Here is a 56,413-nt window from a genome sequence, read left to right as displayed (position 1 = left end):
TGGAGCAGTCCGCGAACTGCGTGGTGGTGGCCGGCAAGCGCGGCGGTGAGGTCACGCTGGCCGCCTGCGTCGTCCTCTCCACCACCCGTGTCGACGTCAACGGCGTGGTCCGCCGTCACCTGGGTGCCCGCAAGGCGTCGTTCGCGCCCATGGACACCGCGGTCGGCGAGAGCGGAATGGAGTACGGCGGCATCACCCCCATCGGCCTGCCCGCGGCCTGGCCGCTGCTGGTGGACGCCGCGGTCGCCGACAGCCCCTACGCGCTGATCGGCAGCGGCAGCCGCCGCGGCAAGCTCATCGTGCCCGGCAAGGCGCTGGCCGAACTGCCGGGCGCCACGGTCCTGGAGGGCCTGGGCACCGCCTGATCCCACTGGCCTTGCGGGGCACGGTCAGGTGGGCTCGACGCCGTACCGCCGACGCAGGTCCAGGGTGAGCGGCGTGCCGTGCTCGGCGAAGCCGAGGCTGCGGTAGAGCGGCACCGCGGCGTCCGTGGCGTGCAGGTCGACCCGGCCGACGCCCAGCGCGGCGAACCGTCCGAGCAGGGCCTCGGTGGTCGCCCGGGCATGGCCCCGGCCCCGGTAGCGGGGGTCGGTGCAGACGTTGAAGACGAAGCCGACCCGGCCGGACGGCTGGGCCGGTGAGGGCAACCGCTCGTCGATCCAGCCGAGCGCGCACGCCGCGAGGTGCGGCGCGGCCGCGCCGGGTGCGTCCGCCTCCGCCGCCCCGTCCACCACGAAGCCGATCAACCGGGCGTCCGGTCCGGTCAACTGCCGCCGCGCGGCCTCCTCGGCGGCCCGCTCCCAACTGCCCGGCCGGTCGCGGCCGTCCATCGCCAGGTACATCAGTCGGCGCAGCCGGACCAGCTCGCCGGCGTCCTCGGGCCGGGCCGCACGTGGCGTGATCATGCTGGCACGTTAGTGCACCCGTCGGCCGCCCTGCCCTTGGTTTTCGTGCCGGTGACCGCGGTGATTGCTGTGACCACCGTGAGCCGAGCCGGTGGCAGTTACGGACGACAGGTAGCGCCACCGCGGCCCCCCCCGTGGCAGGTCGCGCGGCGCGCGTCCGCGTCACGGTAGGAGTCGGCGGTAGACCTGTCGCGAGCCGCCCTCGGGGCCCGGGGCGGCGGGTTCGGCCGGGGTGAAACCGAGGCGTTCGTAGAAGACGCGGGCGCCGCTCGCGACGGCGCCCGGGTGGTCGGCCCCGAACGTGACGACCTCAAGGGTGCCCGGTCCCCGCACGAACCTGTCCAGCGCGTCCGTCACCAGGGCCCGGCCCACGCCCGTGCCGCGCGCCCGGGCGGCGACGACCAGCCAGTCGACGTCGTGGACCGGCGGCTCCGCGCCGAACAGCAGGCCCCCGACGACGGCGGATCGCGCGTCGACGGCGACGAGTGCGGTGGCGCGGCGCAGGTGCCGGTGCACCGCGCGGTGGAAGCCGGGCTCCTCCACCATGGCGCCGAACCAGTGCTCCACCTGGGCCGCCAGGCCGAGCAGGCCGGGGAGGTCCTGCTCCCGCGCGAGTCGGACGATCATCCGGGCATCCTCCCAGACCGCGTCGGACCCCCGTGGCGCGGGCGCCGGTCGTCGAGGCCGTGCCCGGGGGGTCCGGCCGGGGCTCAGCCCAGCCGCGGGATCTCGATGGCCGGGCAGCGGTCCATGACCATGTCGAGGCCGGCGGTGCGCGTGCGGTGGTAGGCGTCGCCGTCGGTGACGCCGAGTTGGAACCAGACGGCCTTGGCGCCGACGGAGACGGCGTCGTCGGCGACGGTGCCGGCCAGGTCGCTGCGCACGAACACGTCGACGACGTCTATCGGGAAGGGGACGGCGGCCAGGGACGGGTAGCCCGCTTCGCCGTGCACGGTCTCGGCCTTGGGGTGCACGGGGACGATCCGCTTGCCGTACTGCTGCAGCACTTCCGCGACGCGGAACGCGGCCCGCTGGCGGTTGGCCGACAGCCCCACGACGGCCCAGGTGTCGCCGAGCTCGGTGAGGATCTTGCGGATGGTCGCCTGGTCGTTCTGCACGGGGGCCTCCTGTCGTCCGTGGTTCCGTCAGGGATCAACGGCCGCGCGACGCCGCGCATTCCCGCAACGCGGCGACGGGTGCGCCGGTCAGACGGACTCGTAGGCGCGCGTCGGTGGCCGGGAGTGGTCGCCGTCGGCCTGGTGGGGCACGGTGGGTGCGGGACGGGCGTGTCGGCGCCGGGGTGCCACGTGCTGGCGGACGTCGTCGATGCCGCCGCGCATCGTGGTGCGCAGCCAGGCGCCGAGGGGGCGTTCGACGAGGCGGTGGACGAGCCAGGCGAGCAGCAGCATCAGGGCGGTGACCGAGACCAGCAGGACCGGCGCGGGGACGCTGTTGCGGAAGCGGTGGATGAGGGTCATCCCGATGTTCATGTGCAGGACGTACAGCGGGTAGGTGAGTGCGCCCGCGGTGGTGAGCCACTTCCACTGGATGCGGTCGAAGGCGCCGAGCGCGATGGCGCCGACGAGGACGAACGCGGCGACGATGAGGAGGCGGGCCGGCCAGGTGGGCACGGCGTGCGCGGTGGCCTGGCCGAGGTTGGTGGCCAGGCGGTAGCCGATGTAGCGCTGGGCCAGGAGGAGTTGCAGGATCACGATCGCCCAGAGGACGGCGTTCGGGCGGTGGCGGCGCATCAGGTAGAAGGCGATGCCGGCGATGAAGAACGGTGCGTACTGCGGCATCGCGAACGCGGTGAGCAGGGGCGTCTTCAGGGCCGGTGCGAGCGCGGCGGCCGCCGTCCACACGCCGCACAGGAGCAGGCAGTTGCGGTAGGTGACGCCGCACAGCATGACCACGACCATGATCAGGTAGAACTTCAGCTCCACGAAGAGCGTCCAGTACACCGGGTCCACGTTGGGCGTGTTGTTGCCGGCCTGGAGCATCGTCAGGTTGGTGATCACCGTGTCCCAGCCGCGCAGGGAGGTGACCTCCGGCCAGAACTTCACCACCAGCGCGGTGAGCAGGATGCCGGCCCAGTAGGCGGGGAACAGCCGCGAGACGCGGGAGACCGCGAACTGGCCCACCGTACGGCCCCACACGCTCATGCAGATCACGAAGCCGCTGATCAAGAAGAAGACCTCGACGCCCAACCACCCGTACCGGGCCGCCTGGTGGGCCGTCGGGAAGATGGTGGCGGTGGGGTGGCCCCACGGGACGGCGAGGGCGACGTAGTGGTAGAAGACCACCAGCAAGGCGGCGACTAATCGCAGTCCGTCGAGTGCGGCCAGCCTGTTCCCCGAGCGTTTCTCAGCCATGGTGCGCCCCCCTTGGGCTCCCCGTAGTGGGAGCGATCTCTGCCTGGTGAGACTGGCAGACGGTAGGCAAAGTTGGACGAAGTTTCGATTACGGGCTGGTCACGGGTGAGTGCGGGGCGTGCGGGGGTCACCCACGGTGACGGCGGGGCCGTCGGACGACGAAACGCCCCGCCCGAAGGGGAAGACGGGCGGGGCGGGTTCAGGGGTGGGGGTCAGCCGGTGCGGCGGCCTGATCCGGCGCCGACGACGCGGTCGCCCGCCGCGGCACGGGCCGGCTTGCCGATCGCCGGGCCGCCGCCGACCGGTTCGGGCGCCCCGGCGCCGGTGCCCGGCCGCAACGCGCCGTCGGCGGCCGGCTTCCGGACGCGCCGGACGGTCCCGGTGCCGTCCGCGCCGGCCACCGCGGCCCGCAGCCGGTCCGGCTCCACGACCATGCTCACCGGCCCGGACGGGTTGAGGTAGAGGGTGTGGCCCGGCGGCAGCTGCTCGACCAGCTCGGCCGCCGACCGCCGGTCGTAGAGCAGGCGGCCGGCCGACTCCAACTGCGCGGCGGAGGTGTAGACGGGCACCACCGGGGCGCCCTCGGGCGACGCCGCGGTCAGCGGCGCGCCGGCGGCACTGACCAACACGGACACCTCCGCGCGGGCCAGCTCCTCACAGACCGCCCGCTCCGGGCCGTACCCGGTGGCGGACAGCTGCACCGCGCGGTCCACCGGGTCGGTCGGGTCCGCCCACTCCAACATCTGCGGGGACGGGCGGTACTCCGGGTTGTCCCGCCATTCGACGATCGTGCCGTCCGGGCCCGACCGCCACTGCCCGATCACCGCCCACAGCGGGGGCGCGCCCTCGCCGACCCAGGTCAGGTCCACCATGGCCAGCCAGTGGTCCGGGGCCTCCAGGGCCGCCTCGATGACCTCCGGGGGCGGCACCGGCATCTCCTCGCCGGTCACCGGAGCGCCGGCCGTCATCGCCGCCTGTGTGCTGTCGTCCATCGAGCCCTCCGCCGCGCCGCCGTTCCGGTCCCGCGGGCCGCCGGGCCGACCTAGGGCCGCCGGGTCCCGCTGGGGGCCACAGTGCCCACGGGGGCGGCGGACGTCTCCCCGACGCACCGGGCGAAGGGCCCGGGTACGCCGCCCGGCGGTGCGCACTGCGCCCGTACGGCGGACACCGCAGCGCGGCGCCGGCTACCGGGCGGCCCCCCGCCCCGGGCTGAGGGGCCCGTAGGCTGGGCGGATGCAGGAGCAGTACCGGACGTTGGCCCGCGAGGGCGTCCACGAGATCGAGATCAACAAGTCCCGCTTCCTCTGCGCGCTCGCGCCGGTCGCGACGGAGGAGGAGGCCCAGGACTTCATCGCGCGGATCCGCAAGGAGCACCCGACCGCCCGGCACCACTGCTTCGCGTACGTCCTGGGGGCCGACGGCGGCGTCCAGAGGGCCAGCGACGACGGGGAACCGGGCGGAACCGCCGGGGTGCCGATGCTCCAGATGCTGGTGCGACGCGAGATGCGCTACGTCGTCGCCGTGGTCACCCGGTACTTCGGCGGCATCAAACTGGGGGCCGGCGGTCTGATCCGTGCCTACGGGGGCGTGGTCGGCGAGGCACTGGACGCCCTGGGCACGGTCACCCGGCAACGGTTCCGCCTGGTCACGGTCACTGTGGACCACCAGCGCGCGGGCCGCCTGGAGAACGACCTGCGCACCACGGGGCGGGCGGTGCGCGAGGTGACCTACGGGGCGGAGGTCCGCATCGAGGTGGGGCTGCCGGAGGCGGACCTGGCGGAGTTCCGCGCCTGGCTGGCGGACGCCACCGCCGGCACCGCCCAACTGGAACTCGGCGGGGAGGCCTACGGGGAGGTGTAGGCGGCCCGACGCCGGCGGCACCGCCGCGGGAAGTCCGGTCCGGACCGGTGCGCGGTGGCGCCGGACGTGTCAGCCTGTCCCGGCGGAACGGGCCGCGACCGGCGCGCGCGCCGGCTCGGGAAGGGGCTGCACGCATGCCGGACGTTCTCGGGGAACGGGTGGGCTTCGTCCGCCGGATCGGGTTGTTCCAGGCCACTGCGATCAACATGAGTCAGATGTGCGGCATCGGGCCGTTCGTGACGATCCCGTTGATGGTGACCGCGTTCGGCGGGCCGCAGGCGGTGATCGGGTTCGTGGCGGGCGCGGTGCTGGCGCTGGCGGACGGGTTGGTCTGGGCGGAGTTGGGGGCGTCGCTGCCGGGGGCGGGCGGCAGTTACGTGTATCTGCGGCAGGCGTTCCAGTACCGGACGGGGAAGTTGATGCCGTTCCTGTTCGTGTGGACGGCGATGCTGTTCGTGCCGCTCGGGATGGCCACCGGCGTGATCGGTTTCGTGCAGTACCTGGGCTATCTCTGGCCGGGGATGAGCCAGGGGCAGGGGGACGCGGTCGGGCTGGTCGTCACCGTCGGCATCGTGGTGGTGCTGTGGCGCCGGGTGGAGCGGATCGCCCGGCTCACCGTCGTGCTGTGGACGGTGATGATCGCCGCCGTCGGGCTGGTCATCACCGCGGCGTTCACCCACTTCAGCCCGGAGCGGGCCTTCGCCTACCCGGCGCACGCGGTGGACCTGACGACAAGTCACTTCTGGGTCGGCTTCGCCGGCGGGCTCACCATCGGCGTCTACGACTACCTCGGCTACAACACCACCGCCTACATGGGCGCCGAGATCAAACGCCCCGGCCGCACCCTGCCGCGCGCCATCCTCTTCTCCATCCTCGGCATCATGGGGATCTACCTGCTCCTCCAGATCGGCACCCTGGGCGTCGTCGACTGGCGCGAGATGCTCGACCCGCACAGCACCGCCGGCTCGTCGGTCGCCTCCGCCGTCCTGGAGCGCACCTGGGGCCGCACCGCCGCCGACGCGATCACCGTGCTCATCCTGATCACCGCCGTCACCTCCGTCCTCACCGGACTCCTCGGCGGCTCCCGGATCCCCTACGACGCCGCCCGGGACCGGGTGTTCTTCCGCCCCTACGGGACGCTGCACCCCCGCCACCGCTTCCCCGTCCTGGGGCTGCTCACCATGGGCGTCCTCATGGCCGCCGGCTTCCTCCTCGGCCGCCACACCGACCTGGCCACCGTCATCCAACTCCTCACCACCGTGATGGTGCTGGTCCAGGCGCTGGCGCAGATCGCGGCGGTCACCGTGCTGCGGCGCCGGCAACCGACGCTGCGCCGCCCGTACCGGATGTGGCTGTACCCGTTGCCGAGCCTGGTCGCGCTGATCGGCTGGCTGGTGATCTACGGCTACGCGGACCGCAGTGCCCCCGGCCGGCACCCCATCGAATGGTCGTTGGCCTGGGTCGCGGCCGGTCTGGTGGCGTTCCTGGTGTGGGCCCGGCGCGAGCGGGAGTGGCCGTTCGGGCCGAAGCGGATCAGCGAGGAGTACCTGCACGCGGCGGAGCCGGACGCCGCGGACGGGCCGGCGGAGTCTCGGGCACCGCACTGACGAGGCGTCAAAGTCCTGCGGTGCGCGGTGGGTTCAGGGGTCGGTGAAGTCGATCCGGCGGGAGGTGCCCGGGGCGACGGTGAACGGGCGGCCGCGCAGCCGGGCCCGGACCGCGGCGTGCTCCGAGTCGGGCACGGTGATCCGCACCCGGTCCGGGTGGATCCGCAGGTCGATGTCCCGGTGCCGGCGGTAGCGGAACCGCACGCCGAACTTGGACAGCTGGGGCAGCGGCGCCGGATCCAGCCACAGCGCACGGTCCCGGGTCTCCAGACCGGTCATCCCGCGCTGCACGAAGTCCAGGGTGCCGGCCATCGCGCCCAGGTGGATGCCCTCCGCGGTGGTGCCGCCCTGGATGTCTGCGACGTCACCGGTGAGCGCCTCCTCGCAGTACGTCCAGGCGTCCGCCCGACGCACCCGCGCCAGCACCCAGGCGTGCACCACGGCGCTCAGCGTCGAACCGTGGCAGGTGCGGTGCAGGTAGTGGTCGACGGTCGCCCGCCACACGTCGTCGTCGAGTCGGTAGCCCAACTGCGCGAAGACGTCGGCCAGTTCCGACGGCGAGAAGAGATAGCCGAGCATCAGCACGTCGGCCTGTTTGGACGCCTGGTAGCGGTTGACGCTGTCGCCCTCCGCCTCCAGGATCCGGTCCAGCCGCCGGACGTCGCCGTAGCGGGCCCGGTAGCCCGCCCAGTCCAGTTCGGCCAGCTGCCCGTAGCCCGCGAACTGGCTGATCACGCCCCGGTGGTGGGGGACGTGCAGCCGGTGCGCGACGTCGTCCCAGTGCTGGCGCTCGTCGTGGGAGAGCGCCAACCGCTCGAACAGCGGCCGCCGGCGCGCCTCCGGCAGCGTCCGGCACAGGTCCAGCGCCCGCGACAGCACCCAGGCCGCGGTGACGTTGGTGTAGGCGTTGTCGTCCAGGCCCGGCCGGTCGGCGTCCGGATAGCCGTCGTGGTACTCGTCGGGGCCGACCACCCCGCGGATGCGGTAGCGCCCCAGCGCCGGGTCCCAGTCCGCGCCCGCCGCCCAGAACCGCGCGATCTCCAGCACCATCTCCGCGCCCTTGGTGTGCAGGAACGCGGTGTCGCCGCTGGCCTGCCAGTACTGCCACACGTTGTACGCGATCGCCGAGCCGACGTGGTGCTGGAGGTGGGAGTGGTCCGGCAGCCAGCGGCCCGAGCGTGGGTTGAGGTGCAGCCGCTGGGTCGCCTCCCGGCCGTCGCTGCCGCTCTGCCACGGGTACATCGCGCCCGCCCGACCGGCCGCGCGCGCCGCCTGCCGGGCCGCCGGCAGCCGCCGGTGGCGGTACGCCAACAGGGACCGGGACACCTCGGGCAGGTGCAGGTTCAAGAACGGCAGCACGAACAACTCGTCCCAGAAGACGTGCCCCCGGTACGCCTCGCCGTGCAGGCCGCGCGCCGGGACCCCCACGTCCAGCCGCGCGGTGTGCGGCGAGAGGGTCTGGAGCAGGTGGAACAGGTGCAGCCGCAGGATCCGGCCCGCCGTGCCGGGCACGTCCAGCCGCACCTGCCGCCACAGGTGCTGCCAGGCGCGGTGGTGCGAGGCCAGCAGCCGGGGCACGGCCGGGGCCCGACGGACCGCCTCCAGGGCCGCCGGCAGCGGCGCGGCGCGGGCCCGGTCCCGCGAGGTGTGCAGCGCCACCGTTTTGTCCACGGTCGCCGGGGCCCCCGGCGACACCGGGACGGTGAACATCCGCCGGACGCCCCGCGGGCCCACCTCGCAGCGGTCGGTGCCGCCGCGCGGTGCGGCGCGGAAACGGGCCGCCAGCGCGAGGGTGACACCGGAGGCGCGGGTGCGGCAGCGCAGCCAGCACGCCCCGTCGTCCTCGACGCCGGTCTCCCACCCGGTCAGGTGGCCGTCGGCCAGCTCGCGGTAGCGGGCCACCCCGCGGTTGTGCACGTCGCCGTCGAGCCCGGCCGCGACCTCCACCGTCCCCGTCCAACCCGTCGCCGCGAACACCGCGCGCTGCACGGCGAGATCGGGCTCGGCCATGTGCACCAGGCGCCGCTCGGTGACGGTCAGTCGCCGCCCGGCGTCGTCCTCGTACGACGACCAGCGGGTCAGGGTGCCGCGGCGCAGGTCCAGCGTGCGGCGGTGCCCGGTCAGCTGCGGGTGGTCGGGGGAGAGCCACGGGCCCGGTTCCGCGGCGTCCCGGGGGCGGATGCGGTAGCGCAGCGGCAGCCAGTTCGGCAGGTTGACCAGGTCCTCGTTCTCCACCCGGCGGTCGGCGACGGTGGACGTCAACCGGTTGTAGAGGCCGGCCGCGTACGTGCCCGGGTAGTGCACCGGGCCGGCCGGCGCCTCCGACGCGGCGCCGCGGGTGGCGAACCGGCCGTTGCCGAGCGTGCACAGGGCCTCCCGCAACCCCTCGTCCTCCGGGTCGTACCCCTCGTACGTCCAGGTCCAGGCCGGCGCCGTCACGGGGCCGCCCCGGGTTCCAGCAGGTCGCCGGGGTCGTTGACCACCACGTCGGCGCCGCGGCGGCGCAGGGCGGCCGCGTGCCCCGGGGCGCCGCGGTCCACGCCGACGACCAGGGCGAAGCCGCCGCGGCGGCCCGCCGCGACACCCGCCTCGGCGTCCTCCACCACGGCCGCCTCCCGGGGCGGGAGCGCCAGCCGCCGGGCCGCCTCGGCGAACAGCGCCGGGTCCGGTTTGCCCGGCAGCCCCAGCCGCGCCGCCTCCCGGCCGTCCACCACCACCTCGAACAGCCCCAGCAGCCCCGCCCGGGACAGCAACTCGGTGGCGTGCCGGGACGCGGACACCGCCGCGCACCGCACGCCCGCCGCGCGCAGGGCGTGCAACAGGCGGACGCTGCCCGGCCAGGGGGCCGCCCCGCCCTCCCGCAGCAACGCGGTGAACGCCTCCTCCTTGCGGGCCGCGACCGCCGCCACCGTGCCGGTGCCCGGTGGGTCGTCGGGGGCGCCGGGCGGCAGCGCCAGCCCCCGGGAGGCCAGGAACGCGGCGGCGCCGTCCAGCCGGGACCGGCCGTCCACGTAGCGGAGGTAGTCGGCCACCGGATCGAAGGGCCGCGCCGCGCCCGCGGCCACCAGGCAAGGGGCGAACGCCTGCTGCCAGGCCGCGGCGTGCAGCCCCGCGGAGTCGAGGAGCACGCCGTCGGTGTCGAAGACCACGGCCCGCACCGGGCGCAGGCACGCGGCCAGTGGTGGGGCGGCGGACATGACGGCTCCCTCCACGTTCCTCCCGCGGGCGCGTCCCTCCATGGCACCACGACATCCCGGACCGGGCCGCTCGTGGCCGCCCGCCCGGCCCTGGCGCGCCGCGGGGCCGGAGCCCACGATGGAAGGGGGCCGTCGGGCGCCGACGGACGCCGCGGCCCGGTCCCGCACCGCCGGCCGCGTGCTCCGCCCCGGCCCGGCCGCGGCCCGAGCGACGGAAGGCGGTGGGGACGATGGAACTCCCCCTGGTCGTAGGCGTGGACGGATCGGACGCCGGGATGCGCGCCCTGGACTGGGCGGTGGACGAGGCGGCCCGCCACGGACTGCCGCTGCGCCTGGTCAACGCCTCGCGGTGGGAGCGGTACGAAGGGGTGGCCCCCCAGGACAGCGCCCCCGCCGAGCAGGCGATGGCCGACCGGGTCGTCGCCTCCGCCGCCGACCGGGTGGCGCGCCGCAACCCCGAAGTCGAGGTCTCGGTCCAGGTGCTGGCCGACGACCCGGTCACCGCGCTGCTGCGCGAGGCGCCCTACGCCGCGGCGGTGGTCCTCGGCTGCAAGGGGCGCGGGGAGTTCGCCGACCTGCTGCTGGGGTCGGTCAGCCTGTCGGTGGCGGCCCGCGCCCAGCACCCCGTGGTGGTGGTCCGCGGCGACAAGGCCGGCCTGGAGAGCCGCCACGGCCGGGTGCTGCTCGGCGTCGGCGACACCGCGCCGGGCTCCCCGGCCGTCCGGTTCGCCTTCCGGGAGGCGGAGGCCCGCGGCTGCGTCCTCGACGCGGTCCGGGCCTGGCGGTCCCCCGCCCACGAGACCGCCGACCGCAGCGAGCCCTGCGCCGGCCCCGAGCAGCGGGCGTCCGCACTCATCGACGCGGCGGTGGCGGCCCAGGCCGAGGCGCACCCCACGGTGCCCGTGCGGCGCACCACCGTGGAGGGGCCGGCGCACACGGTGCTGGTGCGGCGGTCCGCCGCCGCCGACCTGCTGGTGCTCGGGGCCCGCCACCGGCACGGCCACTTCGGACTGCAACTCGGCCGGGTCGGACACGCCGCGCTGCACCACGCGGCCTGTCCGGTCGCGGTGGTCCCACGCCGCTGAAGCCCGGGCCGGTGGCCGGTGGCCGGTAGCCCGTGGCCGGCGACCTCAGGCGAAGTGGTCGTACGGGGCCAGCACCGCCCGTTCGATCCGCCGCTGCACGTGCTGCGTCAGGGCGGCCAGCGGCGCGGAGACCGACGGCCGCACCGGGACCGGCGCCCGGATGGCGCGGGCCGTCGTCGGCAGCTCCGCGAGGTCGCCCGTCAGCCGGGCCCGGGCGTCCGTCAGCGGGGTCCGCGGCGCGCAACGCAGCCCGCCGCGCATCAGCGTCTCCAGCAGCGGCACGCTGCCGACCGGCGCCGGCTCCTCGGCCAGCCCGATCACGTCGCGGCACCCCGGGTGCCGGAACACCTGCTTGCGGCCCGGCGCGGTGGCCTTCGCCGGCGACAGCTTCATCACCGGCCGCCCGTCGTACACCACGAGCTTGTACGCCGAATCGAGGTACGGCGCGTCGGCGCTGACCCCGACCCGGGTGCCCACCGCGAACACGTCGACCGGCGCCCCGGCCCGCACCAGGTCGTCCACCGCGAACTCGTCCAGCCCGCCGCTGGCCACGATCCGCACGTCCGGCAGCTGCGCGCGGTCCAGCATCGCCCGGGCCCGCACCGCCAGCCGGGCCAGGTCGCCGCTGTCCAGCCGGATCGCGGCCCCCTCGGTGCGGTGCAGCGCGTGCAGCACCCGGGCCGCCGCGGCCACCCCGGAATCGACGTCGTAGGTGTCCACCAGGAACGTCACCGGGCCGGGGTGGGCCCGGGCGAACGCGCTGAACGCGGCCTCCTCGTCCTCGAACGCCTCGACGTAGGAGTGCGCCATGGTGCCGACCGCCGGCAGCCGCTCGGCGTGCGCCGCCGCCACGTTGCTGGTCCCCGCGAAGCCGGCCATCGCCGCCAGCCGCGCGGTCCGCAGTCCCGCCTCCACCCCGTGCGCGCGGCGCAGCGAGAAGTCGACCACCGGCCGGCCGCGGGCCGCCAGGACGCACCGCGTGCACTTGGCGGCGATCGCGGTCTGGTGGCTGAGCTGGTTCAGCACGTAGGACTCCACCAGCTGGGCCTGCGGCAGCGGCGCGGTGATCTCCAGCAGCGGTTCGCCGGCCAGCACCACCCGGCCCTCCGGCACCGCCCGGACCTCCCCGGCGAAGCGCAGCCCCAGCAGCGGCGCCAGGTCCGTGGTGGGCCGGTGCATCGCCTGCGCGAACACCTCCACGTCCTCGGGCCCGATCCGGAACCGGGCGAGGAAGTCGAGCACCGCCTCCACCCCGGCGGCGACCAGGAACCCCCGGTCCGCGGGCAGCTCCCGGACGAAGCAGCTGAAGGTGGCCGGCCGGGTCATGCCCTCGCGCAGGTACGACAGGGCCATGGTCACTTCGTAGAGGTCGGTCGTGGTCGGACCGGCCGTCGTCGCATCCGGCATCGCCGGCTCCTTCCCGGGCCGGGTCGGCGGACCGGGGCCGCGCACGGCCCGGCGGCCCGGTCCGTGGCGGTCTCAGGCCGGCTCGTTCGTCCAGCCGTAGACGGTGCGCCGCTCGTGCCCGGGCGGCGCGGCGCCGACGCCCGCCAGGTCGTGGTCGGCCAGCCGGATCAGCTGCCCGGCGAGGTCCTTCATCGCCCGGCCGGCGGCCAGCTCGTCCCCGATCACCGGGACGTCCTGGTCCCCGGGGCTGCACCGGGCCCGGCCGTGTCCGGTGAGTTCCTGGTTGCCGGTGTCCAGCTCCACCCGGGCCCGGGTCGTGCCGTCCTCCTCGACGAGGATCAGCCGGACCGGCCACTCCGTGGTCTTCGCCATGGCTCACCTCCGCGGTGTCCTCGGGGGCCGCGTCGGACCGCGCCACCGCACGCGCGTCGTCCGAGGGCCCTGCCACCCATTGTTGGGAGAAACCGAGCGGGGCGCCTGTCCGTACCGGCGCACCCACCCGCCGCGGGTGGGTGCGGCTACTCGTGCGGCACGATCGCCACCGGGCACGGCGCGTGGTGCACCGCGGCCTGGACCACGTGGCCGATCTTGGGCGCCGGGAAGTGCAGCTTGTGCCGCCGGCCGACGACCAGCAGCGCGGCGCCCGCGGCGTCCCGCAGCACCGCCTGCGCCGGACTCTCCTGCTCCACCCGCGCGTCCAACCGGACGTCGGGGAACTTCTCCCGCCACGGCCGCAGCGCGGCGGCCAGCTCCTGCCGGGCGTCCGCCGCCGACTGCTGCGCGGCGACCGGCTCGACGCCGCCGCCCCGGTTGTAGGCGTACGAGGGCAGGTGCCGGCCGTGCACGATCCGCAGCGGTGCGCCCCGCCGGGCGGCGCTCTCGAAGGCGAACGCCAGCAGCGCCTCGCACGGCTCGTGCAGGCTCAGCCCGGCGGTCACCGGTGCGTCCGGCGCCGGTGTCGCGACGCCCGGTCGGGCCCGGACCAGCACCGTGGGGGTGTGGGTGTGCGCCACCACCTGGAGCCCGATCTCGCCCATCACGTAGCGCGCCAGCGGCCCCAGGTCCCGCGAGCCCAGGACCAGCAGCGTCGAGCGGCCGGCCGCCTCCTTGAGGGCGGCCAGCGGGTCGGCGGCGACCAGGGCCTCGTCGACCGGCAGGTCCGGGTGACGGTCCCGGACGGTTTCCCGGGCGTCGCCGATGATCCGGTGCGGCCAGTAGTTCTGGTCGCCCGCCTCGGCCGGCCCGGGCTCCGGTTCGGGCGCCAGCAGCACCCAGGCGTGCAGCAGCCGCAGCCGGGCCCGGCGCAGCTCCGCCTCGTGCGCCGCCCACACCACGGCGGCCGTCGCCTCGGGCGTCCCGTCGACACCCACGGTGATCACGTCCTGCATGACCTCACCTCGCTCCCGGTCCGCTCACCGCCGGACACCGCGGCCGGCCGCACCGCGCGGTCGGCGGTGCGCCGCACCTCCAGTCTCCGCCGGACCGGCCTCGGCGGCCCGGGCGGCGCCGGGCAGGGGCCGGCGGCGCTCGTCGCCCCGGCGGGGGAGCGGGGACCTGCGCGCGGGTCGCGCAGGGACCGCAGGGCACCCCGACGGCCCGTCCCGGAGCCGCGAAGCACGCGCACCCGTGAGCGACAGTCGAGCCCCAACTCCACCGCCGCGCAACCCGGTTGACCGACAGGCCCGCGCCGTACGCGGCGGGCAGCGGCCCCGGCGCCGCCGCCCTGACGCCCCTTCGCGCCGCGCCCCGACCCGACGCCGTACGCTGATGATCCGCTCGGCCACGGGGGACGGCACCACGGCAACCGTGCGGCACCGGCACGTCACGGCGCGCACCCCCGACCGGCACCCCGCGCCCCGCACGCTCCTCGGGCCCCGACGCCGGCCGCCTCACCCGCCGGCACCACCGCACTGCCGCGCCACCGCACCACCACGCCCCAACGGCCCGCTCCCACGGAAAGCAGCCATGAACCCCGCGTACGCCACCGTCGACCACGTCTTCACCGTCCCGCTGGACCACACCGCGCCCGACGGCGAAACTCTCCGGATCTTCGCCCGCGAGGTCGCCGACCCGTCCCGCGCCCACGAGGACCTGCCCTGGCTGCTGTACCTCCAGGGCGGCCCGGGCGGCAAGTCGCCCCGCCCGTACCGCACCTCGCCCGGCTGGCTGGCGCACGCCCTGAAGACGCACCGCGTCCTCCTCCTCGACCAGCGCGGCACCGGCCGGTCCACGCCCCTGACCGCCCGCGCCGCCGCCCGCTTCCCCGACCCGGCCCGACTCGCCGCCCACCTCGCGCACTTCCGGGCGGACGCGATCGTCGCCGACGCCGAGCTGATCCGCCGCGCACTGTGCGGCGGGCGGCCCTGGGAGACCCTCGGCCAGAGCTACGGCGGCTTCCTCACCCTGACCTACCTCTCCCGGGCCCCGGAAGGGCTTCGGGCGTGCTATGTCGCCGGCGGCCTGCCGGGCCTGACCGCCACCGCCGACGACGTCTACGCGCGGACCTTCCCCCGGGTCCGCGACCGGGTGCACGCCCACTACGCCCGCTACCCGGACGACGCCCACCGCCTCCGCCGGGTGGCCGACCTCCTCGCGGCCCGGGACGTCCGGCTGCCCGACGGGGACCGGCTCACCGTCCGCCGGCTGCGCACCCTCGGCATCGTCCTCGGCACCGGCGACGGCTTCGAGCGCCTGCACTGGCTCCTCGACGAGGCGCTGGACGACGACGGCGAGTTGACCGACACCTTCCGCCACCAGGTGATGGCCCTCACTGGCTTCACCGACAACCCGCTCTACGCCGTCCTCCAGGAATCCCTCTACGGCCAGGGCGCCGGGCCCACCGGCTGGGCGGCGGCCCGCACCCACGCCGCTCGCCCGGAATTCACCGAGGACGCCGACCCGCTGCTGCTCACCGGCGAGATGATCTACCCCTGGATGTTCGCGGACGTACTCGGCCTGCGGCCCTTCGCGGACGCCGCCGACCTGCTCGCCCGGCGCACCGACTGGCCCGCGCTGTACGACCCCGCCCGCCTGGCCGCCAACACCGTCCCGCTCGCCGCCGCCGTCTACCACGACGACATGTACGTGGACGCCGGCCTGTCCCTGGAAACCGCCGGGAAGATCGGCGCCGCCCGCGTCTGGGTCACCAACGAGTGGGAGCACGACGGCCTCGCCGCATCCGGCGACCGGGTCCTGGCCCGACTGATGGACCTGGCCGGGGGGCGTGCCTGAGGGCGGCGGGCAGCGGTGCGTCGCCGGTGCGTCGCCGGTGCGCGGAGATCCAGGCCGATGGGGGAGCCGGGCCGCACAGCGGCTAGCGTGGTCGCTGCGGACAGCGGCGCCCGGGCGGACCGGGCCGGTCACCATCCACGAGGAGCCGAGAACATGCAGGTCGGAGCACCCCTGTGAGATTCCTGCACACCTCCGACTGGCACCTCGGCCGGTCCTTCCACCGCGTGAACCTGCTCGCCGCCCAGCGGACGTTCCTCGACCACCTCGTGGAGACCGTCCGTACCCGGGACGTCGACGCGGTGCTGGTCGCCGGTGACGTCTACGACCGGGCGGTGCCCCCGTTGGCCGCCGTCGAGCTGTTCGACGAGGCGCTGCACCGGTTGGCCGGGCTGGATGTCCCCACCGTGATGATCTCCGGGAACCACGACTCCGCCCGCCGGCTCGGTGTCGGGTCCGGGCCGATGCGGCGGGCCGGCATCCACCTGCACACCGACCCGGCCGCCTGTGACACCCCCGTCCTCCTGAAGGACGCGCACGGGCCGGTCGCCTTCTACGGGCTGCCCTACCTCGAACCTGCGATGGTCCGCGCCACCCTCGGGGCCGCGCGCGCCGACCACGCCGCGGTGCTCGGCGCGGCCATGGACCGGGTGCGTGCCGACCTCGCCACCCGGCCCGCCGGCACCCGCTCGGTGGTGCTGGCGCACGCCTTCGTCACCGGCGGCGCCCCCAGCGGCAGCGAGCGGGACATCACCGTCGGCGGCGTCGCCTCGGTGCCCGCCACGGTCTTCGACGGCGTCGACTATGCGGCCCTCGGTCATCTGCACGGCTGCCAGACCCTCACCGAGCGGGTCCGCTACTCCGGCTCGCCGCTCGCGTACTCCTTCTCCGAGGCCACCCACCGCAAGTCGTCCTGGCTGGTGGACCTCGACGCGGACGGCGCGGTGCTCGCCGAGCGGGTGGACTGCCCGGTGCCCCGCCCGCTGGCCCGGATCCGGGGCCCGCTCGCGCAGCTGCTCGACGACCCCGAGCTGGCCCGGCACGAGGACTCCTGGATCGAGGCCACGCTCACCGACGGCTCCCGCCCGGCCGAGCCGATGGCCCGGCTCAGCAAGCGCTTCCCGCACACCCTCAGCCTGGTCTTCGACCCCGACGAGGCCCCGGACCGCCCCTCGGCCTCGTACGCCCAGCGGCTGCGCGGCCGCAGCGACCAGGAGATCGCCGAGGACTTCGTCGCGCACGTCCGGTCCGGCCGCGGGGCCGACGACGCCGAACGGGCCGAACTGCGCTCGGCCCTCGACGAGGTGCGCGTCACCGACCTGGCCGCGGAGGTGGCGCCGTGAGACTGCACCGTTTGACCGTGACCGCGTTCGGCCCGTTCGCCGGCCGCCACACCGTCGACTTCGACCGGCTGGCGCGGGACGGCCTGTTCCTGCTGCACGGCCCGACCGGGGCCGGCAAGACCTCCGTCCTGGACGCGGTCTGCTTCGCGCTCTACGGGTCGGTGCCCGGCACGCGGCAGAGCGGCCAGGCGCTCCGCAGCGACCTCGCGGACCCGCAGGCCCCCACCGAGGTCGTCCTCGAACTCACCGTCGCCGGGCGCCGGTTGGAGATCACCCGGCTGCCGGAGCAGCCCCGCCCCAAGAAGCGCGGGACCGGCACGACGAAGGAGAAGGCGCAGAGCCGGCTGCGGGAGTTCGCCCCCGCCGCGGACGGCGATCCGGCCGCCGGTGCCTGGCGCGCGCTCAGCCGCTCCCACCAGGAGATCGGCGAGGAGATCGGGCAGCTGCTCGGGATGAGCAAGGAGCAGTTCTGCCAGGTGGTGCTGTTGCCCCAGGGTGACTTCGCGCGTTTCCTGCGGGCCGACGCGGAGGCCCGGGCCCGACTCCTCGGCCGGCTCTTCGACACCCGGCGGTTCGCCGCGCTGGAGGACCAGCTCACCACCCGCCGCCGGACCGCCGCCGACCGGGTCGCGGCCGGCGACGAGCGGCTGCTCGCGCTGGCCCACCGGATCGCGCAGGCCGCCGGCGACCTTGCGGACCTGACCGACCCGTCCGTCCCCGCGCCGGCGATCCGGGCCGCCGTGCCCGCCCAGGCCGGCCCCACCGGCCGCGCCGCCCGGGCCGCCGCCCCGGCCCGCCCCGCAGACGGGGCCACCGACGCCGCACCCGGCCCCGGCGAGCCCGGTTTCGCCGACGCGGTGCTGGTCCGGGCCGCCGTCGCCCGGGTCGCCGCCCGCGAACGCCTGACCGGCACCCGGTCCGCGGTGACCGCGGCGGAAGCGGCCGAACAGGCGGCGGCCGGGCACCTGGAGGAGGCCCGCGAGCGGGACCGGCGGCAACGCCGGCACGCCGACGCACAGGTGCGCGCCGACCGGCTCGCCGCGGTCGGCGACGAACGCGACCGGATCCGCGCGCGGCTGACCCGGGCCTCCGCCGCCGCCGAGGTCGCGCCCGCCCTCGCCCTCGGCGATGCCGCCCGGCGCGAGCTGACCGCAGCGCAGGACGCCGAACGCCGCCACCGCGCCCCGCTGCCGCCCGTCCTCGCGGACGCCGACGGCGCCCAACTCGCCGCCGAGGAGCGGGAGGTGCGGACCACGCTTGGCTCCCTCGCGGCGGCCCGACGCGCCGAACGACGGGCCGCCGACCTCACCCGGGAACGCGCCGACCTCGACCGGGAGGCCCGCGCCGACGAGCAGACGCTGCTGGACGCCGCGGAGTGGCTGGCCGACTGGGACGCCGCCCGCGCCGCCCACCAGCGCCGCATCGACGCGGCCCAGGAGGCCGCCCAGCGCGCCGAGGCGCTCGCCGCGCAGCGCGAGCCGGCCACCGAACGCCTCGCCGCCGCCCGCCGCCGCGACCAGCTCGCCACCGAACTCGCCGCCGCCGAACGGCAGGTGCTGGCCGCCCGGGAACGCGCGGCCGGCGCCCGCGAACACTGGTTGGACCTGAAGGACCGGCGGCTGCGCGGCATCGCCGCCGAACTCGCCAGCAACCTGACGGAGGGTCACCCCTGCGCGGTGTGCGGGTCGGTCAGCCACCCGGACCCGGCCCGACCCGGCGCCGGCCACGTCGACCGGGCGGCCGAGGAGAGCGCGCAGAGCGAGCACCGCCGCGCCGAGGACGCCCGCCAGCAGGCGGAAAACCGCCGCCAGGCCGTCAAGGAGGCCCGGGCCGCCGCCGGCGCCGCCGCCGGTGACGTCCCCACCGCCGAACTCGCCGAACGCGTCGAGCAGTTGACGCAGGAGACGGCCCGCGCGCACGCCGCCGGCGCCCACCTGCACGCCGCCCGCGAGACGCTGGCCCGCGCCGAGCGCGAGCACGAGCGCCGCCGCGACGACCAGCAGCGGGCCGAGCGCCGGGCCGCCGCCCGCACCTCCCACCGCGAGGCCCTGGACCGCGAACGGGCCGCCCTCGCCGCCGAACTCGCCGACGCCCGCGCCGACTGCGCCAGCGTCGCCGACCGGGCGGCCCGACTGGAGCGGCAGGTCACTCTGCTCGCCGCCGCCGCCGAGGCGTCCCGCACCGCCGCGGCCTGCGCCGCACGCCTGACGGAGGCCGATACCGGGCTCACCGCCGCCGCCCACCGCGCCGGCTTCGCCACCCCGCGGGACGCCGTCGACGCACTGCTCCCCGACGTCGAACGGCGGGCGCTGCAACAGCGCGAGGACGCCTGGCAGGCCGAGGCCGCCGCCGTCGCCGCCGAACTCGACCACCCCGAACTCCGCGCCGCCGCGGCCCTCCCGGCCGCCGACCCGGACGCCGCCCGCACCGCCCACCAGGCCGCCGCCGCCCGCCTGCGCACCGCCACCACGGCCCTCGCCGCCGCCCGGGACCGCTGCGCCGCCCTCGACCGGCTCTCCGCGGACGCCGCGGCCGACGCCCGCGAACTGGCCCCGCTGCGCGCCGCCTACGCCCGGATCGCCCGCCTCGCCTCGCTCACCGCCGGCACCTCCGCCGAGAACGCCCGCCGGATGCGGTTGGAGTCCTACGTGCTGGCCGCCCGCCTGGAACAGGTCGCGGCCGCCGCCACCGCCCGGCTGCACCGGATGTCCGCCGGCCGCTACACCCTGGTGCACTCCGACGAACGCGCCGGCGGCGCCCGCCGCTCCGGCCTCGGCCTGCACGTCGTCGACGCCTGGACGGGGCAGGAACGGGACACCGCCAGCCTCTCCGGCGGCGAGACCTTCTTCGCCTCGCTCGCCCTGGCGCTCGGCCTCGCCGACGTCGTCACCGACGAGGCGGGCGGCACCCCACTGGACACCCTCTTCATCGACGAGGGCTTCGGCAGCCTCGACGAGCAGACCCTCGACGAGGTCCTCGACGTCCTGGACGGCCTGCGCGCACGCGACCGCAGCGTCGGCATCGTCAGCCACGTCGCCGACCTCAAGACCCGCATCCCGGCCCAACTGGAGGTCGTCAAGGACCGCGCGGGGTCCAGCGTCCGCCACCGGGTACCGGCCGGCGACTGACCGCCCGGCCGGTCGAGCGGCGTCAGGTGCTGACCGGGCGCCGGGGCAGCGGGGAGGAGTACACGACGCTGGTGGCCACCTCGCCCAGGGCGCCGATCCGCCCCGACACCTCCTCCAGGTGCTTCATCGACCGGGCCGCGACCTTGAGGAAGAGGGCGTTCTCGCCCGTGACGTGGTGCGCCTCCAGGATCTCCGGGGTGGCCGCGAGGAGGTCCCGGAACGGCTGGCCGGTCCCGCCGGCCTGCCGCAGCCGGACGAACGCCAGCACCGGCAGCCCGACCCGCTCCGGATCGATCACCGCCGCGTACCCGGAGATCACTCCGGACTCCTCCAGGCGCCGCACCCGCGCGGCCACCGTGCTCGGCGACAGGTTCACCGACCGCGCCAGCTCGGCGTTGCCCACCCGCCCGTCGTGCTGGAGGACGTCGAGGATGCGCCGGTCGGCGTCATCGGGGGAGTATCCGGTCATCCCCGCTGTCTAGCAGGGGGAACGCCGGCGGAGCAAGGGTTCGGGGGGTCCGGCTTGTGCCGGTGGAGCGCCCGGGCGGCTGCCGGGCCGCCCGCGCGGCCGGTGGCGTCCCGGGCCCGCCGCCGGGGCGGGGCGGGCCCGGGACGTCGCGGTCAGAGCGCCGAGAGCTCCGTCAGCAGGTCGTCGAGGCCGAGCGAGCCCTGGGACAGCGCCGCCATGTGCCACGCCTTCAGGTCGAAGGCCGCGCCGTGCCGGGCCCGGGCGGCCTCCCGGCCCTGCAACCAGACGCGCTCGCCCAGCTTGTAGCCGATCGCCTGGCCGGGGATGCCCTGGTAGCGGATGATCTCGCTCTCGACGAAGTCCGCCGGGCGGCTGCTGTGCTGCGCGAAGAACGCGTGCGCCAGCTGCGGCGTCCAGCGCTCGCCCGGGTGGAACGGGGAGTCGGCCGGGATCTCCAGCTCCAGGTGCATGCCGATGTCGATGATGACGCGGACCGCCCGCATCATCTGGGCGTCCAGGTAGCCCAGCCGCCGCTCCGCGCTGGACAGGAAGCCCAGCTCGTCCATCAGGCGCTCGGCGTACAGTGCCCAGCCCTCGACGTTGGCGCTGACCATGCCCACGGTCGTCTGGTAGCGCGAGAGCCGGTCGGCGACGTGCACCCACTGCGCCAGCTGGAGGTGATGACCGGGCACTCCCTCGTGGTACCAGGTGGACACCAGGTCGTACGCCGGGAAGCGGGTCGCGCCCATGGTGGGCAGCCAGGTCCGGCCGGGCCGGGCGAAGTCCAGCGACGGCTGGGTGTAGTACGGCGCCGCGGCGCTGCCCGGCGGGGCGATCTTGGACTCCACCTGACGGATCCGCTCGGCGAGGTCGAAGTGGGTGCCGTCCAGGGTGTCGATGGCCTCGTCCATCAGGGACTGGAGCCACTGCCGGGTCTCCTCGACGCCCTCGACGGCCTCACCGTGCTCGTCGCACCAGGCCAGCGCCTCCCACGGCGTCTTGGCGCCGGGCAGCACCTTCTCGGCCTCGGCCTCCATCTCGGCCAGCAGCCGGTGGAACTCGGACCAGCCGTACGCGTACGCCTCCTCCGGGGCGAGGTCGGCGCCGTTGTAGTAGCGCGCGAGCCGGGCGTACCGCTCGCGGCCCACCACGTCCGGCGCGCCCTCGACCGCCGGCGCGTAGACGTCCCGGAGCCAGTCGCGCAGCTCCCCCAGGGCGCCGGTGGCGACCGCGGCGGCCTCGTCCAACTCGGCGCGCAGCGACGCCGGCCCGGGGGCGGTGAACTCGGCGAACCAGCTGCGGTCGGTGCCGATCCACTCGCCCAACTGCCCGATGACGGTGGCGACCTGGAGCGGGCCACCGGGGAGCTGCCGGTCCAGGCCGGCCTGGAGGGCGGCGCGGTAGCCGGTCAGCGCACCCGGTACGGCGCGCAGCCGCCGGGCGAGGGCGGACCAGTCGTCCTCGGTGTCGGCGGGGGTGAGGGTGAAGGCTTCCCGGACGGCGTGCAGCGGCGACCCGATGTTGCTCACCGCCCGCAGGCCCTCGCCGGCCTCGTGCACGGCGAGTTCCGCGGTCAGTCGTTCGCGCAGCAGCCGGGCGCAGACCTGCTCGGCGGGGCTGTCCGCGCCCGGCCGGGCCTCCGCCTCGGTCAGCTGCTCCAGGGTCGTGCGGGCGAGCTGCGCCACCGCTTCCTGGCCTGTGGGGGAGAGGTCGGGGAGCCTGCCGGAACTCTCGGCGACGCCGAGGAAGGTGCCGGTGATCGGGTCCAGTTCGACGAGGGCGTCGACGTAGGCGTCGGCGACCTGGCGGGGCAGCGGACCGCCCGCGGGAGTAGTGGTGTTGGACATGCGGGCCATCCTCGTACGGATGGGGCCGCCGCGTCACCATCATTCCGACGGACGTTCCTGTCACGTCCGGCGCCCGGGCGCCGCGCCCCGGGCACCGGCGCCGCGCGGGGCGGGCCCTCAGCCGTGCCGGGAGCCGTCCCGGAGGCGGAGCGCCGTGCGGTCCTCGCGGTGGGCCGGCACGCCCGACGGGCGCGCCGTGATGACCAGGGTGCCCTCCTCGATCTGGTAGTCGAGCGGCAGCCCCAGGCCACGCATCGCCGTCACCATGCCGGTGTTGGACGCCTGGGTGATGGCGTAGACGCTCTCGCAGCCGGTCTCGGCGGCCATCGCGACCAGCCGCCGCAGCAGCTCCGCGCCGATGCCGCGCTGCTGCCAGGCGTCCTCGACCAGCAGTGCCACCTCGGTCTCGTCGCCGTCCCACAGCAGGTGCCCCAGGGCCACCAGCCGTCCGGAGGCGGTCTCCACCGCCAGCGTGCGGCCGAAGCGCGGGCTGAGCAGGTGCCCGAGGTAGCGGTCGGCGTCCCCGACCGGGCCGTGGTAGCGCTGTGCCAACGTCCGCTCCGAGCACCGCTCGTGCATCGCGCGGGCGGCGGCCAGGTCGTCGGTGCCGGCGCGGCGGACGGTGATCGCGTTGCCCTCGGGCAGCGTGAGCACCTCGCGCCGCGGCGGGACGCGCTGGCCGAGCCGGGTGTCCAGCTCGACCAGTGCGCGCACCCGGGCGAACTCGGTGGGGGTGAACGGCAACTGCGGCCTTTCGATGGTGAGCGAGCCCCCGGACGGGTCCCGGAACGTCATGGTGTGCTCCTCCAGCACGCCCTCTGCGGGCACCTCGTCGGCCAGCGGCTGGCCGGTCAGTGACCGTGCGGGCACCGAGTGGATGGTGCAGCGCCCCAGCAACTGCCGCAGTGCGAGCGGGAGTTCCGCGGAGTCCAGGGCGGTGCGGGTGGCCAGGCCCAGCATCCGGGTCGGCGCGTCGACCAGGTCGTGGGCGTCGGCCCGCTCCAGCCAGCCGTGCGCGCCGCCCGCGCCGGCGACCGTGCGGGTCAGCTCCGCGGGCGCCAGGCCGGCCGGCGCGCGCAGCAGGAACTCGTCGACGGTCCCGTCGGACAGCGGGTGGGTCTGGAGGCTGAGGATGTCGACGCCCAGCGTGGCCAGTGCCGTGCACAGCGCGGCGAGGCTGCCCGGCTCGTCCCGGACCGTGGTCCGCATCCGCCACAGCGCGGTCTGGCGGCCTCCGGTCCCGGGGGGCGCGGCGGCGGGCGGCGCCGCGGCATCCGTTGGTGGTGGTGCGTGTCCGTGCCGACGTGCCCACCAGACGTGGAAGCCCGTGGTGGCCAACAGGGCGACCGCGGCGGTGCACAGCAGCACCGGTCCCGACGGGCCGTGGGCGATGGTGTTGGCCGCGGCGTCGGCCACTGCCACGGCGGTGAACAGGGCGGCGAGCTCGACGACGTCCCGGCGCCAGGAGTGGCGCCGGGCCGAACGGGCGGAGGTGGCTTCAGTCATGCGGTCAGCCTCGCCGACCGGTGTTGCCTGGTCGCCAACACTTTGTGTCGCACGGGTAAAAGACACAATCGACGCATTGGCCTCTACTGTCCTACCCGTCCCGGTTGTAGCGTTTTCGTGAACAAGACCTCTCCGCCCTCCTGGCGCAGCCGCACCGTCAGCTCCCCGCTTCCCCCGTCGATCTCGACCTCGCCGAAGTACTGCGGACTCTCCGCCGGGGAGACGTTCGCACGGTCCGGTGCCTTGACGAACGGCTGCTCCGGCCCGAAGGTTCCGTCCAGCGCCACCGCCGGGAAACCGCCCGCGTTCAGCGGCCCGGACACGAACTCCCAGAACGGCGCGAAGTCCTTGAACGCCGCCCGCTCGGGCGCGTAGTGCTGCGCCGAGGTGTAGTGCACGTCCGCGGTCAGCCAGAGCGTGCCGGTGATCCGCTGGTGCTTGACGTGCCGCAGCAACTCGGCGATCTGCAGCTCCCGCCCCAGGGGCGCGCCCGGGTCGCCCTGGGCCACCGCCTCGAAGTTCGCCGGGCCGTCCGTGACGACGAGCCCCAGCGGCATGTCCGAGGCGATCACCTTCCACACCGCGCGCGAACGCGACAGCTCCCGCTTGAGCCAGCGCAGCTGCTCGGCGCCCAGGATGCCGCGCGGGTCGTCGGTCTGCCGGTCCGGGGAGTTGGCGTTGCGGTAGCGGCGCATGTCCAGCACGAAGACGTCCAGCAGCGGGCCGTGCCGCAGCACGCGGTACACCCGGCCTCCGGCGTCCGGGCGGAGCGTGCGGATCGGGAAGTACTCGCCGAACGCGCGCAGCGCCCGCGCGGCGAGCACGTCGGCGTCCTTGACGCGGTACCGGTCGTCGTCCAGCAACTGGCCCGGGTACCAGTTGTTGTGCACCTCGTGGTCGTCCCACTGGGTGACGGTCGGCACCTGGGCGTTGAACCGGCGCAGGTTCTCGTCCAGCAGGTTGTAGCGGAACGCGCCGCGGAACTCCGCCAACGTCTCGGCGACCTTGGCCTTCTCCTCGGTCGTCACGTTCCGCCAGATCCGGCCGTCGGGCAGCGTGACCCGCTCCGGGATCGGGTTGTCGGCGTAGATGTTGTCGCCGCTGCACAGGAAGAAGTCCGGGTTCCGGCGCCGCATGTCCTCGTAGACCCGGTAGCCGCCGTGCTCGGGGTTGATGCCCCAGCCCTGTCCGGCCAGGTCCCCCGACCACAGGAAGCGGACGTCCGTCCGGCGGTGGAGCGGCGCGGTGCGGAACGTCCCGGCCACCGGCTCGCCGGTGCGCTCCGGGTGGTCGGCGTCGGCCAGCAGCACCCGGTAGTGGACCTGCTCCCCGGCCGGCAGCCCGTGCAGCGCGGTCACCCCGGTGAAGTCCGTACCCGGCCCGAGCAACGGCCCGTGCCAGGTGCGCGCGTTGCGGAACGACTCGGTGGCCGCGGTCTGCACCACCATCCGGGCCGGCCGGTCGGACCGCGCCCACACCAGGCCGGACGACGCGGTCACGTCACCGACCTGCACGCCCCAGCCGGCGCGCGGGCGTCCGCCGTGCACCAGCGCCGGCGCGGCCGCCGCCGGCGCGAGCCCGACCGTCGCGGGCAGCGCCAGCGCCGCGGACCCCGCCGCCGCGCCGTGCAGGAGTGCCCGCCGCCCGAATCCGCCGCCGGAACCCTGCGCCATCTCGCACCTCCGTGATGCGTCCGATCTCGTCACGTCCCGTTGGTATCGCCACCCGATGCCGACCAGGCCAACTCCCGGTGAACACGCGGCGGCCGGGCCGCGGACCACGACCAGAGTCGCAGGACCGATGACCGATCGCCAGGAACCGGCCCGGACGTCTACGGTTCGATGACGCGCCGCCGCCGGCGGCCCCCACGGAAGGCCCCGCCCATGCCGGCCCTCGGCTCCGCACACCTCCGCCTCGCCCGCCCGACCCGCGACCTGGTCGCCGCCGGCCGCTTCTGGCGCGACGGGCTGGGCCTGCGCGAACTGCACCGCCACGCCTCGCAGGCGGGCGAGCACTCGCTCCTGATGCTGGGGTGGCCGGACGCCGCCTGGCACCTGGAACTGACCCACGACCCGTCGGGGGCGCTGCCCCCGACCCCCACGCCGGACGACCTCCTCGTCGTCTACGTGGGCGGACCGGTGCCCGAGGACCTCGTCGCGCGCCTGGAAGGCTGCGGCGGCACCCGCGTCGCCGCCCACAACCCCTACTGGGACGCGTGGGGCGTCACCGTCGAGGACCCCGACGGCTACCGACTGGTCCTGTCCACCCGCGACTGGAACAACGCCACAGCACTCGCCGCACGCTGAACTCCCGCTCGGCAAGGGGCCACTGACGATGCATCAGTAAAAGCTCCGACGCCGCCGTCCCCGTCCCCGCTGGACAACGCGGCGGCCACCCATTGGGATGGAGCGGTGTCGATCGATTCCGCCACCGAGGTCTTCGAGGCCCACCGCCCCCTCCTGCACGGCGTGGCCTACCGCATGCTCGGCCGGGTGGCCGACGCCGAGGACGTGGTCCAGGACGCCTGGTTGCGCTGGGCCACCGCCGACCGGAACGCGGTCCGCGCACCGCGCGCCTACCTCGTCCGGATCACCACCCGACTGGCCGTCGACCGACTCCGGCAGGTCCAGTCGCGCCGGGAGTCCTACGTGGGGCCCTGGCTGCCGGAGCCGCTCGCCACCGATGTCCTCGCGCCCGGCCGGCCCGCCCCGGACACCGCCGAGCGGACGGAGTTCGCGGAGACCGTCACCTTCGCGGTCCTCGTCGTGATGGAGGCGCTCTCCCCGTTGGAGCGCGCGGTGTTCGTCCTGCGCGAGGCGTTCGGCTACCCGTACGCGGAGATCGCCGCCGTGCTTCAGCGCAGCGAGGCCGCGGTGCGCCAACTGGCGGGCCGCGCCCGGCGGCACGTCGAGGAGCGCCGACCGCGCTTCGACGTCGACCCGGACCGCCAGCGCGAGGTGACCGAGCGGTTCCTGTCCGCGGCCGCCGGGGGCGACCTGGCCGGGCTGCTGGACCTCCTCGCGGCGGACGCCCGACTGGTCGGGGACAGCGGCGGCAAGGCCAAGGCGCCGCTGCGGACCATCGAGTCCGCCGACAAGGTCGCCCGGTTCCTCATCGGCATCCTGCGCACCGTCCCGGCCGCACTGGAGCTGCGCTTCGTCGAACTCAACGGCGGGGCGGCCCTGTTGGCCCTCGTCGACGGCACCCCGGACACGGTCTTCCAACTCGGCATCCGCGACGGCCGGGTCCACACCGTCTACGTCGTCCGCAACCCCGACAAGCTGGGGTCACTGGCCCGCTAGCCGGGCCGCGGCCCGCAGACCGCTGCGCGGACTCGCCAGCACCGGTACGTCCGCACCGCCGTGCCCGTCGTCGACGAGTCGTTCCACGGCGGGCGCCATCGACGCCTGCGCCAGCACGAGGGCGTCGACCCCGCCGGCGGCCCGCTCCCGCCGCACCGCGTCGACGACCGCCGCCAGACTGCCCTCGTGGTCGCCGTTCTGGAACCGCTCCCAGGCGTCCGGCACGAGCACGGTGCGGACCTCGGCCGGGCGCCCGGCCCGCCGGGCCTCGTCGGCGATCAACTCTGTGGTGGGCACGAGGGTGCTCGCCACGGTGGCCAGGACCGCGAGGCGCGGACCGGTGGCGACGGCCTCGGCGGCCATCGGCCGGTCCACCCGCAGCACCGGCACGCCCGCCGCCGACCCGGCCGCCTCGGCCACGTCGCCCAGCGTCGAGCAGGTGCACAGCACCGCCCGCGCCCCGTCCCGCACCAGCGCGCCGACCGCCTCCGCGACCTCGCCGGCGACCGCGTCCGGGCCCGACGCCAAGGCCGCGGCGAGGAGTTCCGGCCGTACCTGGTGCCGCAGGGGCAGCCCGGGGGCATCGGCGTCCCGCAGCGCGTCGAAGACGGGGACGTGGACCGGTGAGGTGTGCAGCAGACCGAGCATGCTCAGGAGGGTAACGGCCGGTTCCCGGCGGGCGTCGGTCGGGTGGCGGTGCGGTGGTGACCGGAAACCGGTACGGGATTGGTCTTGACCAAGGGTGGGGGCGGTCATATCGTCGGGATACTGCAACAACCTTTAATAAAGAAGCGCTCATTACTCGGGCCCGCTCGCGGGCCGTTCATCACCGGGCCCGACCGGGGCCCGCGGCCTTGGGGGTGGGGACCACGCAGCTCGAAACGGCTCCGGAGCCCAAGTACTGGCATCTCAAGACGGTGCTCAGCGACGCGTTGGACACCGAGTTCGCGGTCGGCGAGATCCTGCCCAACGAACGGGACCTGGCCGCCCGGTTCGGCGTCGCCCGCGCCACGCTCCGACAGGCGCTCGAACAGCTCGAACTGGAAGGCAGACTGCAACGCCGGCGCGGTGTCGGCACCACCGTCGCCCCGCCCCGGCTCGGCGTCGCGGTCGATCCCGCGCGCCACACCTGGCCCGGCGCCGCCGGCGACGACTGGCAGCCGGTCGCCGCCAGCGAGACCGACGAGGTGCCCGCCGCGGTGGCCCGCCTGCTGGAGTCGGCCCCCGGCGAGACGGTCCACGTGGTGCGCCGCAGCCGGGTCTCCGCCGGCCAGCCGGTCGCCGCCGAACTCCTCTACGTCCGGACCGACACGGTCCCCGACTGCGTCGACGCGGCCGCCGTCGCCCCGGACGGGCACGCCCACGCCGTGCTCCGCGCCCTCCAAGCCCTCGACCTGGACGGCCAGGACCGCACCGTCGAACTGGGCTCGGCCCGCGCCGAGGACGCCAGGCAACTGGACCGACTGCCCGGCTCGCCCGTGCTCGTCGTCACCACCCGCTACGTCTCCCGCGGCCGGACCGCGGCCGTCGCGGTCTCCACCTACCGCGCCGACACCTGCCGGCTCACCTTCGGGGAGCGCACGGCTCAGCCGGTGCTCGCCGGCTGACGACCGCAGCCCCACGGACGGGCCCGCACCGGAACGCTCCCGGTGCGGGCCCGCGCGCGTCACCCCGTCAGGGCGGGCGGTTCACCGTCGTCCCGCCACCGTCCCGTCCACCGCGAAGAGTTCGCCCTCCACGTGGTCCAGGGCCAGCCGCAGCGCGCCGGTGGCGATCGCGGCCGGGCCCAGCTGCGACAGCACCACCGCCGGCGGACGCAGGCAGTAGCGCGCCAACTCCCGGCGCAGCGGCGGGAGGACGCCCGCCAGCCCGGACGCCCAGCCGCCGATCACCACCAGCTCCGGATCGAGCGCCAGCACCAGCGCGGCGACGTCGTGCACCAGCCGCCGGATGAAGCGCTCCACCGCCTCCCGCGCCTCGGCGTCCCCGTCCCGGGCGGCCGCGAACACCGCCGCCACCTGCGCCTCGTCCAGCGGGTGCAGCGGTTCCCCGGTCGTCGACAGCAGCGCCTCCGGCGTGGCCTCGCGCCCCAGCAGGTGCAGGGCGCCGATCTCGCCGGCCGCTCCGCCGAACCCGCGGTGCAGCCGCCCGCCGATCAACGCCCCGGCCCCCGGGCTCAACCCGGCCAGGACGAACACCACGTCGCCGGAACCGGTCGCCGCGCCCTGCCAGTGCTCGGCCACCGCCGCGGCGTTGGCGTCGTTCTCCACCAGCACCGGGCAGCGGAACGAGCGCCGCAGCCGATCGCCCAGCGGCAGTCCGGTCCAGCCGGGCAGCGCGGTGCTCAGCCGCACGGTGCCGTCCGCCTCCACGATGCCGGGACCGGCCGCGCCCACCGCCCGCAGCGAACTGCGGGCCACGCCGGTCCGGCGCAACAGATCGGCCACCACCGCGCGGACCCGTTCCAACCGTTCGTCGGCCGGTGCGGTCTCCGACACGGCACGGTGCGCCGCGTCCATCACCCGTCCGTCGAGGTCGGCGAGGAGCACCGCGACCCGGTGCGGCCCGATCTCGATGCCCAGCAGGTGCCCGGCCTCGGTGCGGAAGCGGAACCTGCGGGCCGGCCGCCCCTGCCGCCGGGCCTCGCCTTCCTCGGCGGGGACCTCGGCCACCAGGCCGGTCTCGATGAGCCCCTCGACCACGCCCTCGACGGTCGGCCGGGACAGGCCGGTCACCTGGACGAGGTCGGTGAGCGTGGGGGAGTCCGCGGCGCGCAGCGCGTGCAGCACCACCGCGGAGTTGATCCGTCGCAGCAGGGAGGGGTCCCCGCCGGTGAGCCGACCCAACGTCCGTCTCCTCGCCTCGCCTGTGTGGCGGATCGTAGCCGGTCAGTGGGTGTGCGGCGAGCCCCGGCGGGCCCGCGGCGGCGGCGTGGTCCGCGCGCCCGGCCAATTGTCAGACCCCGCCGGTTTACTGACGGCATGACGAACGAACCGCGCCGCGCCGCCCGCCCGTCGCCCGTCGCGCGGCCCGGACCCGAGCTGCCCGGCGGACCGCCCGCCGCGCTCACCGTGCTCGACGCCTTATGCGCCCGTCCGTTCCCCGAGCAGCGCGAGCACACCGCGGTCGGTACCAGCGGACCGGGTTTCCACCTCGTCCGCCTGTGGACCGGCGGCCCGCTGTGGGACGCGGATCCGGCGGACGCCGCGGCGGCCCGCGAGCGGTGCGTGGACGAACTCGTCGCGCTGGTCGAGGTGGTGTCCCTGCGCTGGGGCCGGCCGGTCGTCCACGACCTGACGGACGCGCTGGAGCGCACCGCACGGGGGCTGCCCGTCCCGCCGCCGCTGGACGCGCTGTGCGGGCTGGTGCCGCGGGTGTACGCGTGGGCGGTGGGCGGCCGCTGGGTCGGGGTCGGGGCGGGGCCGTTGGAGCCCGGGCAACCGTGCCAGGTGCTGGCGGCTGTGGCGCAGGGGCCGCCGCCCGGAGCCGGCTAGCCGACGCGCACCGTCCAGCGCCGCCCGCCGCCCGCCGCCCGCCGGCCGTCAGGACTCGGTGAACGCCGCGGTGCGCAGTCGGCCGTACTCCTCGGCCATGGTGGCGGGCGTCCAATGGGCGTTCAGGCCACTGGGGTTGGGCAGCGCCCAGATGCGGGTGGTGCCCAGGGTGCGTTCCTGCGGGCCGATCACCGCGTGCTTGTCGTCGAAGGCGACGCGGTAGGCGGTGACGCCGGCGACCGCGAGCCACTGGGGCCGCAGCCGGGCGACCCGCTCGGCCAGCAGCCGGCCGCCCTCGCGGTACTCCTCGGCGCTCAGCTCGTCGGCCCGGGCGGTCGGCCGGGCCACGACGTTGGTGATGCCCAGCCCGTGGTCGAGCAGTTCGCCCTGCTCGTCGGGGCGGAGTTGCCGGGGGGTGAAGCCGGCGGCGTGCAGGACGGGCCAGAAGCGGTTGCCGGGCCGGGCGAAGTGGTGTCCGGTGGCGGCCGTCATCAGCCCGGGGTTGATGCCGCAGAACAGCACCCGCAGCCCGCTCGCGACCACGTCCGGAACGACGCGGTCACGAGCGGCGGCCAACTCCTCGGGGGTGAAGCGCACGTCAGCTCCGGGTCAGAGGATCGCGCCGGGGGCGTAGGCGGCGGCCTCGGGGTGCTGCTCGGCGATCTCCCCGATCCGGGCGACCACGGCCGCGACCTGGTCGGCGGCCGCACCGGTGAAGGACAGCTTGTCCGCCATCAGGGCCTGGAGCTGGGCCTTGTCCAGTGGGATGCGCTGGTCCGCGGCCAGCTTGTCCAGCAGTTCGTTGCGCTCCGCGCCCTGCTCGCGCATGGCCAGCGCCGAGGCGACCGCGTTCTCCTTGATCGCCTCGTGCGCCTCCTCGCGGCCGACCCCGGCCCGCACCGCGCCCATCAGGACCTTGGTGGTGGCGAGGAAGGGCAGGTAGCGGTCGAGTTCGCGGGCGACCACGGCGGGGAAGGCGCCGAACTCGTCGAGGACCGTCAGGAAGGTCTCCAGCAGGCCGTCGAGTGCGAAGAAGGCGTCCGGCAGCGCCACCCGGCGGACCACGGAGCAGGACACGTCGCCCTCGTTCCACTGGTCGCCGGCCAGCTCGCCGGTCATCGAGGCGTAGCCGCGCAGGATCACCATCAGGCCGTTGACGCGCTCGCAGGAGCGGGTGTTCATCTTGTGCGGCATCGCCGACGAGCCGACCTGACCGGGCTTGAAGCCCTCGGTGACCAGCTCGTGCCCGGCCATCAGCCGGATCGTCTTCGCCAGCGACGAGGGCGCGGCGGCCAGCTGCACCAGCGACGTCACGACCTCGTAGTCCAGCGAGCGCGGGTAGACCTGGCCGACGGAGGTGAAGGCCTGCCCGAAGCCGAGGTGGGCGGCGATCCGCTGCTCCAGCTCGGCGAGCTTGCCGGCGTCCCCGCCGAGCAGGTCGAGCATGTCCTGGGCGGTGCCGACCGGGCCCTTGATGCCGCGCAGCGGGTAGCGGGAGAGCAGCTCCTCGACCCGGGCGAAGGCGACCAGCAGCTCGTCGGCGGCGGTCGCGAAGCGCTTGCCGAGCGTGGTGGCCTGCGCGGCGACGTTGTGCGAGCGGCCGGCCAGGACCAGCTCGGCGTGCTGGGCGGCCAGCGAGCCCAGGCGCGTCAGCACGGCGACCGCGCGGTCGCGCACCAGCTCCAGCGACAGCCGGACCTGGAGCTGCTCGACGTTCTCGGTCAGGTCGCGGGAGGTCATGCCCTTGTGGATCTGCTCGTGCCCGGCCAGGGCGTTGAACTCCTCGATCCGGGCCTTGACGTCGTGCCGGGTGACCTTCTCCCGCTCGGCGATGGAGGCCAGGTCGACGGTGTCCAGCACCCGCTCGTAGTCGGCCAGCGCCTGCTCGGGGACGGCCACCCCCAGGTCCTTCTGGGCGCGCAGCACCGCGAGCCACAGCTTCCGCTCCAGCTTGACCTTGTACTCGGGGGACCACAGCACGGCCAGCTCCGCGGAGGCGTAGCGGCCGGCCAGGACATTGGGGATGCGAGGCTTCGCAGACACAGCAGTCACGTGGTCAGAGTCTACTGGCGGTTTGCGCAGGCCAGCGCCCCGGTCCCGGCTGTGCTTTCCTACAGCCCCCGGGCCCGGCGCGGGCGCGTGCCTCCGGGCCGGCGCCGTCAGTCCGTGTCGTCCTCCGCCGTGCGCTCGCCCTCCGCCTGGGACGGCTGGGTGCGCATCGTCTCGGGGTGCCGCGGTTCGGCCGGGTCCCGGTCCTCCTCCAGCCGCTCGCCCTCGGCCTGCGACGGAGTCGTGTACTCGTCGTAGTGGCTCATGGCCGCCTCCGTACGAACGGAACGTATGCCGACAGAACGAGCGTAACGCCCGGGACGGGCGGGTGGCCGGGCCGTGCCCGGCCCGTCGGGGCCCCGGTGCCCCTCGTCCGCCCACGGCAGGATGCCGCTGTGGGAGGCGCTGTTGGTCGTCGTCGTGTTCGTGGGCTTCTTCGAGTACCTCGGTCACCGCGGCGTCCGGAAGCTGCGCCGGCGCTTCGGCTAGGGGTTCCGACGGTCCGTCGGTGCCGGGGTGGGACTCGCGCCTTCCACTTGCACCGCGCGCCAGCCGGTCACCGGGCCGGGGTCGGCGCGGTCCGCCGGGGTGATCCAGAAGGCGGTGCCGAGTTCGGCGTCGTACTGGGCGCCGCTGCGCCCGTCGCCCGTGGAGCGCCCGGTGAGCCGGCGGCCGATCCACGGCACCAGGTGCGCGCGGGCGAACCGCAGGTCGGCGGCGCGCCGGTCGGCCCAGCGGGGCGGGACGGCGGGCGGCAGCGGTGCGTCCCAGTCCGCGGCGGCGGGCAGTCCCAGGGCCTGCCAGACCGCCTCGGCGACCCGGCGGTGCCCCTCGGCGTTGAGGTGCAGCCGGTCTTCGGCCCACAGGCGCGGATCGGCCAGTGCCTGCGACGCGTAGAGGTCCACGACCACGGCGTCGTGCCGGGTCGCCAGCGCGTCGACGGTCGCGAAGAGCCGCTCCATCCGCGGCCGGAACCGTTCGAACACCGGTCCGCGGCGGCCCGGGCTGCGCATCAGCACCAGTTGCCCGCCGCCGCGGGCCAGTACGTCCGCGCAGTGGGTGAGCCGTGCGCACACCCGCTCCACGTCGCACGAGGGGCGCAGCACGTCGTTGAGTCCGCCGACCAGCGTGACCAGGTCGGCGCCCATCGAGGCGGCCGGTCCGCACTGCTCGTCGGCTATCTGGTCGATGAGCTTGCCGCGCACGGCGAGGTTGGCGTAGCGGAAGCCGGGCGGGTCGCCCTCGGTGGGGGCCTCGTCGGCCGCGGGTCGTCCGAGCGCCGCGAGTCGGGCGGCGAGGAGGTCCGCCCAGCCCCGGTAGGAGCCGTCCCCAAGGCGGTCCGACATGCCTTCGGTGAAGCTGTCGCCGACCGCGACGAAACTGGTGTATGGCACATTCATCTCCATGGCGCGGTGATCCTATCCCGCGGTGTACGGTCGACGGCGGCCGGAGTGCCGGCCGCGCAGCGGTGCGGAAAAGACAGAGGTGGGCGTGGGATGAGTCCTCGGCGGAGTACGGACCCCGAGGCGGCGACGTTCACCGAACGCGCCCGTCGGCAGCAGCTGATCGACTGCACCGTCGACCTGATCTCCAGCCGCGGTTTCCCCTCGACCTCGCTGGCCGCGATCGCCGAGCGGGCCGGGGTCTCCAAGGCCGCGGTGCTGTACCACTTCTCCTCGAAGGACAACCTCACCCGCGCCGCGCTGACCCAGGTGCTGGAGCAGTTCGGAGGGTACGTCCGGGAGCGGGTGGAGCGGGCCCCGGACCCGCTGGCCGCGGTCGTCGCCTACGTCCACGCGATGATCGACTACCAGCGGGACCACCGCCGCCAGGTCCGGGTGATCACCGAGATGCTCCTCGACGACGCCGGCGGCACGCGCCTGAAGACCCCCGGGCAGCACGACACCTACGGCCGCTGGCAGGCCCTCGCCGCCCTCCTGGAGGAGGGGCAACGGGCCGGAGTGCTGCGGGAGTTCGAGCCGCGCGCGGTGGCGCTGGCGATCGGCGGCGCGATCGACGGGGTGATCGGGCACTGGCTCGACCACCCGGACCTCGATCTGGACGCCGCCGCCGCCGAGTTGGAGACCTTCACCCTCAACGCCGTGGCGCGCCGGGACTGACCCGCGCGAAGTCCGGGGTCGGCTCGGGCCGGACGCCGATGCCGCCGAGGTAGCCCGTGACGGTGCGCAGCGCCGGTATCCGCCGCAGCAGCTGCATCGGCAGCGGCAGCCGGTCGCCGCGCAGCGTCCCGGCGAGGGCGGAGCGGATCATCGCGTGCTCGCCCTGCTGCGACTTCTGCACCACCCCCATCGGCCACTCCCGCCGCCGCTGCACCCGGGCCAGGTCGTCGCTGCCGACCGTGCCGCGGCGCAGCGGCCCGGCCAGGAGCCGGGCGGCGGCCACCGCGTCCTGGAGGGCGAGGTTGACGCCCACCCCGCCGACCGGCGACATGGTGTGCGCGGCGTCGCCGAGGCAGAGCAGGCCGGGCCGGTGCCAGCGCCGCAGCCGCCCGAAGGTGACCTCCAGCAGCTTCACCTCGTCCCAGGAGCCGATGGTGTCGGTGACCGCGGCGTCCCAGCCGAACAGCGCGCCCAGCCGGTCCCGCAGCCACTGGACGTCGTGCCGGCGCAGGGCGGCGTCCTGCCCCTTGCCGATCAGGTAGGACGTCTGGAAGTAGGTGCCGCGGTCCATGGTGACCGCGGCCTGGCCGCCGCCGAACCGCGCGAAGACCCGGCCGCCCTTGAGCGCGTCGGTCGGCGCGTCCACCCGGACCTGCCAGACGTCCATCGGGACGTCGAAGTACCGCTGCCGCATCCCGGCCGCCGCGCGGACCGGCGAGTCCCGGCCGTCGCAGGCGAAGGTCAGGTCCGCGGCCAGCTCGCCGCGCGTGCCGTGGGCGTCGACGTAGTGCACCCCGGTCACCCGGCCGCCGTCGGTGCGCAGTCCGGTGGCCCGGGTGCGCATCCGGAGGGTGAAGGAGGGTTCCGCGGCGGCCGCGTCGGCGAGCAGGTTGAGGAAGTCCCACTGCGGGACCATGGCGAAGTACTTGTGCCGGCCGGGGATGCGCCGCAGGTCGGCCATCACCACGGTGGTGTCGCCGATCTGGGCGCGCAGCTCCGCCAGCTTCGGGAACGGCAGCGCGGCGAACCGCGCGCCGAGGCCGAGGTCGTCGAGCAGGTTCAGGGTGGACGGGTGGACGGTGTCGCCGCGGAAGTCGCGCAGGAAGTCCCCGTGCTTCTCCAGGACGGTCACCTCGACGCCGGCCCTGGCCAGCAGGAGTCCGAGCATCATGCCGGCCGGGCCGCCGCCCACCACGCAGCATGTCGTGCGGTCCATGGTGTTGCCCCCTCGTCGCGTGCGCGTACGGATGCGTGACCGGGCGGTCGTCGTGTCCCCGACACGCGACTGACCGATCGGTTAGTAATCTAACCGATCGGTCAGGGGGGGGGGCTGGGCGCGGGGCCCACCGGGCGCCGGTGCCGTCGTCGGCCCGATGCTCCGGCGGGCCGGCGATCAGGCCGCGGGGCGCTGGAGCACCAGCTCCCGCAGCACGTCCTCCATGGTCACCAGTCCGGCCAGCCGGCCGTCGTCGCCGATCACCGCGGCCAGGTGCGTCCGGGAGCCCCGCATCGCGGTCAGCACGTCGTCCAACGGCGTGGCCGCCCGGACCCGGGCGATCGGGCGCAGCGCCGACACCGGGAACGGCGCGGTGCGCGGGGCGGTGTCCAGGGCGTCCTTGACGTGCAGGTAGCCGAGGATGCGCTCGGTGTCGTCGACGACGGGGAAGCGGGAGAAGCCGGACGCGGCGGCCAGGTGCTCCAGCTCCTCCGGGGTGGTCCCCATGCGGGCCGAGACCACCGAGCCCACCGGGAGCACCACGTCCCGCACCGGGCGGCGGCCCAGTTCCAGGGCGTCCCGGAGCCGTTCCTGGGCCCGCTCGTCGAGCAGCCCGGCGGCCCGCGAGTCCTCCACCAGCTGGGCCAGCTGGGCGTCCGAGAAGGTGGCCGCGACCTCGTCCCTGGTCTCCACCCGCAGCAGCTTGAGCAGGCTGTTGGCCAGCGCGTTGACGGCGAAGATGACCGGCCGCAGGGCCCGGGTCAGCGCCACCAGCGGCGGCCCGAGCAGCAGCGCGGTGCGGACCGGCTCGGCCAGCGCCACGTTCTTCGGGACCATCTCGCCGAAGAGCATGTGCAGGTAGGTCGCCACCGCCAGGGCGATCACGAACGAGATCGGGTGGATCAGCGCGTGCGGGATCGCCACCGCGTCGAACACCGGCTCCAGGAGGTGGGCGATGGCCGGTTCGGCGACCGCGCCCAGCACCAGCGTGCACAGCGTGATGCCCAACTGGGCGGCGGCCAGCAGCGCCGAGACGTGCTGCAACCCCCACAGCACGCTGCCCGCCCGCCGGTCCCCGGCCTCCGCGTACGGTTCGATCTGGCTGCGGCGCACCGAGATCAGGGCGAACTCGGCGCCGACGAAGAAGGCGTTGACGACCAGCGTCAGCAGACCGACGAAGAGCTGGAGCGCGGTCATCGGCCGACCTCCTCGGCGTCCGGGGTGCCGAGCGGCGGGGCGTGCAGCAGCACGCGGGCGGCGCGGTGGCCGGAGGCGTCGAGCACGTCCATCGTCCAGCCCGCCACCTCCACCGTGTCGCCGCCCTGCGGGATGCGGCCCAGCTCGGTGGCGATCAGGCCGGCCAGCGTCTCGTAGGGGCCCTCCGGCAGCCGCAGTCCGATCCGGGCCAGCTGGTCGGTGCGGGCCGCGCCGTCGGCCTGGTAGACCGCCCGGCCGGCCGCGTCGGTGCCGGCCGGAGCCAGGTCCGGGATCTCCAGCGGGTCGTGCTCGTCGCGGACCTCGCCGACCACTTCCTCGACGATGTCCTCCAGCGTCGCGACCCCGGCGGTGCCGCCGTACTCGTCGATGACCACGGCCATCGTCCGACGGCCGGACAGCCGGTCCAGCAGCCGGTCCACGGTCAGCGTCTCGGGGACCAGCAGCGGCTCGCGCAGCAGCTCGGAGACCGGGTGCCGGGGCCGCAGGTGGGCGGGTACGGCGAGCACGTCCTTGATGTGCGCCACGCCGACGACGCTGTCGAGGTTGCCGCGGTAGACCGGGAAGCGGGACAGCCCGGTGGCCCGGGTCGCGTTGGCGACGTCCTCCGCGGTCGACTGCAGCTCCAGGGCCACCACCTGCACCCGCGGGGTCATTACGTTCTCCGCGGTCAGCTCGGCGAGGCTGAGCGTGCGGACGAACAGCTCGGCGGTGTCGGCCTCCAGGGCGCCCTCCTTGGCGGAGTGCCGGGCCAGCGCCACCAGCTCCTGCGGGCCGCGGGCCGACGCCAGCTCCTCGGCCGGCTCCAGGCCCAGGCGGCGCACGGTCCGGTTGGCGGTGTTGTTCAAATGGGTGATCAGCGGCTTGAAGGCGGCGCTGAAGCCGCGCTGGGCGGTGGCCGCCCGCTTGGCGACAACGAGCGGGCTGGAGATCGCCCAGTTCTTGGGGACCAGCTCGCCGACGACCATCAGGACGACGGTGGAGAGCGCGGTCCCCAGGACCAGCGCCACCGAGTCCGCGGCGGAGCGCGGCAGCCCGATCGTGACCAGCGGACCGTCCAGCAGGGTCGCGATGGCCGGTTTGGAGAGCATGCCGATGATCAGGCCCGTCACGGTGATGCCGAGCTGGGCGCCGGAGAGCTGGAAGGTCAGTCCGCGGACCGCCTTCAGGGCGCTGTCCGCACCGCGCTCGCCGCGGGCGGCGGCCCGCTCCAGGTCACCCCGCTCGACGGTCGTCAGCGAGAACTCCGCCGCGACGAAGACGCCGCAGGCCAGGGTCAGCAGGACGGCCACGGCCAGCAGGAGCAGGTCGGTCATCGGTTCACCTCCGTCCCATGGTCGGACACGTTCGGGAGGTTCGCGTCCCGTCGACGGGACGCACGACTACTAGGAGGCTCGGCCATGGCCGGACGCTCACACACCTTTCGCAGGAAGGGGAACCGGGAGTCCGTCACCCGGACATCCATGGTAAAGGATCGGCAAAGTCGGCGGTCGGGTCGGCGACCGGAGCCCCGGGAGGACGCGACGGAGCCCGCCCCGGCGGGGGCGGGCTCCTCGTGCGACGCTCGGCGCTCAGGCGTCCAGCGGCTTGACCCAACGGCTCCACTGCGGCTCCGGGGCGTACCCGGCGGCCCGCCAGGCGGGGTGCGCGGCGGTGTTGCGGTCCAGCACCATCGCGTCGCCGCGCCGCCCGCCGAGCGCGGCGAACCGCTCCTCGGCCGCCGCCAGCAGCGCACCGCCGATCCCGCGCCGGCGCTGGTCGGGCCGGACTGCCAGCCGGTACAGGTGGCACCGCCAGCCGTCGAGTCCTGGCTGCTCGAATAGATCTGCGCGTCCGGCCGCGTGACTACAAGGGCTTGACCCGGCGTCGCCAGTGGTCCTCGCGGTGATAGCCGCGCGTAGCCCACGTGTGGTGGGCCTGTTCGTCGACCTCTAGGACCATGGCGTCGACGCGTCGCCCGCCCACGGCGGCGAAGCGTTGTTCTGCGGCTTGCAGCAGGGCGGTGGCGATGCCTCGCCGGCGATGGTCGGGGTGTACGGCCAGTCGGTAGGCGGAGCATCGCCATCCGTCGAAGCCGGCTATGACGGTTCCGGTGAGTATGGCGTCGCGCTCCGCGAGGAGCAGGGCTTCAGGGTCTCGTGTGATGAGGCGGGTCACTCCGTCGTGGTCATCGCTGATGCTCGTTCCCTCCGCGGCTTCGCGCCAGAACTGCAACAAGGTGTTGATGTCCGAGAGGGTCGCGCAGCGGATGTGGAGATCACTCATGGGTTGAGTCAAGCAGAGCGCTGGTCCGGATGGGGAGAAGGGTGTTGTGGTGGAGTGCCCGCCCCGTAGGGGGTAGTCCGTTCACGTCGGACGAAATGTGCATCTCGAAACCGGGCTCTCCCTGACCCACGGGGCTTGGGCCTGCAAGTTCGCCCCGTTTTCGGCGCGGACATGAGCGGAGTCGAGGACCGCTTGTGGCGGGACGACCAGGTGCTGCCCGTCCATGAATTGGCGCGCCTTCCGGTGCAATTGCCCCACGGCCCAGCTCTGGGCCGGATGGGAATCCGGCGGTGGATAGTCGACTTCGATGCGTCGAACCAGAGAGGCGGAGACCGCCTCGTGATCGATTTCGGCGGTCCATCACCCTGCCGCCGATCGCGAGCCGGAGGCGGCAACGGCCTGGCGATCTCCCACACGCCTTCCGGCGTAATCGAACCCAAGGGGCCATTGCCCATGCCCGGCACAACTGCCAACTGGCCATGTAGGAGGTGTTCTTAGGTCTGAGGCTGCTTCGTAACCTCATGATGCGGTCGCCCCGGGCTCGAACTACCAGTTCGTCCGGCAGGTCCCGCAGGGCCCGGGCCGGGCGGGCGACGCCGGTCCCGGGATTGGCCATGATCGCGAATTCTGGGCGGGTGCAGCTGTCGTGATTCTCTGTCGCCGGACAGGTGATCCGGTCTCAGGTTCGAGGAGTCTTGGTCGTCGAGGTCGGTCGGAGGCGAGGGTTCGGGTATCCGGAGTTCTCCCACTTTATTTTGTAATGTCTCTGTCGGCACAGGTTTCCGGGCGGTCGGCGGGCTGGCACGATTCCCCTTCGGTTCGAGCCATACCCGGACTCTCGTGGTCGCTTGATCGATGCAGTAGGTGCATGTGCCCTGCCCACCCGAATTTCCGGCGCTTCCCATGCGAGCGGTACATCCGGGATGTTTCCTGCATTGCGTCTGGCGTAAGTCATGAAGTTCGAGGGCGGTTGCCTGGACGAGCCCACAAAATGACAGGTTGTCGAATTCCGTACGGTGACGACCGTAACCTCCTTGGCGTGTTCATGAACTCCCGTAGGGTCTGCGGGCCATCAACCGCATTCACAGGGGGTACACGGAATGACCAGGCTGATACGCACGGCCGCCATGGCGGCGGCCCTCGCCGGTGCCGTCCTCGTCCCGACCGCCACCGCGTCGGCGGCCATGTCGGGCTCCAGCACCGCGGCGGCCACTATCGAGTTCGCTGGAGGCAGCGCCAACGGGCTGACCATGGTCCAGGAAGCACCGAAGGGTACGAAGGCGATCCTGGAGGCCAACCCGTCCGCTGCCGCTGCCGCCGCCAACGTGTGCGGCTCCGGATACACCATCTCCGTCTCGGCCGCCCGCTACGGCACCTACGGCACCGTCTACACCTGGACGAACGGAAAGACCAGTGGCCCGAATGCCTACTACGACAAGCCGATCTGCGGAGTGTTCTTCAACGACACCGGCGCCGCCCGATACATGGGCATTCGCCTGAACGACAACTACACCGACACCCCGGCTGTGGAGGACTTCGGTACCTACTCCACTTACGCGGGGCCGGTGTACCAGAACAGGGGCTACTGCGGCACCGCCTACTCCTACATGAAGCAGCCCAATGGCACCGTCGTCGTGGACAACAAGCTTGGTGTCGGAGCATGCAACTAGGCTCCCCGGCTCGGCCGCACCTGTACTGGGTGCGGCCGAGCGTCGTTGCGGCCCTGACCGTTCTCGCTGCCGGATGCGCGGCCGGCACTCACGACACCGGCATGTCTGGCGTGACCGGTTCCGTGACCGCAACAGCGTCCGCGCCACCATCCACTCGCGCGACGCCGCAGCCCAGTGAACCGACTGAGCAGGCCGACCCCACGCCGTCGTTCACCCAGAGGGGCCGCACACGGATCCTTCGTTACGGCGACGTCGAGGTGGAAGCCACTCCCCGGGCGGACGGCGTACTCACCACCGTGACCGTGCGTAACACCACTGGCCGGCGTGCTGGTTACGAGGTGGCGGTCAGTATCGGCGACGGCAAGGACTGGGTGGCTTCCTTCACCTTCCGCCTGGACGCCCTCGCCCCAGGAGCCACGAAGTCCGGTACGGACACCGTCGGCGGTCCGCACCTCGGGCCCGTCCCGTCCGCGCCGAAGATCTACATCGATCACGTGAGCAACTACTGAGAGGAAACCGAGTGATCACCAGCAAACGACCGTGCTGGAACAGCAGAAGGAGGAGACAGGGAAACGTTCGGCGATGGGCTGTCCCCGTCGCCGCTCTGGGGGCAGCCTTATTAACCTTCCCTACGAGCCTCCCGGCCCAAGCCGCACCGTCCGGCCCACCGTATGGCGCTGCCAGCGGGCCCACGGATCAGGCAGGCGGCGGCAAGCATCACCCCGACCGGATCCCCGCCACGGACCGCAAGAACATCCTCGGTGCAGCGTCTGACACTGCAATCACCACAACCGGCGACACCAACGGATTCCACGTCCTGGTCGCCGACGCCGACAGCGGATACCGCTTCAAGACCGTGGCGACCCTCAGCGAAGAGGGCTTCGACGCCGACACCTGGATCGGCAACGCGTGCGTGACCGCCTCCGGAAAACGCGCCATCGTCGCCTACGCACCGCGCACCTTCACCAACAAAGCCGACCTCATGTCACGCGGCGCCTTCACCGCGGTGGTTGACCTGACTACCGGCAAGAGCACGAAACTCCCCGTACAGGCGTCTTTGGCCTACTTCTCGCCCGGCTGCGGGGCCGGGGAGGAAGCGGTCCTCTCACAGTTCACCGACGACGCCATGTCGGAGAACGCCACCCGTCTCATCACCGTCAACGTCGCCACGGCGACCGCCGGTAAGCCGCTGAAGCTCGCAGGACAGGTCACCTCCGCGATTCCCGATGGGCAGGGCGCCATCGTGGCGGCCGACGGTGCGCGCTTGGTCCGCATCGATTCCAAGGGCCATCGCACCGTGCTTGCCGACACCCACAACGTCCCCTTCCAGATCATGCGGGACACCTCCGGGGCTCTGACGTATCTCGACCGGCCCGGTCAGGAAAAGACCTCCGCCCAGAACAAGGGCAGCGTCTACCACCTGGCCCGGACCGAAAAAGCCAAGCCCTCCCTGGTCGCCACCGGCAAGCTTGCCGCACTCGACCTGGCCCGCTCGGCGAACGGAGAAGTATTCATCACCGGCAGCGCCGTGCTTGCAGCGAAGGCGCCGGCCCATGTTCGTGCCCCCGGCGGCCTCCCGAAGGGCGCACTTGTCTCGAGCAAGGGGCATGCGGCGCTGAGCACTGTTTGGGCGGACGGCAAGGACACCCGGATCCGTCCCGAGGAATACGGGACTACCCGCACCGTCAACACCACCCTGTACGTGACGGGCACCGGCAAGACCGCAACAGTGCAGACCAAGCCTGCAGCCGGCGGTGCTGGTACGCCCTCACCAGCCCTGGTCGCGCCCCGCAGCACAGTGAGCACCAAGAAACGCGTTGCCGCAGCAGGCGACCCGCACGATCCGGTTGAGAACGAACGCACCTGTGCGGTTCCTCGCAACGACCCCGACAAGCAGGCATACCAGCCCTCCCCCCGCCAGGTGGAGTGGGCCGTCAACCAGGCAGTGGTCAACAACCTGAACAAGTGGATCGACCGGGGAGCGGACTGGAAGGGCACCAACATGGCCGCCTACCGGCCCCAGACCCTCTTCCCGCTGCGGGTCCTGGACGGCGACCCCAATGGCAAGACCGACGTCGACGACCACTGGCACATTCCGTCGCAGGTCCTTTTGGGCGTCACCGCTCAGGAGACCAACATGTGGCAGGCCACCCGATACGCGGTCCCAGGCGTCACGGCCAACTCCCTGATCGGCAACTACTACGGCATCGACTATGCCCCTGACGGCGGTCAAAGCGACCCGTGGCAGATCCACTGGGATGACGCCGACTGCGGCTACGGCATCACCCAGGTCACCGACGGCATGCGTATGGCAGGCAAGGAGAAGCCGGGGGAGACCCCCAAGACCAAGGCTCAGCAGGAAGCCGCCGCTCTGGACTACACCGCCAACATCGCCGCCGGCGCCGACATCCTCGCCGAAAAGTGGAACACCACCCACGGAGCCGGGATGACCATCAACGACGGCCGCCCCGAGTACATCGAAAATTGGTTCTTCGCCCTGTGGGCGTACAACTCCGGCTTCTACCCGGAGTCCCAGAAGGACAAGAACAACGGCTACTGGGGCCTGGGCTTCACCAACAACCCCGCCAACCCGCTATGGAAGGCCAATCGCGGCCTGTTCCTCGAAGGCCCCACCGGCAAGGACGACTACTCTCAGGCAGCCCACCCACAGGACTGGCCCTACCCCGAGAAGGTCATCGGCTGGGCCGCCCGCCCCATCGAGGCCATGACCAAGCCGGGTGAGTTCGGCGCCGGTTACCGCCCCGCCTGGTGGAACGACACCGTCTCGCGCACCCGGGCCAAGCCGCCCATCGACCTGTTCTGCGACGCCTCCAACCACTGTGACCCGGGCAAGATCGGCGACAACGACTCCAACGCCCCCGGCGAGGGAGCCTGCCAGCTCGACAAGGACGAGGACGCACCCGACTACCTTCACTGCTGGTGGAACAAGAAAGCCTCCTGGAAAGACTGTGTCGGCAAGGCCCAGTGCGGTAACCCCATCGAGCGCTTCAACACCACCGACTACCCCGAACAGCCCGACGTGACCGACTCCTACCCACCGCGCTGCACTCCCGGTCTTCCTGCGGGAAGCTACGTCATCGACGACCTGGAGGACGGTGCACGTCCAGCAGGATCACCAGAACGCTCCTGCCCCAACGGCATCCAGTCCGATGGCAGCTTCGACTTCACCTTCACCGACTGGAAAGGCACCTATCCCGGAAAGATCGACACCCACCAGATCGGCGCCGGCTATGGCGGCCACTTCTACTTCTCCCACACCCGTGACAAGACCACAGGCCACCCCACCGATGCCGACGGCAAACGCATGTACATCACCGGCAAGTGGACTCTGGACAACGCCCCCCTCAAGGGCTGGGCGCGCGTGATGGTTCACCTTCCCGACCACGGCGCGCACACCCGCAAGGCCGCCTACGAGATCGGGGGAACCGACTCCACCGGCAACATCCGCGTTCTGCCTCAGCGCGTGGGCTCCAACAAGTGGGTTGACCTGGGCGTCTTCAACTTCACCGGCACTCCCAGCGTGTCCCTGTCCACCCACGAGCCCGGCGGCGACGGAGCCGAAGACGTGGCCTGGGACGCAGTGGGATTCACCCCTCTCAAGGCCAAGCCGAAGAACTTCGTCGTCGCCATGGGGGACTCCTATTCCTCAGGCGAAGGCGTTTCGGAATCCAACGGGGTGGACTACTACCACGAGACCGACGTTCTCGGCGATGACCCCAAGTTGCGCGACGCCTGCCACCGCTCCAAGAAAGCATGGTCGCGCCAGGCGACACTGCCAGGCACGTCCAAGCCGGTGGGGGAACTGGCCGATACGCGGGATCCCGATATGGACTACCACCTGATCGCGTGCTCGGGCGCAGTCACCGCCGACGTATCGGGAACAGGACAGCACTTCGGTGAGGCCCCGCAGATCCAGCAGGGATACCTGGACCAGAACACCACGCTCGTGACCATATCCATCGGCGGCAACGACGCCCGATTCACAAAGGTCTTCCAGGCCTGCGTACTGGGCGTGACCGGCGCCTGCCAGGACGACACACTCGACGGCGACCCGGGCCCACTCAAGGACTACGAACCCAAGATGATCAAGGAGCAGGTGCGTCCTGCGATCACCGCGACGCTCAAGGAGATCAGAACGAAGGCACCACACGCCAAGATCGTTCTTATGGGCTACCCCGAGCTGCTGTCGAAGGGCGGCGGTTGTATCCCCGCTATCGGCCAGCCCGAGGCGGCATGGATCAACGAGATGTCCGACGTGATGAACACCGAGATGAAGGGGGCAGCCGCGGACGCCGGTATGAACATCGTCTTCTCCGACCCCACCGCCAACTTCAAGGACAAGGGGGCCTGCGGCGACCCCGAAGACATCCACGCCATCGTCCTGGACAAGTCGCCAGGCGATGACCCCGACCTCACCGACCAGCCCGTCGGGTCCTCCACCCTTCACCCCAAGATTGCAGGGGCTCGGCTGTACGCCGACGCGCTGGAGAAGACCCTGAGCGCGGGATAGAAACAACTGCCACAAGCGATCGGACCGGGAGGATGCCGTAGGCCCCCTCCCGGCCCCTTCTCCGATCAGGGGGAACACGGTGAAGTTCAACAGCCCAATGCAGATAGCCGGCTGCGGCGTGGCGACGGCGGTGGCTGCGGCAGCGGGAGTCCCCCTGTGGAACTGGGGCCAGCGCGCGGGGAGCGAACTGTGTGCGCGTCAGCCGACCGGACAGATATGCGTTCCGTACCAGGAGCCCATTGCGTTGCTGATGTGGCTGGCGGTATCCGCCGTGGTGCTGTGGAAGGTGATGGGCTTGCTGGGCCTGCGCTCGGCCTTCGCGCTGGCCTCCGCGGGAACCTATCTGACCTGGGTGGCGATGGCAGAGGCGGCCCGGTGGGGCTCGGATCCGCTGCATCCGCACTGGTGGTCGTTTGCCCTGGCAGCAGGAGCGGGCATCATCGCGGCAACGGGCGGGGTGGAGAGGCTCCGGCCGGCCTCGGGGTACGGGGTGGCGGGCGCCGTGATGGTCAGCATACTGATCTTCGGGGTATTCCCTGCCTGACCGACCGCATCGACCTCTGCCAGGGCTCGCCCTGCGCGGCGGCGCCGGAGGTGACCGCGTCCGCGGTCAACGAGGACTTCGACGGAGCCGGACGGTTGCGTGAGAGGTATCCGGCATCGCCGCAGGCTCGGGTGAGCGTTGTGGGGCTGAGCTTCGCCCAGAACTGTGTGCACTGCGGTAGGAGATGTCCGGGCCAGGCCTGCGGCTCGGACAGTCGAAGGCCCCTGCCCCAGGATCGGGTCGACCGGCTTGGTACGGGTGCCCTGAAGCGGGCAGGAGCGGGCTTCCGGCAGCGGCGTCGGCATGCGAGGTTGGTCTGCGTCCTACGCGGTTCCATTCATGAGGGCTTCTGCTCGAAGGAGACGATCTCCGGTACCGGGTCACCGGGGACAGGGGCGTTGCCATGGTCGATGAGGAGCCCGCCTTCTCGCGCCGTGTCGCGGGGCCGCACGCTGGGGAACTTGCGGTTCATCAACGCGGCGTACCCACCTGGCCCCTTCACGCGAACTGAGATCGAGAACGTCATCGGTTCGTGGGACGGGTTGGGTATGTGGATGGCGGTGTAGACGCCTATTTCGTTCGGCGTCAGCAGGATTTCGATGTCGCCGAACCTGTAGACCTTCGTTTTGCCCCGCGTAGTCGGCGCGGCTGCTGGCATGGTCGCAACGGGACCAGAGGGAGTCTGCGATGTCTCCGGCCTCCTGGGTGGTGTTGGACTCGGCGCCCTCGTTTCTGGCTTGCCCGTCTCAACTGGCGTGGGTGGAGAGGGGGAAGTTCCGGTGGCGGAGGCCGAAGCGGGCTCGGGTGTGACTGGTGCGGCGCCGCATCCGGCAACGGCCAGGCCCGCCATCGCGACTCCGGCGACGACGACTGGTATGCGAAGTGCTTGTGGTCGGTTCATTTTCAGTTGCCGCTTCTGACCGTGCGGATGTTGTCGACCAAGGCCGACCCACTGGAGGACTCCAGGTACGGGTAGGTCTTGCCGCGGTAGCCGCGATTCTGGTGCATGGGCTTGGTGCAGACGCAGCGGTCTTCCTTGGCCGCTTCGGCGAGGTGGCTGGAGCGCAGGCGCACTCCCGTGTGCCCGGATGGGCTGATGTCGTCGAAGAACACGGTGCAGTTCGGACCGTCGTAGAGCGAGGGACCGGTGGTGGTGCCATCGGACCAGGTGTACGTGGTCCCGTAGGTTCCGTAGCGCGCAGCGCCGGTGGAAATGGTGTATTTGGAGCGGCTGGCATCGGCAAACCCTGTGGCGGCCGGGGTGTTGGACTCGATGATCTGCCTGGCTTCGGCCCCTGCCTGCTCATCGACCTTGATGTCGAGGGTGGGCACCGGCTTGTCGGCCCTCCGAATCCGCTGGTCGGTTGCCGGTACGACAGGCATGACCGCCGTCGCGCTCAACAGGGTTGTGGAGACGACGCCCAGGCATAATGGAGACTTCACTGATTCTCCCTCATGTGACGGTCAGGTAACCCTGACGTGTTAAGACACTACGGTCCTCAATGCGCAGGCGTGCAACCTTTTGTTGAAATTCTCGGCGCGGGTCGTCTCTGAACAGTCGACGGCCCGCCGATGTGGGGATGCATCTGGCGGCAGGGGCGTGGAGTCCTCCGGCGTTACGTGCGCGTCGCTGCGCTGTCGATCGCATTCCCGGCGGCCGACCGCCGGTCAGCTGCCGGCGAGTTCCTCGATGACCGGTGCGAACGCCGCCATGGAGGTGTCCAGGACGGTGACGTACGAGAAGCCGTACCGCTCCCGGCGCTCGCGCAGCTGCGCGGCCATCTGCGCCGGCGTGCCGATCAGCAGCGTCGGCACCTGAAGTGCCTGGTCCGCGTCCACCCCGACCCCCTGCGCGGCGACCTCCCGGGCGGCGGCCCGGCGGTCGTCGGTCACCAGCACCTGCTGGACGAGGACGTTGAGTTCGGCCGGCTCCGCGCGGTCCGCGGCGTGCCGGTGGTACGCGGCCACGGACGCGGCGACCCGCTCGGCCGGGAGCAGTTCCAAGGTGCCCTCCGGTCGGCCCGGCGCCTGCCGGCCGCCGGTGAACGCCGCGATCTCGGCGTGCCGGGCCGCCAGCCGCAGCAGCCGCGGCCCGCTGCCGCCGATCATCAGCGGCGGGCGGGGTCGTTGGGGGGAGTGCGGCAGGTGCCCGGGGTCGCCGAGCAGCCGGTCCAGCTCCTGGACCAGGTGTGCCAGGTGGTCCACCCGCTGGCCGGGCGTTCCGAAGGGCAGGCCGGCCCCGTCGTGTTCGGCCTTGACGTACCCGGTGCCCAGGCCGAGTTCCAGCCGCCCGCCGGTGAGCGCGTCGGTGGTGGCCACCTCGCGGGCCAGCAGCGAAGGGTTCCAGAAGCCGGCGTTCAGGACGAAGGTGCCCACCCGCGGGCGTTCGGTCGCCTCCGCCGCGGCCACCAGGGCGGGGAACGGCGACGGCCACCCCAGGTGGTCCGGGACCAGCAGCACGTCGTAGCCGAACCCTTCGGCGCGGCGGCACTTCTCCCGCCAGACCGGGCCGGAGTCGAGGGTGAGCAGCGTGACGCCGAAGCGGAAGGGTCGTGTCATCGGGCCCCCTTGGGAGTGGGTCGCCGGGGGTCGGCAACCCTCAACTCGCATGCAATCACGGACCGTTGGTCGTCGTGGCCGGGATCTTCGGGCGGTGGCCGTCGCTACGGGCCCCGGGCGGGTGACGCTCCGTCAGGTCGTGACGGTCAGTTCCTCGTACGCCAGGGTCACCCACTCCTCGTCGGCCCCGGGATCCGTGCCGACGCCCGGGGTCTCCCACGCCGTCGGCAGCGCGCCGGCGAGGTGGTAGCGGCGCAGCGGGGTGCGGTCGGCGGCGTAGTGGACCACCGTCACCGGCTGCCGGGAGGCCGCGGCGCCGCCCTCCACCAGGCATCTGGTGAGCCAGTCGGTGAGGGCGGCGCTCCTGTCCGGGCCGCGCACGATGGTGACCTCGCCCGGGTGCCCCATCCCGTGCGTGAACGGATCCTCGTCGGACGGCGGGGTGTCGAAAGCGGGGCCGGACACCGAGCGGACCGTCTCCACCTGGAAGGCGCCGAGCTCGACGGTGACGGCTGCCGGATGCCGGGGGTCGGGAGTCTCTTCGCTGGACATGGGCCTCCTCCGTGCACAGGGACGGGGCCGGCCGGCCCCGTGTCGGTAGCCCGACCGTTGCCCGAGCCGGTCCGGGCGCATTCCCGGGCTCGCTCGAACGGCGGCAGGAAGAACGATTCGGCTCGCTCGAACGGACGGCGTCCCCGCCGACGCCCCGATAGGCGCCGGCTATCGGTCGCATTCGCAAGCCGTGGATGGTGCCCGGCCGCGCGCTGGGCCAGCCTGGCGGCATCCAGACGTGCGACGAAGGGGCAGGACATGACCGACGTTCCGCAGCGGCGTTCCGTGGCGGCGCACCATCTGCTGAACTTCATCGACGGCCGGTGGGCTCCCGCCGCGTCGGGCCGCACCCGGACCAACCGCAACCCGGCCGACCTGCGAGACCACCTCGGGGAGTTCGCCGAGTCCGAGGGCGCGGACACGGAGCGCGCGGTGGCCGCGGCGGCCGCCGCACTGCCTGCCTGGCGGGCGCTGGGGCCGATCCGGCGGGCCGCCCACCTCACCGCACTCGGCCGGGAACTCGCCGACCACGAAGCGGAGTTCACCGAGGCGATCACCCGCGAACAGGGCAAACTGCGGACCGAGGCCCGGGCCGAGGTGGCCCGGGCCCGCGCGGTGCTGGAGTTCACCGCGGGCCAGGCCAGGCTCCTCGGCGGGGTCACCGCGCCCGCCGAGGAGGACCGCACCTTCGCCTACACCTTCCGCCGGCCGCTGGGCGTCGTCGGACTGGTCTCGCCCTGGAACTTCCCGCTCGCCATCCCGGTCTGGAAGGTCGCCCCGGCGCTGCTCTCCGGCTGCACCGCGGTCCTCAAGCCCTCCCCGCTGACCCCGCTGACCGCCGCGCTGCTGACCGACGCGGCACGGCGGGCCGGGGTTCCCGACGGCGTGCTCAACCTCGTCCAGGGCGACGCGGAAGCCGGCGCGGCCCTCGTCGCGCACCCCCAGGTCGCCGGCGTCAGCTTCACCGGATCGCTCGCCGTCGGTACCGCCATCCACACCGCCGGCGCGCCCCGCCTGCTGCGCACCCAACTCGAACTCGGCGGCAAGAACGCGGTGATCGTGCTGGCCGACGCCGATCTGGACCGGGCGGTGGACGCGGTGGTGCAGGGTGCCTTCGGCCAGGCCGGGCAGCGGTGCAGCGCCACCAGCCGCGCGGTCGTCGACCGCGGGGTGCGGGACGCGTTCCTGGAGCGGCTGGTGGCCCGGGTCGCGGCGCTGCGGGTCGGTCCGGGCGACGCTCCGGACTCCGAGGTCTGCCCGGTCGTCGACCCGGCCCGGATGCGGGCCGCGCTGGACGCCGTCGCGGGTGCCCGGCGGGACGGCGGCACGGTCCTGTGCGGCGGCGGCCCGGTCGACCGGCCCGGCCTCCCGGAGGGCTGCTACGTCCAGCCCACGGTCATCCGCGACGTGCCCTGGGACAGCGAACTGGCCCAGGAGGAGGTCTTCGGACCGGTCCTCGCGGTGGTGGACGCGGACGGCTTCGACGACGCCCTGCGGATCGCCAACTCCGTCAAGTACGGGATGTCCGGCACCGTCTTCACCGCCTCCCAGGCCCGTGCCTTCGAGGCCGTGGAACGCTTCGAGGCGGGCATGCTGCACGTGAACCGGCCGGGGGTGGGCGCCTACGCGCACCTGCCGCACGTCGGCGCCAAGGCGTCCCAGTACGGCCCGCCCGAATGCTCCCCGCAGGTCTGGGACTTCTACACCGCGTGGCACTCGGCCTGCATCAGCTACTGACCGCCCCGGCCCGCACGTCGGCCCCGGTCGTCGCCCGCGCGGCGACCGGGGCCCGAAGCGGGCGGACCTACCGCCGCAGCACCTCCTCCGCCAGCCCGAACGACAGCGTCATCCCGGCACCCCCCAAGCCGTTGACGACCGTCACCCCGGGCTCGGGGTCGGTCACCAGCTCGGTGCGGCCGTCGGGCAGCGACGGGTAGTAGCCGGTCCAGCGCTCGGTGATCCGCGGCTCGGGGATCCGCGCGAACCCGCCGAGCGAGTTCAGGATCGCCCGGTCGATCTCCTCACTGGCGAACGGGTCGTGGGTGGCCGCGTACGCGTGGCTGTCGCCGATCGTCAGCCGGCCGTCCGCGGTCTGCGACAGCAGCACGTGGATGCCGTGCTCGCGGTGGAACGGCAGCTCGGCGCGGATCCGGGCGTCCAGGGCCGCGCGGGCCGTGCAGTCCTCGAACGCCGCGTAGTGCAGCAGGGTCAGCCCGCCGCAGAGCATCGGCCCGAGCTGCCAGCCGTCCGGCTGCACCCCGGTCCGCAGCATCTGGAGCTTGCAGCGCACCAGCCCGCTCTCCCGGAACACCTCCGGGTAGAGGGTGGCGAAGTCGTTGCCGCTGCACACCACGATGCGGTCCGCCCGCCACGCGCCGTCGGTGGTGGCCAGCCGCGGCGCCGCGATCTGCCGGACCGTCGTGCCGAACCGGGCGTCCACGCCGTACTCCTCGGCCAGGTGGGCCGTGACCGCGGGCACCGCCCGCCGGGGATCGACGTTGACCTCGGTGGGGCTCCACATCGCGCCGAGCAGCCCTTCGGCGCGCACCGCGGGGCCGCGCCGGACCGCCTCCGCTGCCGTGAGCATCGTGGTGCCGCGTTCCCGGGCGGCCGGGGTGGTGGCCACGAACTCCTCCAGGACCGCGAGTTCGTCGGGCCGGTGCGCCAGGTGCAGGGAGCCGGACGGTGCCGCCCACATCCCGGTCTGCGCGCTGAGTTCCAACCAGATCTCCCGGCTGCGCAGCGCCCGTTGGTAGACCGCGCCGCGCTGCTGGCCGATCGCCCAGACCATCCCGAAGTTGCGGATGGAGGCGCCGACCGCGTACGCGTCGCGCTCGAAGAGCACCACCCGGTCGCCGCGCCGGGCGGCGGCCAGGGCGTGCGCCAGGCCGACGATCCCGCCGCCGACGACGGCGGTGTCGACGACGCGTTCGGAGGTGCGGTGTGTGGTGCGTGCGGGGTGTGAGGGGTACGAGGGGTTGGTCATGGGGGTGCCTCTCTGGGGACGGGACGGGTCACGAGGAGGTGCCATATGGGGTGCCTGGGAGCTTTCTTGACGGTGCGTCAGGACGAGGCGGTGGCCGGGCGGCGGTTCCAGTGCGGGAGCAGGAGCAGACCCGCCAACAGGGCCGCGCCGGCGAATCCGTGGAACAGTGCGGTGCCGGGGAGGAAGCCGGGCAGCAGTCCGCCGAGCACCGCGCCGATCGAACCGCAGCCGTTGACCAGGCCGGCCGCGGTGCCGGCGCCGCCGGCGGAGCCGAAGTCGACCGCCGCGACGCACGAGATCATCGCGTCGGCGGCGTAGGCGGCCAGCCCGATCACCGCGAGCACGGCCATCATCACGACCGCGCTGCCGGTCGCGGTCAACGGCATGAACAGTGCCAGCGCCCCGGTCAGCACGGCCAGCGCCAGTACGCAGGGCGGCACCCGGCGGGAGCGGAAGACCGTGTCGGAGAGCCAGCCGATCAGCATCGGCGCCAGTACCCCGGCCGCCCCGAAGGAGATCGGGATGACGGTGGCCCCCACCTTGCCGACCGCCGGCAGCCGGTCGCTGACCAGCACCGGACCCCACAGCAGGATCGCGTACCGGGCCGGTTTGAGCAGGAAGTAGGCGGCGCCGAGGGTGAGCACCATCCGGTCCTTCAGCGCGGCGCGGTAGGGCGCGAACGGCGCCCGGCGCACGGCCGTCGATGCGGCGGCAGTCGGCGTGGCGCGGGCGGCGGCCGTCGGCCCGGCGCCGGCGGGGGCGTCCGGCGGCACGTCGCGCTGGAAGAGCAGGAACACCACCAGCACCACCGCCAGCGTGGCCGCCCCGACCAGGAACGCGGCGTGCCAGCTGTCGAGGACCCGGTACGCCCACCAGGCCAGGAACGGCGGGGCGGCCAGGCCGCCGAAGGCGTAGTTGGTGCTCCACAGGCCGAGCACCCGCCCCCGGGTGCGCACCGGGAAGAAGTTCCCCATGTTCTTGCAGAGCGGGGCCCAGCCGGCCGACTGCGCGAGCCCCTGGACGACCATCGCCCCGCCGAACACCAGCAGGGCGCTGCTCACCCCCATCGTGCAGGCCGCGGCGATGGCGCCGAGCATGCCCACGGTCACCACCACCCGCGGCCCGAACCGGTCGGCCCACATCCCCCACAGGAACTGGCCGACGGCGTAGGCCGCGAGGTAGACCGCGTCGAGCACGCCGAGCACCCGCTCGGTGAGCACTCCGTGCAGCGTCGGATCGTCCAGGATCCCGAGCTTGGCGACCGCGAACGCCTGGCGGACGAAGTAGAAGCCCGCGTAGGCGAGCCAGGTGACGGCGAAGATCTGCCGTCGCCAGCGGGCCGCGGCGCGCAGCGCGGCGCGGGTGCTGCCCGGGGGCGCGGGTAGCTCGTGGGGAACGGACTGCGGTGCGAGGTCGGCCATGGAGGTGTCCTGTCCTCGACGTGGACCAGGCGAGGGGAGGGGAGGGGAGCGGGCGGTGCGGCCGGGCACGGCGGGGTCCCGGCGCGTGCCTCGGCGGCGCGCCGGGGCCGGGGTGTGGGGGAGGAGCGGGGGTGCGGAGGGGATCGGGAGGGGCGGGGTGTGGTCAGGCGGTGGGCGGGCGTCCGGCGGCCAGGGCCGTGCCGATCCAGTAGCTGTCGAAGTTCCGCAGCCGGTGCCCGTCCGGCAGCGCTCCGACCGGGGTGTTGACCAGGAACGGGACCCGTTGTTCGGTCAACCCGCCGTGTGAGCGCAGCGGTTCGGTGAAGCCGCTCAGGTCGTGCCGGGCCGGGGTGGTGCCCAGTACCGTGTTGCGTTCGGCGAGCACGACCAGCTCGCCGATCCGGTCGCCCGGCAGCTCGAAGCGCGCACCGGCGGCGTCCCGGGTCAGTACCGCGTCGACCCCGTCGAGCGCGGTCAACTCGGCGGCCAGCGCGGCGGTTTCCGCAGGACCGGTCCCGGGCGGCAGGTGCACCGTGGCGTACGAGCCGAGCGCGCCGTGGTGGACCGTGTACGGGTCGGTGATCGGCAGCACCACCCGGGCCCGTCCGGCGCCCAGGCGTTGGTCGAGGGCGTCTTGGAGGAAGACCACCCGGGCCCGCCCCGCGCCGTCGCTCTTGGCGTTCATCCCGTGGTCGGCGGTGATCACCAGCACCGCGCCGAGCGCGTCCAGCCGCGCGAAGTAGCGGTCGAGCATGGCGTAGAAGTCGTTGGCCACCGGCGAACCGGGGGCGTGCTTGTGCTGGATGTAGTCCGTCAGCGACAGGTACGTCAGCTCCGGGTGCTCCCGCTCCAGCACGTCCACGCCCGCGGCCAGCACCAGTTCGCTCAGCTCGGCGCTGTAGACCGGCGGCAGTGCCATCCCGGTGCGCTCCAGCACCTTGTCGATGCCGTGTTCCGCCTCGGTGACGCGGTCGGCCCGTTCGGCGGAGAAGCAGATGCCGTCGACCAGGCCGTGGCCCAACAGGCGGCGCAACTTGTCCTTGGCGGTGATCACCGCGACCCGGGCGCCGCGGGCGGAGAAGGCGGCGAACAGCGTGGGGGCGCGCAGCAGCGCCGGGTCGTTCATCATGACCTCGCTGCCGGTGTCCGGGTCGTAGAAGTAGTTGCCGCAGATCCCGTGCACCGAGGGCGGCACGCCGGTGGCGATCGAGAGGTTGTTGGGATTGGTGAAGGACGGCATCGTGCAGTCGGCGCGCAGGTCGCTGCCGCGCCGCAGCATCTCCGCCAGGAACGGCATCCGGCCGTCGGCGACGGCCCGTTCGTGGTAGGCGTCCTCGCTGCCGTCGATGCACACCACCACGACCGGCCGGGCCGGCCAGGCGTAGTCGCGGCCGTTCACGGTCAGCTGCTGGGCACCGGCTTGGGTCATCTGCGGATCCACCCCTGAGGTCGGTAGGTCGGGACGGCGGTCGGTGCCGCCCACCCCTCATGGGTAGCACCGCAGTTCAGCGCCGCAGAACCACCGAAAACGCTATACGCGCCATAGCCCCGCGCCCGCGCCGCCGTTCACGACCCGGCGGTCCGCGCCGGTGCCCCGCCCGGCGCGGCGCCGGTGCCCGCCGCTGCCTCCTCGGCTGCTTCCTCCTCGGCCGCGGCCTCCGCCTCGAGGCCGCCCCAGATCGCGCCGGACAGCGCCACCGCGGTCTCGACGTCGCCCGCCGCGCAGGCGTCGATCAGGGCGTCGTGGCGGGCGGCGGAGGCGCGCGCCGCGGTGCTGGAGAACCTGCGGCGCTCCAACCGTCGCAGCAGTGGGGTGTACCGGCGCACGGTCTCGGCCAGTGCCTCGTTGCCGCCCGCGACGATCGGCACGGCGTGCAGCGCGTCGTCGGCGGCGACCGCGGCGGCCGGGTCCTCCGCGTCCAGGGCCCGGACGAACGCGTCGTTGGCCGCCCGCATCCGCGCCAGGTCGTCGCCGGTCAGGCGGGGTACCGCCGCGCGGACGGCGAGGGCGTGCATCGCCTGCACGACCGCCAGCGCGTCCCGGATCTCCCGGGCCACCACCGGGGCGACCCGGGTGTAGCTCTGCGGTTTGGAGACCACCAGGCGTTCGGCGGTGAGGCGGGCGAGGGCCTGTCGGACGGGGGCGCGGGACAGGCCCAGTCGCTCGGCGAGTTCGCCGTCGTGGAGCTTCTGTCCGGGCGGCAGTTCGCCGGAGACGATCGCTTCCAGCAAGGCGTCGTACGCCTTGTCGCGCAGCAGCCTTCTCGGCACCGGTTCCAGTGCGGTCACCCCCCGATCCTAAGCGGCCGGACCCGGCCGTCGAGGCCGACCCGAGACGCACTAACATTTCAGATGTCAATCTGCCGCCGGGGTGCATCGAGTCGAGAAAGTCGCAGGCGGCAGTGGGGAAGAGGGCTTCGCCGGCGGTGACGCGGGGCCCTGTAACGGTGTTACGGACGAAGGAGAGCCACGTGTCCCCATCCGCCCGCCGGGCCCGGAGCGGCGTCGTGCTCCCCATGGGCCTCGGCCTCCTCG

Annotated in this window: 50 protein-coding genes and 1 pseudogene (2 of these 51 only partly in view); 18 read left to right on the top strand and 33 right to left on the bottom strand. The window is 73.7% G+C overall.

The window, feature by feature from the left end; translation table 11 throughout:
• Positions 1–365, top strand: the 3' portion of a protein-coding gene (locus tag ABD385_RS00535; RefSeq protein ID WP_344572809.1) for a YbaK/EbsC family protein. 193 nt of this gene lie to the left of the window's left edge; the window shows 365 of its 558 coding nt (coding positions 194–558); its start codon lies beyond the left edge, outside the window; it ends in the stop codon at positions 363–365.
• 24 nt (positions 366–389) lie between these two features.
• Here the strand turns inward: ABD385_RS00535 and ABD385_RS00530 are convergent, their stop codons facing one another.
• The 5 genes from ABD385_RS00530 to ABD385_RS00510 form a co-directional block, all read right to left on the bottom strand.
• Positions 390–905 carry a GNAT family N-acetyltransferase gene (locus ABD385_RS00530; protein WP_344572808.1) on the bottom strand — a complete coding sequence of 172 codons (516 nt, stop codon included), beginning with the start codon at positions 903–905 and terminating at the stop codon, positions 390–392.
• Positions 906–1,067: 162 nt separating this feature from the next.
• Positions 1,068–1,532: a GNAT family N-acetyltransferase gene (locus tag ABD385_RS00525; protein WP_344572807.1), complete on the bottom strand. Its 465-nt coding sequence runs from the start codon at positions 1,530–1,532 to the stop codon at positions 1,068–1,070.
• Between the two features lie 83 nt (positions 1,533–1,615).
• Positions 1,616–2,023, bottom strand: coding sequence for a CoA-binding protein (locus tag ABD385_RS00520; protein WP_344572806.1), 408 nt, complete (start codon positions 2,021–2,023; stop codon positions 1,616–1,618).
• Positions 2,024–2,110: 87 nt separating this feature from the next.
• Positions 2,111–3,277, bottom strand: coding sequence for an acyltransferase family protein (locus tag ABD385_RS00515; protein ID WP_344572805.1), 1,167 nt, complete (start codon positions 3,275–3,277; stop codon positions 2,111–2,113).
• Positions 3,278–3,489: 212 nt separating this feature from the next.
• Positions 3,490–4,269, bottom strand: coding sequence for a type VII secretion system-associated protein (locus tag ABD385_RS00510; protein WP_344572804.1), 780 nt, complete (start codon positions 4,267–4,269; stop codon positions 3,490–3,492).
• A gap of 241 nt (positions 4,270–4,510) precedes the next feature.
• On the opposite strand from ABD385_RS00510, the gene ABD385_RS00505 reads away from it, so the two are divergent.
• Positions 4,511–5,137, top strand: coding sequence for a YigZ family protein (locus tag ABD385_RS00505; RefSeq protein WP_344572803.1), 627 nt, complete (start codon positions 4,511–4,513; stop codon positions 5,135–5,137).
• A gap of 134 nt (positions 5,138–5,271) precedes the next feature.
• Positions 5,272–6,744 (top strand): APC family permease, encoded by a 1,473-nt coding sequence (locus ABD385_RS00500; RefSeq protein ID WP_344572802.1) that lies wholly within the window; start codon positions 5,272–5,274, stop codon positions 6,742–6,744.
• A gap of 33 nt (positions 6,745–6,777) precedes the next feature.
• Here ABD385_RS00500 and ABD385_RS00495 read toward each other — a convergent pair whose 3' ends face one another.
• Both ABD385_RS00495 and ABD385_RS00490 read right to left on the bottom strand, forming a co-directional pair.
• A complete protein-coding gene (locus ABD385_RS00495) occupies positions 6,778–9,183 on the bottom strand; it encodes a glycoside hydrolase family 65 protein (protein ID WP_344572801.1) in 2,406 nt (801 codons plus the stop codon).
• Positions 9,180–9,941: an HAD family hydrolase gene (locus ABD385_RS00490; RefSeq protein WP_344572800.1), complete on the bottom strand. Its 762-nt coding sequence runs from the start codon at positions 9,939–9,941 to the stop codon at positions 9,180–9,182. The genes ABD385_RS00495 and ABD385_RS00490 overlap by 4 nt, the downstream gene beginning before the upstream one ends.
• Before the next feature lie 230 nt (positions 9,942–10,171).
• Between ABD385_RS00490 and ABD385_RS00485 the strand changes: the two genes are divergently transcribed.
• Positions 10,172–11,026, top strand: coding sequence for a universal stress protein (locus tag ABD385_RS00485; protein ID WP_344572799.1), 855 nt, complete (start codon positions 10,172–10,174; stop codon positions 11,024–11,026).
• Positions 11,027–11,071: 45 nt separating this feature from the next.
• Here ABD385_RS00485 and ABD385_RS00480 read toward each other — a convergent pair whose 3' ends face one another.
• The 3 genes from ABD385_RS00480 to ABD385_RS00470 form a co-directional block, all read right to left on the bottom strand.
• Positions 11,072–12,433, bottom strand: coding sequence for a nicotinate phosphoribosyltransferase (locus ABD385_RS00480; protein WP_344572798.1), 1,362 nt, complete (start codon positions 12,431–12,433; stop codon positions 11,072–11,074).
• Between the two features lie 72 nt (positions 12,434–12,505).
• Positions 12,506–12,805, bottom strand: coding sequence for a DUF1876 domain-containing protein (locus ABD385_RS00475; protein ID WP_344572797.1), 300 nt, complete (start codon positions 12,803–12,805; stop codon positions 12,506–12,508).
• A gap of 146 nt (positions 12,806–12,951) precedes the next feature.
• Entirely contained in the window at positions 12,952–13,821 is an 870-nt protein-coding gene (locus ABD385_RS00470; RefSeq protein ID WP_344572796.1) for a universal stress protein, read from the bottom strand.
• A 577-nt stretch (positions 13,822–14,398) separates the two neighbouring features.
• Here ABD385_RS00470 and ABD385_RS00465 point away from each other — a divergent pair.
• The 3 genes from ABD385_RS00465 to ABD385_RS00455 all read left to right on the top strand — a co-directional run bounded on the left by ABD385_RS00465 (position 14,399) and on the right by ABD385_RS00455 (position 20,132).
• Positions 14,399–15,664 carry an alpha/beta fold hydrolase gene (locus tag ABD385_RS00465; protein ID WP_344572795.1) on the top strand — a complete coding sequence of 422 codons (1,266 nt, stop codon included), beginning with the start codon at positions 14,399–14,401 and terminating at the stop codon, positions 15,662–15,664.
• A 173-nt stretch (positions 15,665–15,837) separates the two neighbouring features.
• Positions 15,838–17,004 (top strand): exonuclease SbcCD subunit D, encoded by a 1,167-nt coding sequence (locus tag ABD385_RS00460; RefSeq protein ID WP_344572794.1) that lies wholly within the window; start codon positions 15,838–15,840, stop codon positions 17,002–17,004.
• Positions 17,001–20,132, top strand: coding sequence for an AAA family ATPase (locus ABD385_RS00455; RefSeq protein ID WP_344572793.1), 3,132 nt, complete (start codon positions 17,001–17,003; stop codon positions 20,130–20,132). Before ABD385_RS00460 ends, ABD385_RS00455 begins: the two co-directional genes overlap by 4 nt.
• A gap of 22 nt (positions 20,133–20,154) precedes the next feature.
• Here the strand turns inward: ABD385_RS00455 and ABD385_RS00450 are convergent, their stop codons facing one another.
• The 4 genes from ABD385_RS00450 to ABD385_RS00435 all read right to left on the bottom strand — a co-directional run bounded on the left by ABD385_RS00450 (position 20,155) and on the right by ABD385_RS00435 (position 25,627).
• On the bottom strand, positions 20,155–20,601 hold the full coding sequence (locus tag ABD385_RS00450; protein ID WP_344572792.1) for an Lrp/AsnC family transcriptional regulator: 447 nt from the start codon (positions 20,599–20,601) through the stop codon (positions 20,155–20,157).
• Between the two features lie 152 nt (positions 20,602–20,753).
• Complete coding sequence (locus ABD385_RS00445; RefSeq protein ID WP_344572791.1) at positions 20,754–22,448, bottom strand: DUF885 domain-containing protein; 1,695 nt, start codon at positions 22,446–22,448, stop codon at positions 20,754–20,756.
• Between the two features lie 117 nt (positions 22,449–22,565).
• Positions 22,566–23,954 carry a GNAT family N-acetyltransferase gene (locus ABD385_RS00440; protein WP_344572790.1) on the bottom strand — a complete coding sequence of 463 codons (1,389 nt, stop codon included), beginning with the start codon at positions 23,952–23,954 and terminating at the stop codon, positions 22,566–22,568.
• An 83-nt stretch (positions 23,955–24,037) separates the two neighbouring features.
• The gene (locus tag ABD385_RS00435) at positions 24,038–25,627 is read right to left on the bottom strand and encodes an alkaline phosphatase D family protein (RefSeq protein WP_344572789.1); all 1,590 of its coding nucleotides are present in this window, start codon (positions 25,625–25,627) and stop codon (positions 24,038–24,040) included.
• A gap of 210 nt (positions 25,628–25,837) precedes the next feature.
• Here ABD385_RS00435 and ABD385_RS00430 point away from each other — a divergent pair, with 210 nt between their 5' ends.
• Together ABD385_RS00430 and ABD385_RS00425 are read left to right on the top strand one after the other, a co-directional pair.
• Entirely contained in the window at positions 25,838–26,260 is a 423-nt protein-coding gene (locus ABD385_RS00430; RefSeq protein WP_344572788.1) for a VOC family protein, read from the top strand.
• Positions 26,261–26,365: 105 nt separating this feature from the next.
• Entirely contained in the window at positions 26,366–27,256 is an 891-nt protein-coding gene (locus ABD385_RS00425) for an RNA polymerase sigma-70 factor (protein ID WP_344572787.1), read from the top strand.
• On the opposite strand, the gene ABD385_RS00420 is transcribed toward ABD385_RS00425, so the two are convergent.
• A complete protein-coding gene (locus ABD385_RS00420) occupies positions 27,242–27,904 on the bottom strand; it encodes an aspartate/glutamate racemase family protein (RefSeq protein WP_344572786.1) in 663 nt (220 codons plus the stop codon). The genes ABD385_RS00425 and ABD385_RS00420 overlap by 15 nt on opposite strands.
• 212 nt (positions 27,905–28,116) lie before the next feature.
• Here ABD385_RS00420 and ABD385_RS00415 point away from each other — a divergent pair, with 212 nt between their 5' ends.
• On the top strand, positions 28,117–28,863 hold the full coding sequence (locus tag ABD385_RS00415; RefSeq protein ID WP_344572785.1) for a GntR family transcriptional regulator: 747 nt from the start codon (positions 28,117–28,119) through the stop codon (positions 28,861–28,863).
• Between the two features lie 81 nt (positions 28,864–28,944).
• On the opposite strand, the gene ABD385_RS00410 is transcribed toward ABD385_RS00415, so the two are convergent.
• Complete coding sequence (locus ABD385_RS00410) at positions 28,945–30,102, bottom strand: ROK family transcriptional regulator (RefSeq protein ID WP_344572784.1); 1,158 nt, start codon at positions 30,100–30,102, stop codon at positions 28,945–28,947.
• A gap of 135 nt (positions 30,103–30,237) precedes the next feature.
• Between ABD385_RS00410 and ABD385_RS00405 the strand changes: the two genes are divergently transcribed.
• Positions 30,238–30,750 (top strand): hypothetical protein, encoded by a 513-nt coding sequence (locus tag ABD385_RS00405; RefSeq protein WP_344572783.1) that lies wholly within the window; start codon positions 30,238–30,240, stop codon positions 30,748–30,750.
• A gap of 48 nt (positions 30,751–30,798) precedes the next feature.
• Here the strand turns inward: ABD385_RS00405 and mug are convergent, their stop codons facing one another.
• The 4 genes from mug to ABD385_RS00385 all read right to left on the bottom strand — a co-directional run bounded on the left by mug (position 30,799) and on the right by ABD385_RS00385 (position 34,205).
• Positions 30,799–31,347: a G/U mismatch-specific DNA glycosylase gene (mug, locus tag ABD385_RS00400; protein WP_344572782.1), complete on the bottom strand. Its 549-nt coding sequence runs from the start codon at positions 31,345–31,347 to the stop codon at positions 30,799–30,801.
• A gap of 12 nt (positions 31,348–31,359) precedes the next feature.
• Positions 31,360–32,793, bottom strand: a complete 1,434-nt coding sequence (gene purB / locus ABD385_RS00395) for an adenylosuccinate lyase (RefSeq protein ID WP_344573474.1) — start codon at positions 32,791–32,793, stop codon at positions 31,360–31,362.
• 116 nt (positions 32,794–32,909) lie between these two features.
• A complete protein-coding gene (locus ABD385_RS00390; protein WP_344572781.1) occupies positions 32,910–33,065 on the bottom strand; it encodes a hypothetical protein in 156 nt (51 codons plus the stop codon).
• A 219-nt stretch (positions 33,066–33,284) separates the two neighbouring features.
• Positions 33,285–34,205, bottom strand: a complete 921-nt coding sequence (locus ABD385_RS00385) for an SGNH/GDSL hydrolase family protein (protein WP_344572780.1) — start codon at positions 34,203–34,205, stop codon at positions 33,285–33,287.
• Between the two features lie 90 nt (positions 34,206–34,295).
• Here ABD385_RS00385 and ABD385_RS00380 point away from each other — a divergent pair, with 90 nt between their 5' ends.
• Positions 34,296–34,919 (top strand): TetR/AcrR family transcriptional regulator, encoded by a 624-nt coding sequence (locus ABD385_RS00380; RefSeq protein WP_344572779.1) that lies wholly within the window; start codon positions 34,296–34,298, stop codon positions 34,917–34,919.
• Here the strand turns inward: ABD385_RS00380 and ABD385_RS00375 are convergent.
• The 5 genes from ABD385_RS00375 to ABD385_RS00355 form a co-directional block, all read right to left on the bottom strand.
• Entirely contained in the window at positions 34,894–36,135 is a 1,242-nt protein-coding gene (locus ABD385_RS00375) for an FAD-dependent oxidoreductase (RefSeq protein ID WP_344572778.1), read from the bottom strand. The genes ABD385_RS00380 and ABD385_RS00375 overlap by 26 nt on opposite strands.
• Positions 36,136–36,312: 177 nt before the next feature.
• Entirely contained in the window at positions 36,313–37,332 is a 1,020-nt protein-coding gene (locus ABD385_RS00370) for a hemolysin family protein (RefSeq protein WP_344572777.1), read from the bottom strand.
• Positions 37,329–38,666, bottom strand: coding sequence for a hemolysin family protein (locus tag ABD385_RS00365; RefSeq protein ID WP_344572776.1), 1,338 nt, complete (start codon positions 38,664–38,666; stop codon positions 37,329–37,331). The genes ABD385_RS00370 and ABD385_RS00365 overlap by 4 nt, the downstream gene beginning before the upstream one ends.
• A gap of 255 nt (positions 38,667–38,921) precedes the next feature.
• On the bottom strand, positions 38,922–39,239 hold the full coding sequence (locus ABD385_RS00360) for a GNAT family N-acetyltransferase (RefSeq protein WP_344573473.1): 318 nt from the start codon (positions 39,237–39,239) through the stop codon (positions 38,922–38,924).
• The gene (locus ABD385_RS00355) at positions 39,196–39,615 is read right to left on the bottom strand and encodes a GNAT family N-acetyltransferase (RefSeq protein WP_344572775.1); all 420 of its coding nucleotides are present in this window, start codon (positions 39,613–39,615) and stop codon (positions 39,196–39,198) included. Before ABD385_RS00355 ends, ABD385_RS00360 begins: the two co-directional genes overlap by 44 nt.
• A 1,100-nt stretch (positions 39,616–40,715) precedes the next feature.
• Here ABD385_RS00355 and ABD385_RS00350 point away from each other — a divergent pair.
• The 4 genes from ABD385_RS00350 (at position 40,716) to ABD385_RS00335 (ending at position 46,360) form a co-directional block, all read left to right on the top strand.
• A complete protein-coding gene (locus tag ABD385_RS00350; RefSeq protein ID WP_344572774.1) occupies positions 40,716–41,285 on the top strand; it encodes a hypothetical protein in 570 nt (189 codons plus the stop codon).
• A gap of 302 nt (positions 41,286–41,587) precedes the next feature.
• Positions 41,588–41,794 carry a hypothetical protein gene (locus tag ABD385_RS00345; RefSeq protein WP_344572773.1) on the top strand — a complete coding sequence of 69 codons (207 nt, stop codon included), beginning with the start codon at positions 41,588–41,590 and terminating at the stop codon, positions 41,792–41,794.
• An 11-nt stretch (positions 41,795–41,805) separates the two neighbouring features.
• Entirely contained in the window at positions 41,806–45,816 is a 4,011-nt protein-coding gene (locus tag ABD385_RS00340) for an SGNH/GDSL hydrolase family protein (protein WP_344572772.1), read from the top strand.
• Positions 45,817–45,895: 79 nt separating this feature from the next.
• Positions 45,896–46,360, top strand: coding sequence for a hypothetical protein (locus ABD385_RS00335; protein WP_344572771.1), 465 nt, complete (start codon positions 45,896–45,898; stop codon positions 46,358–46,360).
• Positions 46,361–46,697: 337 nt separating this feature from the next.
• Here ABD385_RS00335 and ABD385_RS00330 read toward each other — a convergent pair whose 3' ends face one another.
• The 4 genes from ABD385_RS00330 to ABD385_RS00315 all read right to left on the bottom strand — a co-directional run bounded on the left by ABD385_RS00330 (position 46,698) and on the right by ABD385_RS00315 (position 49,471).
• A complete protein-coding gene (locus ABD385_RS00330; RefSeq protein WP_344572770.1) occupies positions 46,698–47,018 on the bottom strand; it encodes a hypothetical protein in 321 nt (106 codons plus the stop codon).
• 245 nt (positions 47,019–47,263) lie between these two features.
• Complete coding sequence (locus ABD385_RS00325; protein WP_344572769.1) at positions 47,264–47,803, bottom strand: hypothetical protein; 540 nt, start codon at positions 47,801–47,803, stop codon at positions 47,264–47,266.
• A 225-nt stretch (positions 47,804–48,028) separates the two neighbouring features.
• Entirely contained in the window at positions 48,029–48,919 is an 891-nt protein-coding gene (locus ABD385_RS00320) for an LLM class F420-dependent oxidoreductase (RefSeq protein WP_344572768.1), read from the bottom strand.
• A 132-nt stretch (positions 48,920–49,051) separates the two neighbouring features.
• Positions 49,052–49,471 carry a phage tail protein gene (locus tag ABD385_RS00315; protein ID WP_344572767.1) on the bottom strand — a complete coding sequence of 140 codons (420 nt, stop codon included), beginning with the start codon at positions 49,469–49,471 and terminating at the stop codon, positions 49,052–49,054.
• A 258-nt stretch (positions 49,472–49,729) separates the two neighbouring features.
• Between ABD385_RS00315 and ABD385_RS00310 the strand changes: the two genes are divergently transcribed.
• Positions 49,730–51,208: an aldehyde dehydrogenase family protein gene (locus ABD385_RS00310; protein WP_344572766.1), complete on the top strand. Its 1,479-nt coding sequence runs from the start codon at positions 49,730–49,732 to the stop codon at positions 51,206–51,208.
• 67 nt (positions 51,209–51,275) lie between these two features.
• Here ABD385_RS00310 and ABD385_RS00305 read toward each other — a convergent pair whose 3' ends face one another.
• The 4 genes from ABD385_RS00305 to ABD385_RS00290 all read right to left on the bottom strand — a co-directional run bounded on the left by ABD385_RS00305 (position 51,276) and on the right by ABD385_RS00290 (position 56,167).
• Positions 51,276–52,457, bottom strand: coding sequence for a TIGR03364 family FAD-dependent oxidoreductase (locus tag ABD385_RS00305; RefSeq protein WP_344572765.1), 1,182 nt, complete (start codon positions 52,455–52,457; stop codon positions 51,276–51,278).
• Positions 52,458–52,534: 77 nt separating this feature from the next.
• The gene (locus ABD385_RS00300; protein ID WP_344572764.1) at positions 52,535–53,878 is read right to left on the bottom strand and encodes an MFS transporter; all 1,344 of its coding nucleotides are present in this window, start codon (positions 53,876–53,878) and stop codon (positions 52,535–52,537) included.
• A gap of 163 nt (positions 53,879–54,041) precedes the next feature.
• On the bottom strand, positions 54,042–55,307 hold the full coding sequence (phnA, locus tag ABD385_RS00295; protein ID WP_344572763.1) for a phosphonoacetate hydrolase: 1,266 nt from the start codon (positions 55,305–55,307) through the stop codon (positions 54,042–54,044).
• A gap of 137 nt (positions 55,308–55,444) precedes the next feature.
• Positions 55,445–56,167, bottom strand: a complete 723-nt coding sequence (locus ABD385_RS00290; RefSeq protein WP_344572762.1) for a GntR family transcriptional regulator — start codon at positions 56,165–56,167, stop codon at positions 55,445–55,447.
• 227 nt (positions 56,168–56,394) lie between these two features.
• Between ABD385_RS00290 and ABD385_RS00285 the strand changes: the two are divergent.
• Positions 56,395–56,413 (top strand): annotated as a pseudogene (locus ABD385_RS00285) (multidrug resistance efflux transporter family protein) (its annotated part continues 782 nt past the right edge of the window); the annotation flags it as partial.

The organism is Streptomyces lunalinharesii, from assembly GCF_039532155.1.
In the GTDB taxonomy this organism is placed as follows: Bacteria; Actinomycetota; Actinomycetes; order Streptomycetales; family Streptomycetaceae; genus Streptomyces; species Streptomyces lunalinharesii.
This window is presented reverse-complemented; position numbering and strand designations above follow the sequence as displayed.

Coding starts and splice junctions, on each gene's coding strand:
- ABD385_RS00530 (WP_344572808.1), bottom strand. CDS start 905: ATGATCACGCCACGTGCGGCCCGGCCCGAGGACGCCGGCGAGCTGGTC.
- ABD385_RS00525 (WP_344572807.1), bottom strand. CDS start 1,532: ATGATCGTCCGACTCGCGCGGGAGCAGGACCTCCCCGGCCTGCTCGGC.
- ABD385_RS00515 (WP_344572805.1), bottom strand. CDS start 3,277: ATGGCTGAGAAACGCTCGGGGAACAGGCTGGCCGCACTCGACGGACTG.
- ABD385_RS00510 (WP_344572804.1), bottom strand. CDS start 4,269: ATGGACGACAGCACACAGGCGGCGATGACGGCCGGCGCTCCGGTGACC.
- ABD385_RS00505 (WP_344572803.1), top strand. CDS start 4,511: ATGCAGGAGCAGTACCGGACGTTGGCCCGCGAGGGCGTCCACGAGATC.
- ABD385_RS00500 (WP_344572802.1), top strand. CDS start 5,272: ATGCCGGACGTTCTCGGGGAACGGGTGGGCTTCGTCCGCCGGATCGGG.
- ABD385_RS00490 (WP_344572800.1), bottom strand. CDS start 9,941: ATGTCCGCCGCCCCACCACTGGCCGCGTGCCTGCGCCCGGTGCGGGCC.
- ABD385_RS00485 (WP_344572799.1), top strand. CDS start 10,172: ATGGAACTCCCCCTGGTCGTAGGCGTGGACGGATCGGACGCCGGGATG.
- ABD385_RS00480 (WP_344572798.1), bottom strand. CDS start 12,433: ATGCCGGATGCGACGACGGCCGGTCCGACCACGACCGACCTCTACGAA.
- ABD385_RS00475 (WP_344572797.1), bottom strand. CDS start 12,805: ATGGCGAAGACCACGGAGTGGCCGGTCCGGCTGATCCTCGTCGAGGAG.
- ABD385_RS00470 (WP_344572796.1), bottom strand. CDS start 13,821: ATGCAGGACGTGATCACCGTGGGTGTCGACGGGACGCCCGAGGCGACG.
- ABD385_RS00465 (WP_344572795.1), top strand. CDS start 14,399: ATGAACCCCGCGTACGCCACCGTCGACCACGTCTTCACCGTCCCGCTG.
- ABD385_RS00450 (WP_344572792.1), bottom strand. CDS start 20,601: ATGACCGGATACTCCCCCGATGACGCCGACCGGCGCATCCTCGACGTC.
- ABD385_RS00445 (WP_344572791.1), bottom strand. CDS start 22,448: ATGTCCAACACCACTACTCCCGCGGGCGGTCCGCTGCCCCGCCAGGTC.
- ABD385_RS00440 (WP_344572790.1), bottom strand. CDS start 23,954: ATGACTGAAGCCACCTCCGCCCGTTCGGCCCGGCGCCACTCCTGGCGC.
- ABD385_RS00435 (WP_344572789.1), bottom strand. CDS start 25,627: ATGGCGCAGGGTTCCGGCGGCGGATTCGGGCGGCGGGCACTCCTGCAC.
- ABD385_RS00430 (WP_344572788.1), top strand. CDS start 25,838: ATGCCGGCCCTCGGCTCCGCACACCTCCGCCTCGCCCGCCCGACCCGC.
- ABD385_RS00420 (WP_344572786.1), bottom strand. CDS start 27,904: ATGCTCGGTCTGCTGCACACCTCACCGGTCCACGTCCCCGTCTTCGAC.
- ABD385_RS00405 (WP_344572783.1), top strand. CDS start 30,238: ATGACGAACGAACCGCGCCGCGCCGCCCGCCCGTCGCCCGTCGCGCGG.
- ABD385_RS00390 (WP_344572781.1), bottom strand. CDS start 33,065: ATGAGCCACTACGACGAGTACACGACTCCGTCGCAGGCCGAGGGCGAG.
- ABD385_RS00385 (WP_344572780.1), bottom strand. CDS start 34,205: ATGGAGATGAATGTGCCATACACCAGTTTCGTCGCGGTCGGCGACAGC.
- ABD385_RS00380 (WP_344572779.1), top strand. CDS start 34,296: ATGAGTCCTCGGCGGAGTACGGACCCCGAGGCGGCGACGTTCACCGAA.
- ABD385_RS00375 (WP_344572778.1), bottom strand. CDS start 36,135: ATGGACCGCACGACATGCTGCGTGGTGGGCGGCGGCCCGGCCGGCATG.
- ABD385_RS00370 (WP_344572777.1), bottom strand. CDS start 37,332: ATGACCGCGCTCCAGCTCTTCGTCGGTCTGCTGACGCTGGTCGTCAAC.
- ABD385_RS00365 (WP_344572776.1), bottom strand. CDS start 38,666: ATGACCGACCTGCTCCTGCTGGCCGTGGCCGTCCTGCTGACCCTGGCC.
- ABD385_RS00355 (WP_344572775.1), bottom strand. CDS start 39,615: ATGAGTGATCTCCACATCCGCTGCGCGACCCTCTCGGACATCAACACC.
- ABD385_RS00350 (WP_344572774.1), top strand. CDS start 40,716: ATGACCAGGCTGATACGCACGGCCGCCATGGCGGCGGCCCTCGCCGGT.
- ABD385_RS00330 (WP_344572770.1), bottom strand. CDS start 47,018: ATGCCAGCAGCCGCGCCGACTACGCGGGGCAAAACGAAGGTCTACAGG.
- ABD385_RS00320 (WP_344572768.1), bottom strand. CDS start 48,919: ATGACACGACCCTTCCGCTTCGGCGTCACGCTGCTCACCCTCGACTCC.
- ABD385_RS00315 (WP_344572767.1), bottom strand. CDS start 49,471: ATGTCCAGCGAAGAGACTCCCGACCCCCGGCATCCGGCAGCCGTCACC.
- ABD385_RS00310 (WP_344572766.1), top strand. CDS start 49,730: ATGACCGACGTTCCGCAGCGGCGTTCCGTGGCGGCGCACCATCTGCTG.
- ABD385_RS00305 (WP_344572765.1), bottom strand. CDS start 52,457: ATGACCAACCCCTCGTACCCCTCACACCCCGCACGCACCACACACCGC.
- ABD385_RS00300 (WP_344572764.1), bottom strand. CDS start 53,878: ATGGCCGACCTCGCACCGCAGTCCGTTCCCCACGAGCTACCCGCGCCC.
- phnA (WP_344572763.1), bottom strand. CDS start 55,307: ATGACCCAAGCCGGTGCCCAGCAGCTGACCGTGAACGGCCGCGACTAC.